Here is a 48,338-nt window from a genome sequence, read left to right as displayed (position 1 = left end):
AGCTCGAACACGTCGGCGATCGACCTGCCGCGGACGAGGTGGCGCTGCGCCTCGTCCTTGAACCGGCGGCCGCGGCAGACCTCGCACACGGTCGTGACGGGGGTGGCCGGGTCGGGGAAGTCCAGCCTGATTCGCGGCCACCTGCCCGCCGTCCGCCCGGACGCCGTCATGCTGGACCAGAGCCCGGTGCGCGGGTCGCGGCGGTCCAGCCCGGCGACCTTCACCGGCATGCTCGACCCGATCCGGACGCTGTTCGCCCGCACGACGGGCGCGCCGGCGGCGCTGTTCAGCCCGAACTCCGACGGCGCCTGCCCGGAGTGCCAGGGCGCCGGGGTGATCTTCACCGATCTCGCGTTCATGGACGGCGTCACGACCGTGTGCGAGGTCTGCCGCGGCCGCCGGTTCAAGGACGAGGCGCAGCGCCACCTCGTCCGCGGCAGGTCGATCGCCGACGTGTTCGAGCTCAGCGTCGCCGAGGCGCTGGAGTTCTTCACCGAGAAGGCGATCCGCGCGGTGCTGCTGCGGCTCAGCGACGTCGGCCTGGACTACCTCACGCTCGGGCAGACCCTCACCACGCTGTCCGGCGGCGAGCGGCAGCGGCTGAAGCTGGCCAGCGAGCTGGTCGTCGGCGGCAAGCTCTACGTGCTCGACGAGCCGACCACCGGGCTGCACCTCGCCGACGTCGAGCACCTGATCGCGCTGCTGCATCGGCTGGTCGACGAGGGCAACACGCTCATCGTCATCGAGCACAACCTCGACGTCGTGGCGGCCGCCGACTGGGTGATCGACCTCGGCCCCGGCGCCGGCCACGACGGCGGCCGGGTCGTGTTCGAGGGCACGCCGGCCGCGCTGGCCGCGGACGGGTCGACGTACACCGGTGAGTACCTGGCCCGTTATCTCACCGACTGACCACGTTCACTCCGGGCGGGAACGCTCGCCCCCATGGGAACCATCTTGAGCCGTCGCGCCGTGCTCGCCGCCGGCGCCGGGACCGCCGCCGCGCTCGCGCTGCCCTCCGTCGCCGCCGCGGTGGAGGGCGCCGGGCGTGGCTCGGCCCGGCACGTGGTGCTGATCGGCTGGGACGGGTTCGACCCGGCCTACCTCGACCTGGTCGAGACGCCGCACCTGGACGCGCTGACCCGCCGCGGCGTCCTCGGCACCACGACCGGCTGCTTCCCGTCGATCACGAACACGTCGTGGGCCAGCGTCGTGACCGGCGCCTGGCCGCGCACGCACCTGAACACGCCGTACTTCCTCGACCGGGCGACCGGGCGGGCGGTGAGCCAGAGCAGGACGCTGGAGGCGCAGAGCATCGCCGAGGCGGTGACCGCGGCCGGCGGGACGGTCGCGTCGGTGCAGTTCTTCATCGTGCAGAACCACGGCGTCGTGTTCGGCGACCCGCGGGCGCTGTACGTGCAGCCCGGCGGGCCCGGCCCCGCGCGCATGGACCTGGCCGCCGACATCCTGCACGGACGCCCGGTGCGCTCCGGCACGACGACGGTCACCGTCGAGCAGCCGCCGACCCTGCTCGCCGTCTACGCCGACGAGCTCGACGCGCTCGGGCACGCCGAGGGCGCGGAGTCGCCGGGCATGGGCGCCCGGCTGGCCGCGCTCGACGCTGCGCTGGGCCGGCTCGTGCAGGCGACGAAGGACGTCGGCATCTACGGCAGCACCGCGTTCGTGCTGCTCGGCGACCACGGCATGACGACGTTCACCCGGGCCTTCGGAGCGGACGTGCTGACGGCGCTGAGCGCGGCCGGATTCGCGCCGGAGTTCGTCGCGCCGGGCGCCGCGCCCGCGCCGTCGACCGACGTGGCGATGGTGGTCGGCGGGGTCGCCAACGTGTACCTGCTCGGCGCCGCCCGCACGCCCGACGCGATCGCCCGAGCGCGGGCCGCGCTGGAGTCCGTCGGGCCGGTCGAGCGCGTCCACGGTCGCGGTGAGCTCGAAGCGTTCGGCGCCAGCCCGCTGCTCGGTGACCTGGTGGCCGAGCCGGCCGCCGGCTGGTCGTTCGGCCTGACCGACCCGGACGGCCCGCGCGGCTACCACGGCCGGACCGGCGAGCGGGAGGCCGCGCTGCTGGTCGCCGGGCGGGGCGTCTCGGCGCGGGCCCGGCTGGACGGGGCGCGGCACGTCGACATCGCTCCGACGATCGCGGCGCTGCTCGGCATCCCCGCGCCGGCGCGGTCCGAGGGACGGGTACTCACGGAGGCGCTGCTTACGATGCCGGGGTGAGTCCCGACGCGGCGCCGGCCGCCCTGGTCACCTCGTACGGGCGCGACGACGCCGGCCGCGCCTGGCTGGCCGAGCTGCCCCGGCTGCTGGCGCACGTTCTGCAGACCTGGGAGCTGCGCCCGGACGGCCCGGCCGGCAACGGGATGGCGGCGCTGGTCCAGCCGGTGGTCAGGGCCGACGGCACGCCGGCCGTCCTGCGGCTGCAGCCGGACAACGAGGAGTCCGCGGCCGCCGTCATCGGGCTGCGGACGTGGTCCGGCGACGGCGTCGTGCGGCTGCTCGCCCACGACGGTGGCGCGATGCTGCTGGAGCGGCTCGACGGTGACCGGCCGCTGTCGTCGCTCCCGTCCGACGACGCCGCTATGACCGTGCTGGGCGAGCTGCTGGCCCGGCTGGTCGCGGTGCCGGCGCCGGACGGCCTGCCGCGGCTGTCCGAGGTCGCCGCCGCGATGGTGGCCGACGCCCCCGCCGCGGCGCCGTCGCTGGCCGACCCCGCCGAGCGGCGGCTGGTCCAGACCTGCGCGGCCGCCGTCGCGGACCTGCTGCCCGAGTCCGGCGACCGGCTGCTGCACTGGGACCTGCACGACGAGAACGTGCTGGCGGGAGAGCGGGAGCCGTGGCTGGCGATCGACCCGGTGCCGCTGGCCGGCGACCCCGGCTTCGACCTCTGGCCGGCGCTGAACTCGCGCTGGCCCGCCGCCATAGCCGACGGGGTGGAGCGGACCGTGCTGCGCCGGTTCGACCTGCTCACCGAGCTGGTCGGTGTCGACCGGCCGCGGGCCGCCGGCTGGACGCTGGGCCGGGTCCTGCAGAACGCGCTGTGGGAGATCGAGGACGGCAAGGCCGCGCTGGACCCCGCCGATGTCGCTCTCGCGGGCGTCCTGCTGCGGCGCCGCGGGTAGGGTGCCGGGAGTCCGTTCGTCGAAGGGAGAGGCGCTCGTGCTCGCGAAGTACCCCGGCCGGTGTGGTGCGTGCGGTGGAGACATCCACCCCGGCGACGAGCTCGAGAGCTCGGGCAGCGGCCGCAACCGCGCCTGGGTGCACGCCGCCTGCGCCGGCGCGCCCGCGCTGATCCCGGTGCCGGACGACGCCGCCGCTCCTGCCGCCAAGCCGGCCCGGGCCAAGCGGCCGCGGCCGCCGGCCATGGAGGCGCCCGAGGGCGCGGTCGAGGTCTACACCGACGGCGCCTGCTCCGGCACCCCCGGGCCCGGCGGCTGGGCCTGGGCGGTCTCGCGGGAGCGGTTCGCGGCCGGGTCCGACCCGAGCACGACGAACCAGCGGATGGAGATCACCGCCGCGCTGGAGGCCGTCAAGGCGCTGGACGGCCCGCTGGTCGTCGTCAGCGACTCCGCCTACGTGGTCAACTGCTTCCGCGACGGGTGGTGGCGCAACTGGCGCACGCGCGGCTGGGTCACGTCGACCAAGTCGCCGGTGGCCAACCGCGACCTCTGGGAGCCGCTGGTCGACCTGGTCGAGCAGCGCGGCGACGTCGTCTTCCGCTGGGTCAAGGGCCACTCCGGCGACCCGATGAACGACCTCGTCGACGAGCTGGCGGTCGCCGCCAAGATCGCGCAGTCCTGACAAGGGCGCATGAGGCGTACTGTGGGCAGCACAAGGGGCTGATCAGGCTCCCCGAGCAGGGAGCATCCATGGCCGACAAGTCGCCGCGACAACACCTGTCCAAGAAGGCTGGCAAGTCGCTCAAGGAGAAGCGCGCCGACAAGGCCGCCAAGGCCGAGGCGAAGTCCAAGATCGAGATCATCCCGACCACGAAGAAGCGCTGACCCGCCACCTCGGGTCCGGAGCGCTCGCTCAGCCGCGCAGCGTCACGGTGCGGGATCGGCCGTAGGCCTGCCGGGTCACGACGGTCAGCAGCGTGCCGTCGGCGGTCTGCCGGACGGTGACGTCGCGGTCGCCGGCCACGCGGGTCAGCGTTCGGCCGGTCACGAGGACCTCGACGACGTCGCGGTCCATCGTCGGGTCCGAGACGGCGACGGTGGTGAGCCGGCTTCTGCTGCGCATCAGCACCGACGCGGGTCCGTCGACGCTCAGCCCGCCGGCGTCGTGGCGGCCGGCGGTGAACGTGTTGACGCCGGTCAGCCGGAGGCCGGTGTGACAGACGGCCTGGAGGTCGGTCGTGTTCGCGAGCACCTCCAGCGGGCCGGCCGCGTACGCCGTCAGCGCCGCCTCCGTCGCGTGCGGGACCAGCGCGTACGCGTGCGACGACGGCGCGGCGCCGGCCGGGTGGTCGATCGTCACGCCGAGGACGCGTTTCGTCACCGCGGTGTCCGGGTTCGCGGTGCGGACGACGCGGCGGCTGCGGGTGACGGTGTCCAGGCCGACCCGGACCGGCTGCGCGGACAGGAACACGTAGCCGACGGCCGCGTCCTGCGCCGGGTCGGCCCACCGCAGCCAGGCGAGGTCTGCGGTGCCGGGTCCGGTCCACGTGCCGCCGCCGCGCAGCGCGCCGGTCACCGTCACCGGGTCGGCGGCCGCAGCGATCCGCGCGTCGACCGTCGTCGTGACGGCTCGGCCCGCGTCGTCGCCGATCCCCGCGGCGAGCACCACGATCTCGTCGTCGAACAGGAACCACGACTTCGTCGCGGTCGCGTTGCGGTAGACGACGAAGCCCTCCGGCAGGATGCCCTGCTGCTTGTCCGCCCACGCGACGTCGCTGGAGAGCACCAGCGACGCGGCGCCGTACGCGCCGAGCGTCGCGCCGCCGGAGTGGCCGTTCGTGCCGCGCGGGAAGTACACGTAGGTGTTCTGCGATGTCGACGACGAGGTGAAGTTCAGCGGGTGGCCGGGGTTGTCGTAGTACGGCGTGCCGTAGAGCTGCGGGATCGTCCGGCGCTCCTCGACCGGCGCCGTCACCCCGGCCAGGCCGTACGGCGACACCGTCGTGAAGTAGTCGACGCCGAACGCCTGGGTCTGGTCCTGGCCGGACAGGTACAGGTAGTGCGCGCCGTCGCCCTGGAACCACGGCATGAGGTTCTCGCCGCTCATGTACTCGTACTTGCTGATCCGGTCCGAGCTGCGGGCCAGCGCGAACGCGTAGCCGGGGCGGCGGTGCACGGTCTTGTCCATGGCGTTGAACGCGACGCAGCGCTCCGCGGGGTTCAGGTCCGCCGGCTCGACCGACGGGTCGGCGACGAGGTCGGCGTAGCTCGCGATGCTGACCGGCGACACGAACGTCGCCGGATCCAGCGCCGCCCGCGACGTCGACCGGATGGACTTCACGTAGCCGCGCAGGGCTTCGGCGTCCGCGGAGTACCCGGCGAGGTCGACGATCGCCTCGACCACCTGCGCGACGTCGGTGTACCCCGTCGACGTGCGCGAGACCGACCGCCCCTTGACGATCTCCATCATCCAGCCCTCGAAGATCAGCGGCGCGAACCCGTCGGTCACCCACCGCTGCACGACCGGCACCAGCGCGGCGCCGTCGGCGAACCCCGTCCCGGCCAGGATCTTCAGCGTCTGCACGACGCGGGTGAGCAGCGCCCGGCCGTACGCGCCGGTGTAGGCGACCGAGTGGTGCTGGATGAACGAGCCGTCCGCGTAGTAGCCGTCGGTGTTGCCGTGCTGGAGGGCGTACGGGTCGATGGTCGCGAAGACGGTGAGCTGGTCCTCGATCGCCTTGCGGATGCGTGCCTCGTCGCCGAGCAGCGCGCCCTGGATCATCCGGTTGGTGGTGATGTCGGCGAGGTTGGCGCCGGTGTGGAAGCGCGAGTCCAGGTTCACGTCGCCGTCGATGCCGTTGCGCAGGTAGGCGTCCATCGACGCGACGTAGGTGGTGATCAGGTCGGCCGGGGCGTTCTCGCCCAGGAGGGCGAGGGTCTTGCCGACGTGCGTGGAGATGCCGATCTCCCAGGTGAACCAGTTGCCGTAGTAGCCGGCGGCCTGGTCGCCGTAGTAGTGGTCGTGCAGCCAGGCCAGGCCGTCGCGTGCCTCCTGCCGGGCGGCGGCGTCGCCGTGAAGTTGGCAGCCGGGAGTGGCGGTGGCCAGGGCGATCTCGTAGAGGTGCTGGTAGGACGCGTTGAGGTTCGGGTCGCTGGCGCCGAGCGGCAGGCCGGCGAACAGCTCGCTCGGTCCCGCGTTCTGCCGGGCGGCGCGCCAGGTGGCGGCGGTCCGGTCGATGGCCGCGAGCTTGGGCGCGACGGCCGGGTGCGTGTTGACGTCGGGGGTGCCGGCGAAGATCGCGACGGTGTTCGCGAGCAGGCGGTCGGTCCCCGGTGTGGCGGCGGCGGGACCGGCTTCGGGGCCGGCGCCGGGCCGGCCCGCCGCCCGCGGCGGATGGACGACCGCGGCCAGCCCCGCGGCGGCCAGGATCGACAACACTCGGCGGCGGCTGAGCTCCACGGGTCCTCCTCGGCAGAGGTCTAGACCTGACAGAGCGGAGTCAAACAGACGAACCGCCGCATCGGCAAGCGCTTGCCGATGCGCGGACGCGTCATCGGCGAGGATGGGCGCGTGCACGATCGTCCCGATCTGGTCGCGCTGGTCCAAGAGGATGGGCCGGTGCTGTTCGCGTTCCTGCTCGCCGCCGGGTTCGACGGGCCGGAGCGGACGTCCGACGGGATCGCCGCCTTGATGCGGGGCGAGGCTGTCGGTGGCGACGGCTAGCGTCGGGCGGGTGACCGAATCCGCCGTTCGCGAGTCCTACGACACCGTCGCCGACACCTACGCCGAGCGTTACCCGGCCTCCCGCCTGGGGCCGCTCGGCCATGCCATGCTGCGGGCCTTCGCCGAGATCGTGCTGGCCGAGAGCCCGGGTCCGGTCCTCGACGTCGGGTGCGGGCCGGGCGCGTTGACGGCGGAGCTGGCGGGTCAAGGGCTCGACATCCGGGGGATCGACCTGTCGCCGCGGATGGTCGAGCTGGCGCGGGCCGCACATCCCGAGCTGCGGTTCGCCGTCGGCTCGATGGCGGCGCTCGACGCCGGCAACGGTGAGCTGGGCGGGCTGCTGGCGCACTTCGTCACCCAGCACACGCCGCCCGACCAGCTACCCGCCGTCTTCGCCGGGTTCCACCGCACGCTCGCAGGCGGCGGTCACCTGCTGCTCGGCACCCACCTCGGCGCCGACGAGCACCTGCGCCCGGAGCAGGGCTACGGCGGGCACCCGGTCTCGTACGAGTGGTGGCTGCTGCCGGCCGACCACATCGTCGGCCTGCTCACCGCCGCGGGGTTCGAGATCCGTGCGCGGCTCGACCAGCCCAACCCGAGCCACCCGGACCGATCGTTCGCCTACCTGCTGGCCCGCAAAGACGGCTGAGAAGACCGACGTCAAGAGGATGAATCGAACGTGCGACTGGTAGGATGCTACGTATGGTCATCATGATCGACGCGGATGCGGCGGCCGTGCCCGCCGGGCTGTCGTGGTTCGACGAATGCGAACCCGCCTCCGACGTCTCGTGCTGGCTGGCCGACGGGGAGTTCGTGCCGGTGACCGAGGTGGTGCCGACCACCCGGACGTCGGCGGTGGCGGCCATCCGTGCGGAACTGTCCGCACTGGCAGTCGTGGACGATCACGGGGCCGCAGCGGTGGCGGCCGGTGAGCTGAGCGACTTGATCGTCTCGTGTCAGCGGGTGATGTCCCAGGCGCGGGCCCTGCAGGCGACCCTGGCCGAGGAGTTGGCGTCGCGCTCGGAGCTGGCGCCGGCGTCGTCGGCGGCCGAGTTCAGGTCGGTCAGCGCCGAGTCGTGTGCCGCGCTGGAGGTGACGGCACCGCTGGCGCTCACCTCGGGACAGGCGGAGTATCTGGTCAACGAGTCGGTGCGGCTCGTGCGCGACTTCCCAGCCACTCTCGCCGCGCTGGCACGGGGCGATCTCGACGAGCGGCGGGTCAGGGTGATCCTCGCCGAGCTGGGCCGGCAGGATCGCGAGGTTGCGGCAGCGGTGGAAGCGGCCGTCATCGGCCGCGCCAGTGAGCAGAACACGACCCAGCTGCGGCGTAGCGTGAAGCGTCTGCTGCATCGGCTGGCACCTGAGCAGGCCGAGGAGAGGCGGGCGCGCGCAGCTGCGGATCGGCACGTGCGCGTGTGGCCGGCCGAGGACGGTATGGCGTGGATCGAGGCGCTGATGCGTGCCGAGGACGCGGCCGCGATCGAGGCGGTCCTCGACTCGGGCGAGAAGGCGCTGAAGCGGCGCGACGCCGATACCGGTGACGCTCGTGCCCGCACCCGCGACCAGCGTCGTGCGGACGTGCTGGCGAAACTCGCGTGGGCTGCCCTGACCGAGGGCCGCATCGGCCCGACCGGCGACGGCTCGGTCCAGAGCCCGGTCCGCGATGTGGCGGGCGCGTTGTCACTGAGTGGTGCACATGGGCGCCCGGTCGCGGTCCAGGTCACCGTCTCGCTCACGACGCTCGCCGGCCTCGACGAGGAACCAGGCGACCTGGACGGATACGGGCACGTCCCGGCCCGCGTCGCGCGCGAACTGGCCGCAGCCGGGATCTGGACGTGGGTGGGCTGTGATCCGGTGACCGGCGCCGTTGTCGACCACGGACGGACCCGCTACACCCCCACCCGCGACCTCGTCGACCACGTACTGCTCCGCGACCGGACCTGCAGGGCGCCGGGGTGCGCGGTGCCCGCGGTCCGCTGCGACCTCGACCACGTGCACGCCTACGGCGCCGGCGGGCTCACGTGCCCGGCGAACCTCACGCCGCTGTGCCGCAAGCACCACCTGATCAAGCACCACGGCCCGTTCGCGGTCGACCGGCCCGAACCGGGCACGCTGCGCTGGACCAGCCCCACCGGCCGGACAACCAGCCGCGGGCCCGACCGGCCCGGACCCGTCCACGACCCGCCTCCAGGGACCGACGACCCGCCGTTCTGACCGCGTGCCCCTGCGATCGGTCAGGTCGCCCGACCCTCAGTCGACGACGAACCAGTCGCCGTCCTGGTAGGCGAGGACGCTGTCGCCGAGCTGATCCGCGGTGAAGGTGACGTCGGCGACGATCGCCTCGGCGGGGATGATCACCTGGCCCGGCGCGCTGTCGTCGACCAGCTCGGGATCGATGGTGGCGGTCGCCAGCGCCGCCGACTGCTCCTCCGAGAGCATGCCGGCCATCATCGGCATCGTCGACTCGCACGGCCCGAAGCCGTCGGCCTCGGCCTGGGCGGCGGCGGGTCCCGCGATCGCGCACATCGTCGCGACGTCCGCGGCGCCGAGCGCGTGCAGGAACGTCTCGAACCGGGTGATCGCCGCCTCGGTGGTCTCCTCCGAACCGGCGGCCGGCGGCGCCGCGGGCGTCTCCGTGACCGTCGGCGTGGTCTCGCTCGGCGACGGCTCCGACGACGGCTCCGACGACGGCGGCTCCGACGGCGACGACGGCGCGGAGGTCGCAGCCGGCGACTCCGACGACGACCCGTCCGCCGACGAATCGTCGTCGTCGGAGGAGGAACCGCAGGCAGTGAGGGCGAGCAGCGCCGACGCGGACAGCAGGGCGGCGCGGCGGGCGAGCGAGAACGACATCAGCACGTCCAAGTGCAGGGAGCAGGGCCGCGCCGCACGCTAGCACGCGCCGGCGACGCCCTCGGCCGCCTTCGACGAACACAAGGGCTAGCCCTGCCCACCCACCGCCACCCCATCCGTGTCGGAGCCGAACCGGGACCCCTTGATCCGCAGTACGCCGGACCCGTCGGCGTGCAGTGCGCCGCCGGCCAGCGGCAGCAGGTTGGGCGCGGCGCCGGTGAGCCCGGTGTTGCCGTACGCCGCGCTGGCGTAGAGGCTGCCGCCCTCGAACGTCATCGTCGCGCCGGACTCGAACGTGTTCTGGGTGGCGATGACGCTGGCCGCGGCGGTGACGACGACCCGGCCGGGTGCGGCGCCGGCCACGTGGTTGCCGGTGAACACGTTGCCTGCGCCCTCGAACCGCCCTGCGAACGGCCCGGCCGGCGTGCGGAAGTGGTTGCCCGACAGTTGCGCCTGGTCGCCGCGGACCCGGAACGCCGCGGCGGTCGCCGACACGAACGTCGAGTCGGTGAGCTTGAGCCGGACGCCGGCCGGCGGCGCGTTCAGCACGTACTGCGATGCGCACTCGGCGACGTGCAGGCCGGTGATCGTCGCGTCCGCGCCGGCCACCAGCACCGCCTCCAAGGTCGCGGCGTCGCCGTGCCGGAACGCACAGTCGGCGAGCCGGATCCGGGTGCCGCCGATCCGCACCGCCCGGCCGTCGGCGCTGCTGCCAGTCGTGGCACCGAAGCGCAGGTCCGAGAACGTGCACGAGTCGGCCAGCTCGCCGATTTCCAGGAACCGGCGCGCGGTGTCGCCGCCGCGCACGCCCCGGACGTGGCTGTCCCACACGCGGCGCGTGAAGATCACGAACGACCCGGCGCCGGCGGTGTCGCCCAGCGCGAGCCCGTCGAACCGGACCCGGTGCGCGTTGGAGACGACGACGTAGTTGTAGCCGGTCGCGTGGCAGGTGATGTCGCTGAAGGAGATGTCGTGCACGTCGGCGCCTCCGAGGTCCTCGGTGCTGGTGGTGCCGCCGGGATAGTAGGAGAGGTCCACGCCGGCGGTCTGGCCCTCGACGCTGATGACGGCGAACGTGGACCGCGGCTCGGTGGCCGCCTCGTACACCGTCACGTCGCGGCAGCGGATGTTCGCGCAGTGGTACTGGAAGGTCAGCGCCTTGCGCCCGATGCGGGAGAAATAGAGGTCGTCGACCTGCACGTCGCGGCAGAACGAGCCGCCCAGGCCGTTGTCGTTCGCCCCGTTGTTCGTGTCCAGGTGCAGCCCGCTGACCCGGACGCCCTGCACGTAGCGCTGCGGCGGCCCCGACGGTGTCGACGGCGCGGCGCCGTGGATGCCGAGCAGCTCGCCGGCTCCGCCCGGACCGGACACCAGGACGATCCGGGAGCGGTACCCGTCGCCGAACCAGTGCGTGCCGTCGACGAGCAGGCTGATCGAGTCCGTCGTCAGGTAGCCGCCGTCGACGCCGGGCACGTACATCGTCCCGCCGCGCCGCGCCGCGGCCTGCAGCGCCGCCGTGTCGTCGGTCCCCGTGCCGGTGGCCAGGTCGTAGTCGCCGGCCGCGCCGAGCGCCTTCACCGACACGACGTCCTCGGCCAGCTCCCACCAGGCGCCGTCGCGGGTGCGCAGGTGCCAGCGCTCCGGCAGGGCCGGCGCGGCGTCCAACCGCCGGTACAGCGCGCCGCCGCCGTCGCCGGCCTCGGCGTAGCCGCACGTGCGCACCGCCCGCACCCGCCCGTTGACGACCAGCTGTTCTGCAGCCGCTCGCGACGGCACGGTCAGCGCCTCGCTGCCGGCCGGATCGGCGCCGGCGGCCGGTCCCGCGGCCGCCACACCTACCGCACCCGCTCCGGCGACTCCCAGCAGCGAACGTCTGGTCAACGGCGACACGGACATGGCAACTCCTCGAAGGCGACGGAAGAGAGCAGGGTCCAGCGGGGCACGGACCCGAACGGTCCGCACCCGGAACAGGAAGGCAGAGCTACGACCTGGCGCGGTCCAGCCGGGTCAGGATGGGCGCGTAGTGGTCGGACAGGGCGTCGTGCACGGCCGGGACGTCGCTGCGGAGCACCGCCCGGTAGATGGCGTCGTGCTGCCGGTAGGTGTCGGCCGGCCTGTCGTCGGCGATCTCCGCGACCTGCCCGACCGCCCGGCTCATCGTCAGCCAGAACGCGTCGAGCAGCTTGAGCGCGACCGCGTTGCCGGCGTCGGCGAACAGCGTGCGGTGGAACCGGCGGTCCTGGTCGAGGACGTCGACGCCGCGCTCGGACTTCTCCTTCATCTCGCCGAGGATCTGCGCCAGCTCGGCCTTGGTCTGGTCGGTCATGTCGTGCACCGCGCGCTCGATCAGGTCGTTCTCGACGGCGCGGCGCACCTCCAGCAGGTCGGCGAGCTCGCTGAAGTCGAACAGCAGGTTGAACGGGAGGTTGTCGATGAGCAGGGACAGCGAGAAGTCCTTGACGAACACCCCGCTGCCGCGCCGGGTCTCGAGGATGCCGAGGGACACCAGTCCCTTGACCGCCTCGCGGACGGAGTTGCGGCTGACGCCGAGCTGCTGGGCCAGCGCGCCCTCGGCCGGTAGGCCGTCACCCGCGCGCAGGCCGTTGCCGAGGATGTAGTCGCGCAGCGCCGTCTGCACGGATTCGTGCAGGCTCGGCGGCCGCGGCAGCGCCGTCAGTCGCGTCAGTTGGTCCCCCTGTGCCACGTGCACTCCTCCCCGGCGGTGATTTGTAGGATAACCGAGCAATGTCCAGGACCACAAGGTGCCCGGGAAACGGCGACGCCGCAGGTGGACGGGCCACCTGCGGCGTCGGCGCCGAAGCTGCGGAGCTACTCGTCGAGGTCGCGTTCCAGCAGCGTGACGAGGGCGTCGAGGGCGGCGTCGGCCTTGTCCCCCTCCGCGGACAGGACCACCTGGTCGCCCTGTTCTACCCCGAGCGTCATGATCGACAGGATGCTGGACGCGTCGACCGGTTCCCCGTCCGGCTTGCGGATCGACACCTTCGTGGGCTGTTCCGCGGCGGCCTTGACGAAGACAGCGGCGGGCCGGGCGTGCAGCCCGGCCTTGCTTGCGACGACTGCGGTGCGCTCGGGCACGGCGTCTCCTCTACTGAGGTCGTGGGTTGACCAGGCCCCAAGCCTATCGGCCCGGCGCATGCGGGGACGGTTTCGCGTTACCACCGGGTTACGGTGAATACTGGGCCTGACATGCGTGCCCCCCGCAGACGTGGGGCGAGAGCCCGGACGGCTGGGTACTGCCGTCCGACCGGAACGGAGCATCCATGCCCATCGCCACTCCCGAGGTCTACGCAGAGATGATCGACCGGGCCAAGGCCGGCTCGTTCGCCTACCCCGCGATCAACGTGACGTCCTCGCAGACGATCAACGCCGCGATCCGCGGGTTCGCCGAAGCCGAGAGCGACGGCATCATCCAGATCTCCACCGGGGGTGCCGAGTACATCTCCGGCCCGACCGTCAAGGACCGCGTCCGCGGCGCCGTCGCCTTCTCCGCGTTCGCCTACGAGGTCGCGCAGAGCTACGACGTGCAGATCGCGCTGCACACCGACCACGCCCCGCTCGACGCCGTCGAGCACTGGGTGAAGCCGCTGCTCGCGCTGTCCACCGAGCGGGTCAAGAACGGCGGCGCGCCGCTGTTCAACTCGCACATGTGGGACGGCTCGGCGGTGCCGCTGGACCAGAACCTCAAGGTCGCCGAGGAGCTGCTGGCGCTGTCGGCCGAGGCCAGGACGATCCTCGAGATCGAGGTCGGCGTGGTCGGCGGCGAGGAGGACGGCGTCGCGCACGAGATCAACGACAAGCTGTACACGACGGTCGAGGACGGCCTGGCCACCGCCGAGGCGCTCGGCCTGGGCGAGCGCGGCCGCTACATCGTCGCGCTGACGTTCGGCAACGTGCACGGCGTCTACAAGCCGGGCAACGTCAAGCTGCGCCCGGAGATCCTGCGCGACATCCAGCAGGCCGTCGGCGGGCAGTACGGCAAGGACAAGCCGTTCGACCTGGTCTTCCACGGCGGCTCCGGCTCGACGGCGCAGGAGATCAGCGACGCGGTCGACTACGGCGTCATCAAGATGAACATCGACACCGACACCCAGTACGCCTTCACCCGTCCCGTGGTGGGCCACATGTTCACCAACTACGACGGTGTGCTGAAGGTCGACGGCGAGGTCGGCAACAAGAAGGCCTACGACCCGCGCGCTTGGGGCAAGCTGGCCGAGGCGGGTCTGGCCGAGCGCGTCGTCGAGGCCACCCAGCAGCTGCGGTCGGCCGGCCAGAAGATTCGCTGATGGCGGGCGAGAACCTGCTGGCCGGTCCGCCGGAGACGCTGCTGCCCGACGACCCGGAGGCCCGCGAGGCTCTGATGTCGGGCGTCGACGCGGCCACGGTGGCGGCGGCACACCCGACCTACTCCGCGGCGTGGGCCGACCTCGCCGACCGCGCGTTCGCCGCCGGTGACGCCGTCACGTCCTACGCGTTCGCCCGCACCGGCTACCACCGCGGGCTGGACCAGCTGCGCCGGGCCGGTTGGCGGGGCCAGGGGCCGATCCCGTGGGCGCACGAGCCCAACCGCGGCTTCCTGCGCTCGCTGAACGCGCTCGGCCGGGCCGCCGAGGCCATCGGCGAGACCGATGAGGCCACCCGCTGCGCGCAGTTCCTCCGCGACTCCAGCGAAGAGGCCGCCGAAGCGCTCGGCTGACCCGTGCGGGGGATCGTCGCGATCCCCCGCACCTCGACACAGGGGGACACACACCGCATGCCCGCGATCGTGCTCGTCGGCGCCCAGTGGGGCGACGAAGGCAAAGGCAAGGCCACCGACCTCATCGGCGGCCAGGTCGACTACGTCGTGAAGTTCAACGGCGGCAACAACGCCGGTCACACCGTCGTCATCGACGGCGAGACCTACGCGCTGCACCTGCTGCCGTCGGGCATCCTGACGCCGAGCGTCACGCCGGTCATCGGCAACGGCGTCGTGATCGACCTCGCGGTGCTGTTCCAGGAGCTGGACGGGCTGGAGGCCCGCGGCATCGACACGTCGCGGCTGGTCGTGAGCGCGAACGCGCACCTGATCCCGTCGTACAACCGGACGCTGGACAAGGTGACCGAGCGGTTCCTCGGCAAGCGTCGCATCGGCACCACCGGCCGCGGCATCGGCCCCACCTACGCGGACAAGATGTCGCGCGTCGGCCTGCGGGTGCAGGACCTGTTCGACGAGAACATCCTGCGGCAGAAGGTCGAGGGCGCGCTGGAGCAGAAGAACCAGCTGCTGGTGAAGGTCTACAACCGCCGCGCCGCCAGCGTCGACGAGGTGACCGACGAGCTGCTGGGCTACGCCGACCGGCTGCGGCCGATGGTCACCGACACCGCGCTGCTGCTGGACCAGGCGCTCACCGACGGCAAGGTCGTGATCATGGAGGCCGGGCAGGCGACGCTGCTCGACGTCGATCACGGCACCTACCCGTTCGTGACCTCGTCGAACGCGACCGCGGGCGGCGCCAGCACCGGCTCGGGCATCCCGCCGACCCGCATCGACGGCGTCATCGCGGTACTCAAGGCGTACACGACGCGCGTCGGCGAGGGCCCGTTCCCGACCGAGCTGTTCGGCGCCGAGGGCGACCGGCTGCGCAAGGCCGGCGGCGAGTTCGGCACGACGACCGGACGCCCGCGCCGCTGCGGCTGGCTGGACACCGTCATCGGCCGGTACGCCACGCGCATCAACGGCACCACCGACCTGGTCGTGACCAAGCTGGACGTGCTCACCGGCTACGACCCGGTGCCGGTCTGCGTCGCCTACGAGATCGACGGCGTCCGGCACGACGAGATGCCGATGACGCAGACCGAGTTCCACCACGCCGTCCCGATCTTCGAGTACTTCGAGGGCTGGGACGACGACATCAGCGGCGCCCGCACCCTCGACGACCTGCCGCCGGCCGCGCGCCGCTACCTGGAGGCCGTCGAGGAGATGTGCAACGCGCCGATCTCCGCCGTCGGCGTGGGGCCGGGCCGGGAACAGATCGTCGCGATCCGCGACCTCGTCCGCTGACCCGTCCCGTCACGGGGCGGTGGGGCGGCCCATCGTGCGGCCGTTCGCCGACTCGCGCAGCGTCGTGAAGCCCATCCGCTCGTAGAACGCGATCGCCCGGGTGTTCGCGGCGCCGACGCCGAGGTGGACGGCGGGCGCGCCGGCGTCGTGCAGCGCGGCCAGCAGCGTCTGCATCAGCGCCCGGCCGATGCCCCGGCCCTGCGTGCGGGGGAGCAGGTCGATGTGCAGGTGGGCGGGGTAGTCGGCGACGATCGCCGGGTCGGCCGAGCGGTCCTCGTGCAGCCGCTCGACGTAGTAGGCGTCGCGGGTCCCGGCCGGGAACGACCCCGGCGGGTACTTCGCCCGCAGCGGCGGCCACCATTGCCGGTCGCAGTCGCGCTCGAACGCCCTCGTGTCGCGCGCGCCCAGCACGTAGCCGGCCGGCGCGCCGTCGTCGGCGACGAACGCCAGCTCCGGCTCGAACCGCAGGTACGGCCCGACGAACAGCTCGCCGAGCAGCCGCGGGTCGGCGAACTGGCCGGTCGCGTCGCCGCCGTTGTCGCCGGTGCGCAGGCAGATGTCGTAGAGCGCGTCGTCATCGCCGGACTCGTACGGCCGGATGATCACGCCGTGGTCCCTTCTCCGGTCAGGCCACGCAGAGTCATGTCGATGACGCGGTCGACGGACGCCGCGAACAGTTCGGGCGCGATGTGGGCCAGCGGGCCGTCCAGCGCCAGCCGGGCGATGCCGTGCACGGACGCCCACGCCGCGATCTCGGCCAGCGGGCGGCGCTGCGGCGGCAGCCGGCCGGCCGCGACCAGCTCGTCCATGACCTGCGCGACCATGGCGAGGGTGTCGGGCAGGTCGTCGAAGGGCAGCGCGCCCTTCTCGCAGAACGCGACCCGGAACATCCCCGGTTCGGCCAGCGCGAGGCCGACATAGGCCCGGCCGAGCGCCTCGAGCCGGCGCGACGCGGTCTCACCCGGGTCGCCGGTGTCGGGAACGGTGGCAAGCCGCGCGCGCATGGCGTCGGTCAGCACCTCGAACGCCCGCGCCTTGACGCCGAGCAGGAGGTCGTCGGCGTTCTCGAAGTGCCGGTAGGCCGCGGTGGGGCTGACGCCGACCTCGCGGGCCGCGGCCCGGACCCCGACTGCGTCCGGACCGCCCTTCTCGGCGAGCCGCGCGCCGGCGTCGAGCAGCGCGTTGCGGAGGTCGCCGTGGTGGTACGTCGACCGCGTCGTCGGCTCGGACATCCCGTTGATGTTGACACCTACCCACATGTGATGGCAAGTTGACACCCGTCAAGTTTACGCCCGTCCACATCAGTGAGGAACGCTCATGCTGGACCATCTCGCGGCCTTCGTCGTGCGCCGGGCCCGGTCCGTTCTCGCGGTCGCCGCCGTCGTCCTCGTGGCGGCCGGCGTCGTCGGCGCGGGCGCGTTCGGGCAGCTGCAGTCCGAGGGCTTCACCGACCCCGCGGCCGAGTCCGTCGCCGCCGACGAGCTGATGGCGGCGGCCGGCGGCCGGGCCGACCTGGTGCTGGTGGCCACCGCCGGGTCCGGCACCGTCGACGACGCCGCGCCCGCCGGCCTGGTGCTGACGGAGCGGCTCGCCGCCGAGCCGGGCGTCGCCGGCGCGCGGTCCTACTGGACCACCGGCGCGCCGTCGCTGCGGTCGACGGACGGGACGCGGGCGCTGGTGCTGGTGACGCTGGCCGACCCGGACTCCGACGACGCCGCGGCGGTCGCCGACGAGTACCGCGGTGATCAGGACGGCCTGACGGTCGTCGCGGGCGGCCCGGCCGTTGCCGAGGACGAGGTGGTCGAGCAGGTCGGGGCCGACCTGCTGGTGGCCGAGGCGATCGCCGTCCCGCTCATCCTCGTGCTGCTGGTGTTCGCGTTCGGCAGCGTCGTCGCGGCGCTGCTGCCGCTGGCCATCGGCGCGGTGGCGATCGTCGGCACGTTCGCCGAGCTGGCCGTGCTGGGGACGAACACCGACGTCTCGGTGTTCGCGATCAACCTGACGACGGCGCTCGGCCTGGGCCTGGCGATCGACTACGCGCTGCTGGTGGTCGGGCGGTTCCGGGAGGAGTTGGCGCACGACGGCGACGTCGAGGCCGCGGTCGTGCGGACAATGCGCACCGCCGGGCGGGCGGTCGTGTTCAGCGGGCTGGCGGTCGCGGCGGCGCTGGCCGCGCTGCTGGTGTTCCCGATGTACTTCCTGCGCTCGTTCGCCTACGCGGGCATCGGCGTCGTGCTGATCTCCGTCGTCGCCGTCCTGACGGTGCTGCCCGCGCTGCTCGCCGTGCTGGGCCGCCGCGTCGACGCGGGCCGGGTGCCGTGGACCCGGGGTGCCCGCAGCGCCGAGGCGCCGTTCTGGGGCCGGCTCGCGGCCGGGGTGATGCGCCGTCCAGCTCTCGCGGTGCTGCCGGTGGCCGGTGTGCTGCTGGCGCTGGCCGTGCCGGTGCTCGGCGTCACGTTCGGGATGCCGGACGACCGCGTGCTGCCGACGTCCGCCGAGAGCCGGCAGGTCGGCGACGCCCTGCGCGACGACTTCCCGGCCGGCGAGGCCACCGCGCTCGACGTGGTGACCACCGGGCCGGTCGACGACGCCGCGCTGTCCGCGTACACAGCCCGGCTGTCCGAGCTGCCCGCCGTCGAGCGGGTCGACGTGGCCATGTCCGGCCCCGAGCACGCGCTGCTGGCCGTCGTCACCGAGGCCGACCGGGCCTCGGGGACCGCCCGCGACCTGGTCCGCGACATCCGCGCGGTGCCGCCGCCGGTCGGGGTCGACGCGCTGGTCGGCGGCGCGAGCGCGCAGCTGGTCGACACCCTGGACGCGATCGGCGCCGGCTTGCCGGTGGCCGCCGGGATGATCGTCGTCACGACGTTCGTGATCCTGTTCCTGTTCACCGGCAGCGTCGTGCAGCCGATCCGGGCGCTGCTGTCGAACGTGCTCGTGCTGGCCGCGACGTTCGGCGTGCTGGTGATGATCTTCCAGGACGGCGCGCTGTCGTCGGTGCTCGGCTTCACGGCGGCGCCACTGAACACGGCGATGATCCTGCTGCTGTTCTGCATCGTGTTCGGGCTCTCGATGGACTACGAGGTGTTCGTGATGAGCCGCATCCGCGAGCAGGTCGCGGCGGGCGCGAGCGTCCACGACGCCACCGTCACCGGGCTGGCCCGCACCGGCCGCATCGTGACGACGGCCGCGGCGCTGCTCGCGGTGTCGTTCTTCGCGTTCGTCACCGGGCAGGTCAGCTTCCTGCAGCTGTTCGGGCTGGGCTGCGGGCTGGCCATCCTGCTGGACGCGACGGTGGTCCGCGGCGTCCTCGTGCCGGCGTCGATGCGGCTGCTCGGACGGCACGCCTGGTACGCGCCGCCGCTGCTGCGCCGGCTGCACGCGCGGGTCGGGCTCAGCGAGGCCTGAGGCGGTCGGCGATGATGGCCCGGTGACCACCATCGCCGCCGTGCCGCTGGCCAACCCGTGGATCGAGCTGGAGCCGCTGTCGTCGGCGCACCTGGACGAGCTGAACGCCGCCGTGTCCGAGCCGGACGAGCTGTTCCGCTGGCTGTCGACCTGGCAGCCGGGGCCCGACGGCGGCCTGGCCGGCTCGCTCGACGCGGCGCTGGCGGCGGCCGCCCGCGGCGACGCCGTGGGGTGGGCGATCCGGCGCCGTGCCGACGGCCGCGTCGTCGGGTCCACGTCGTACCTGGACATCGATCCGGGGAACGGCCGGGTCGAGGTCGGCTCCACCTGGGTCGGCACCGCATGGTGGCGCACCGAGGTCAACACGGCGACGAAGCTGCTGGTCATCGGGCACGCGTTCGAGACGCTCGGGCTGGAGCGGGTGGCGCTGAAGACCGACCACCTCAACGTCCGGTCGCAGCGTGCGATCGAGCGGCTGGGCGCGCGGCGCGAGGGCGTGCTCCGTCACCACATGCGCCGCTGGGACGGCGGCTGGCGCGACACCGTCTACTACTCGATCCTGCGCGAGGAGTGGCCGGGCGTGCGGACCCGGCTCGAGGCGGCGCTGGCGGATCGTTGAGAGCTCAGCCGACTAGCCGGGCGCGCAGCGCGGCGGTCTCGTCGTCGGTCCAGCCGTGCAGTTGGAGCCAGCCGGTCGCGCCGCCGAACTCGGTGTCGACGAAGTCGAGGAACGTGTGCATCGACTCCGCGCGCGGCAGGTTCGCGTCGTTGGGCCGGCCCTCGAGGTCGGCGGCGTACGTGGCGCTGGCCTTGAGCCGGGTCATGATCGCGTCGATGCGCTCGCCGGTCTGCACGTAGTCGTCGACGACGGCCTGCCGGTCGACGCCGACGACGGACAGCGCCAGCGCGCAGACGACGCCGGTGCGGTCCTTGCCGGCCGCGCAGTGCACCAGCGTCGAGCCGCCGGAGGTCGCCATCGTGCGCAGAGCCGCCACGACGTTGCCGGGCCGGTGCCGCAGGTAATTGGTGTAGTAGACGCCGGAGTTCACCCAGATCGTCTCGTCGCCGTCCTTGGCCGTCGTCCACGGCAGCACGCTGTCGGCCTCGACGTCGGTGGCCGTGCCGACCTCGGGGTAGAGCGACAGGTGGTGGACGGTGACGGCGTCGACGTGGGTGAGCGGGCCCGGCCCCTCGGCCGTCACCTCGAACGTCGTGCGCAGGTCGACGACGTCGCGCACCAGGTGCTCGCCGGTGAGCCGGTCGATGTCGTCGCCGATGAGGTCCTGCAGGTTGTCCGATCGCAGCACCTGGCCGAAGCGGGTGACGCGGCCGTCGGTGGTGGGTAGCCCGCCGAGGTCGCGGACGTTGACCGCGCCGACGAGGTCGATCCATCGCTCGCTCATCACCGTCAACCGTAGTCGATGATGTCGGAGCCGCCGAAGGCCGTGGCCAGCCCGGCCCGGCACTCCGCGGGCATCCGCGCCGGCGTCACCAGCAGGCCCGGCAGCGGCAGCGGCGGGTCGAACCGCAGCGTCCGCACGCCCGCCGGCGGCGGTGGCCCGCCGGCCGGGATCGGCGCCCACTGGTCCGCGGCGCCGGCCAGCTCCAGCAGGGTCCGTTCGACCGTGCCCGCCGGCCGGTCCGGCATCGGGCGGACCCCGGCGCCGGCCAGCAGCCGGTGGAACGGGCCGTCGCACTGCGGCGCGGGCAGCCGGGCCGGCCGACCGGCCAGGTCGGCGACGCGGACGGTGTCGCCGCCGGCATGCGGATGGCCGGCCGGGAGCGCCGCCACGACCTCGTCGCACCACTCCTGGCTGGCGACGAGCTCGTCGTCGGTCGCGACCGCGCCCTGGACGAGGACGGCGTCCAGATCACCACGGCGCAGCGCGTCCAGCTGGGCGCTGACCGGACCGTCGGCGAGCTCCACGCCGAGGTCCGGGCGGTCCGCCCGCAGCGCCGCCAGCCCGCGCGCGACCCGTCGCTCCAGCCCGGCGGCGGCGCCCAGCCGCAGCACGGCGGTCCGCCCGGCCAGCTCGTCCGCCAGCGCCGTCGTCTCCGCGGCCGCGGCCAGCACACGCCGGGCCTGGGCCAGCAGCCGCCGCCCGTCATCGGTGAGCCGGACCCGCCGCGACGACCGGTCGAACAGCCGCACGCCGAACTCCCGCTCCAGCCGGCCGATCTGCTGGCTCACCGCGGGCTGGACGATGTGCAGCCGCTCGGCGGCCCGGCCGAAGTGCAGCTCCTCGGCCACCGTCACGAAGTACCTGAGCTGACGCAGCTCCACTCGCGGCCTCCCGTCGATCACCGGATGTGATCGCTGCACAGGACAACCGGCCGTTGGTCCGGGCTGTTCCGACGGCTTGACTCGATGCCATGCGGATCGGGGTGTGGATCGACGACGACGGCGTGAGCGTTGCGACAGTGGCCGAGCGGGCCCGGGCGGCCGCGGCGGCCGGGTACGAGGCGGTGTGGCTGGGCGAGCGGTCCGGCTGGGACCCGCTGACGCTGCTGACGGCGATCGGCCCGGCGGTGCCGGACGTGCGGCTGGGCACGGCCGTCGTCCGGACCCATCCGCGGCACCCGCTGGCGCTGGCCGCCCAGGCGCTGACGGTGCACGCGGCGACCGGCGGACGGCTGGTGCTCGGCGTCGGGCCGAGCCACGCGCCGATCGTCGAGGGCCAGTACGGGCTGCCGTACGACCGGCCCGCCGCGCACACCCGCGAGTACCTGACGGCGCTGCGGCCGCTGCTGCGCGGCGAGCCGGTCTCGTTCGCCGGCGAGCTGCTGGCCGCGAACGGGCAGGTGAGCGTGGCAGTGGAGCCGCCGCCGGTGCTGCTGTCGGCGCTCGGCCCGGCGATGCTGCGGGTGGCCGGCGAGCTGGCCGACGGCACCGTCACCACCTGGGCCGGACCGCGCTCCATCGGCGAGCACGTCGTCCCGGCGCTCACCGCCGCCGCGACCGCGTCCGGCCGCCCAAACCGCCCCGCCGTCATCGCCGGGGTGTGCGTCGCCGTGACGGCGGACCCGGACGGCGCCCGCGCCTGGGTGCAGCGGCAGTTCGGCCCGGCGAGCGACCTGCCGGGCTACCGCGCCCAACTGGACCGCGAGGGTGTCCGGACCCCCGGAGAGACGGTCATCGCCGGGGACGAGGAGACCGTCGGCCGGGCCTTCCGGGCGTTCGCCGACGCCGGCGCCGACGAGCTGCAGCTGATCCCGGTCGGGCCGGCGGCGGACCGGATCCGGACACTGGAGGTGGCCGCGACCCTCGCCCGATAGGGTCGGCGTCCGTGAAGGTACTCGTCATCGGATCCGGCGCCCGCGAGCACGCGCTGGTGCGCTGCCTGCTGCGCGATCCCGAGGTCTCCGAGGTGCACGCCGCGCCGGGCAACGCGGGCATCGCCGCGGACGTCGCCGTCCACTCCGTCGTCGCGGACCAGCCCGAGGCCGTGGCCGACCTGGCCGCCCGGCTCAGTGCGGACCTCGTCGTGGTCGGTCCGGAGGGCCCGCTGGTCGCGGGCGTCGCGGACGCCGTCAAGGCGCGCGGCATCGCCTGCTTCGGCCCGTCCGGGCGGGCGGCCCGGCTGGAGGGGTCGAAGGCCTTCGCCAAGGACGTCATGGCCGCGGCCGAGGTCCCGACCGCGATGGCCCTGGTCTGCGAGACCCGCGCCGAGGCCGAGGCCGCGCTGGACCGGTTCGGTGCGCCGCACGTCGTCAAGGACGACGGTCTGGCGGCCGGGAAGGGCGTCGTCGTCACCGACGACCGTGCGGCCGCGCTGGCGCACGCCGAGGCCTGCGGCCGGGTGGTCATCGAGGAGTACCTCGACGGTCCCGAGGTGTCGCTGTTCTGCGTCACCGACGGCCGGGTCGCGGTGCCGCTCACCCCGGCGCAGGACTTCAAGCGCGCCTATGACGGCGACGAGGGCCCGAACACCGGCGGCATGGGCGCCTACACGCCGCTGCCGTGGGCGCCGGAGGGCCTGGTCGACGACGTCATGGCCCGGGTGGTGCAGCCGACCATCGACGAGATGCTGCGCCGCGGCACCCCGTTCGCCGGGCTGCTGTACGTGGGGCTCGCGCTGACGTCGCGCGGCGTGCGGGTGGTCGAGTTCAACGCCCGGTTCGGCGACCCCGAGACGCAGGCCGTGCTGGCCCGGCTGCGGTCCGGGCTCGGCGGGCTGCTGCGGGCCGCGGCGACCGGCATGCTGGCCCAGCATCCGGCGCCGGTGTGGCGCGACGGCGCCGCGGTCACCGTCGTCGTCGCGGCGAACGGCTACCCGGCCGCGCCGCGCACCGGCGACCCGATCGGCGGCCTGGCCGAGGCGGCCGCCGTCAAGGGGGTCGAGGTGCTGCACGCCGGCACCCGCCTGGACGCCGACGGCGCCGTCGTGTCCAGCGGCGGCCGGGTGCTGTCGGTCACCGGCGTCGGCGACGACATCGACGAGGCGCGCGCTCGCGCGTACGAGGCGGTCGGCTATATCACCCTCGACGGCAGCCACCACCGCACCGACATCGCGTTGCGCCGATGAGCGCCGGCCGCCCGCTGCGCTACGTCGCGGACCTGCCGCGGCCGGACCGCACGCTCGTCATGGGCGTCGTCAACGTGACGCCGGACTCGTTCTCCGACGGTGGCTTCTGGTACGAGCCGGCCGACGCGATCGAGCACGGGCTGCAGCTGATGGAGCAGGGCGCCGACCTCGTCGACGTCGGTGGCGAGTCCACCCGGCCCGGGGCACAGCGGCCGTCGGCGGAGGAGGAGCGGCGCCGGGTGCTGCCGGTGATCCGCGAGCTCGCCGCCGCGGGCGCCGTCGTCTCCGTCGACACCATGCGCGCCGAGGTCGCCGTGCTCGCGCTGGAGGCCGGCGCGCGGCTGGTCAACGACCAGTCCGCCGGGCAGGCCGACCCGGACATGCTGCGGGTCATGGCCGAGGCGGACGTCCCGGTCGTGCTCATGCACTGGCGCGGGCATGCCGACCACATGCAGGAGCGGGCGACCTACGACGACGTCGTCGCCGACGTCCTGGCCGAGCTGCGGCCGCGGATCGACGCCGCCGTGGCCGCCGGGGTGCGGCCGGAGCACATCGCCGTCGACCCCGGCCTCGGCTTCGCCAAGACCTGGGACCACAACTGGACGCTGCTGGCCCGGCTGGCCGAGCTGCACGCGCTGGAGCTGCCGGTGCTCGTGGCGGCGTCGCGCAAGACGTTCCTCGGCGAGCTGCTGGCTGACCCGGCGACCGGCGAGCGCCGTCCGCCGGCCAGCCGCGACGCCGCGACCGACGCGCTTTCGACGGTGATCGCGCTGGCCGGGGCCTGGTGCGTCCGGGTGCACACCGTCCCCGCGACGCTGGACGCGGTGCGGGTGGCGGCCCGGCTCGCGCGAGGATGAACCGGCGTGGGCAATCCCACTCCCGTCCGGGTGCCCGGCGGGCGGGTGGTGGCGGCTAGGGTCGTCTGGTGACTGACCGCATCGAGCTGCGCGGGCTGACCGCGCGGGGGCGCCACGGCTGGTTCGACCACGAACGGGAGAACGGCCAGCTGTTCCGCGTCGACGTCGCGCTGAGCGTCGATACTCGTGCTGCGGCCCGGAGCGACGACCTGACCGACACCGTGGACTATGGCAGTCTTGCTGAGCGGGTGGTCGGCCTCGTCTCGGGGGAGCCGGTCCGACTGGTCGAGACGCTTGCCCAGCGCATCGCTGACCTCTGCCTGGACGATCCCAGGGTGGAGGCTGCCGAAGTGACCGTGCACAAGCCGGAGGCGCCGGTGACGGTGCCCTTCGACGACGTGACCGTGACGATTCGAAGGGCCAGAACGTGACCAATGTCCCCAACCCCAACGTCGTCGACGCCGACACCCTGACCGGTGACCTGCGCCCGCTGCGCCGTACCGCGTTCGCGCTGGGCAGCAACCTGGGTGACCGGCTGGAGTTCCTGCAGGCGGCCGTCGACACCCTCACCGACTCGTCCGAGATCGTGCCCGTCGCGGTCTCGCCGGTGTACGAGTCCGAGCCGGTCGGCACCCCCGAGGGCTCGCCGCGGTTCCTCAACGCCGTCCTCGTCGTCGACACGACGCTCTCGCCGCGCTCGCTGATGGAGCGGGCGCAGTCCACCGAGTCCGCCTACGGCCGCACCCGCGACGTCCCGAACGGCCCGCGCACGCTCGACATCGACGTGCTCGCCGTCGGCGACGTCACCTCCGACGACGACGATCTGCACGTGCCGCACCCGCGGCTGGCCGAGCGGGCGTTCGTGCTGGTCCCGTGGGCCGACATAGACCCCGACTTCAGCGTCCCCGGTCTGGGCCGGGTGATCGACCTCAGCTCCGCCGTCGACGCCACCGGCGTCCGCCGGCTGGACGAGGCCCTCGAGATCCCCGCCTGACGACCTGTGCAGAGGACGAGGATCGGCTCGCTGATCTGGGTCGCCCTGGTGGCGGTCCCGGTCGGCTGGTCCATCGGCCGCGTCGTCGACGCGATGTCCGACGTGCTGCCGCCGATCCCGTGGGTGCTGCCGGCGCTGCTGCTGTTCCTCGCGATCGCGATGTTCGCCGGCGCCCGGGCGGTGCGCGGCTGGATCCACGAGCGTCGCTTCGACACCCGCATCGACGCGCTGCGAGTGGCCCGCTCGGTGGCGCTGGCCAAGGCGTCGGAGTACTTCGGCGCAGTCCTGGTCGGCGTCTACACGGGGCTCGGCCTGCTCGCCGTCGGCCGCCTCGACTCCCCGATGGGCCGCAACCGGGCCATCCTCTCCGCCGTCGTCATCGTGGCCGCGGTCGTGCTGACGATCGCCGCCGTCCGCCTCGAACGCGCCGGCGAGGTCCCGCCCCCGTCCGACGACGAGAACGGCGGCGCCCACCCGGCCTGAAATCCAGGTGACGCGGGGCCTTCGGTCCCGGATCATCGAGGCATGACCGACCCACGTGTGCTGCCGTCCGGAGGCGCGACCGGCGGGCTCGCGCTGAGCCGCGCCCGGGTCCCGCACGAGCCGCAGGTGCCGTGGCGGGTGCCGGCGGCCTGGCGGCGGCGGCCACGTGCGCTGGGAGCGGCGCGGCGGGCGATCGCTCACGTCACTGGCGGCCGGCGAGCGCGACCTCGGCGCGGGTGAAACACGGGACGGAAGTTCCCGGTGTGGCGCGGCGTGTGAAGTCCGATTCGCGCCGTACAAGAAGGTACGGTGACGCCCATGGCCTCCGTCCGTCACCGCCGCCGCCTCACCGCTGTCCGTCTGCTCGCCGTCGCCGCGCCGACGGCGGCCATCGCGCTGACGGTCGCCGCCCTGGTCCTGAGCGGGCCGTGGCCGCGCATCGCGGCCGCCGCGGGCGCCGTCGCGGCGGCGGTGCTGGGCGCGTTCGTGCTCCGGCTGGAGCGCAAGCTGCGGGTCGAGGTGGCGACGGTCCGGGCCGAGCAGGCGGCGGAGTACTCCGAGGCGCACGCCCGCTACTCCGAGGAGCACCGCGAGTTCACCGACCACATGGTCGGCCTGCTCGACGTCGCGTCCGAGCGGATCGACGTCATGCGCTCGAAGCTGGACCTGCTGGAGGCCGAGATCGCGGCCGCCCGCAGCGCCCGCCCCGGCGCCTCCACCCCGAGCGTCGAGCTGGCCCGGCTGGCCGAGGGCGCGGAGTGGAACGACCTGTGGCCCGACCTCTCCGAGGCGCCGACGGTCGTCGACCTCATCAAGTGGGAGGACAAGAACACCGAGCTGCTGCCCGAGGCGGACCGCAAGAAGAAGGCCGCCCCCGCGCCGCAGCGCGAGGAGCGCAGCGCCTAGCTCGCGTCGCCGGCGCAGGCCTTCGTGACGACGTCGACCCAGACCTCGGGATGGGTCGACCACAGGTCGTGCGGCACACCCGGGACCTCGACGTAGACGCCGTGCTCGACCAGCGCCGCGAGCTGACGGAGCGGCCACGACGGGCGGATGTCGTGCTCGGCGGCGACGATGGTCATCGGGACCCGGCAGTCGGCCAGGCGCCGGAACAAGTCGTCGCTGTGGATCCACTCGACGAACGAGTCGCTCAGCGACCGGTACACCCCGGGGTCCCAGTCGATGGCGATCTCGGGTTCGGTGTGCTTGAGCGCCTCGTAGGTGCGCGACCAGGTCCGGTCCTTGTGGAGTCCGTGCCCGGCGACGCCGACGACTGAGCGGACCCGGCCGGGGTGATCCAGGGCGTAGCGGACCGCCAGGTCGGCGCCCCAGGAGTGGCCGAGCACCACCCAGCTGTCGACACCGGCGAACCGTCTGACCGCCTCGAGGTCGGCGACGGCCTGCTCGAGGGTGTGCGGGCCCCCGCCGGAACGCCCGACGCCGCGTGGTTCGGGATACCAGGCCCGCATTCCGCGCGGCGCGATGTCATCGTGCTCGAGGTAGTGGACGCAGCCCGGGCCACCTGACAGGACCACGACGTCGGGCCCGCTTCCTGTGACGCCCACGTGCAGGCGGGTCCGGTCGTCGGCTCGCACCGTCACCGAGCGCATGCGCTGGGGTTCGTCCGGCCTAGGCGTTCTGCACCGTCTCGAGCACGACCTCGGCCCGGGCGACGTCCTTGGCCTCGGCCTCGACGGAGCGCCGCAGCGCCGCGTGCAGCGTCGTGGGCGTCAGCACGCCGACGTAGCGGTCGTCGTCGAGGACGGCGATCCAGCCGGCGTTCCACTGCAGCATCTCCGCGAACGCCACCTTGAGCGAGTCGTCCAGCTCGACCCAGGCCTCCATCCGCCGCGCGCGCTCGCGGACCTTCCCGGCGCCGGTCAGCATGTCGTGGCCGACCCAGCCGGCCAGCCCGCCGTCGGCGTCGAGCACCACCGCCCACCGCCCGTCGCCCAGCTCGGCGCCCGCGGTGGCGACGTCGTCGTCGGCGCGGACGACCGGCGGGTGCTCCAGGTCGGCCGGGGTGATGGCGGTGACGGAGAGCCGCTTGAGGCCGCGGTCGGCGCCGACGAAGTCGGCCACGAACTCCGTCGCCGGCATGCCGAGGATGGCCGCCGGCGTGTCGAACTGCTCCAGCCGGCCGCCCTGCTTGAAGACCGCGATCCGGTCGCCGAGCCGGACCGCCTCCTCGATGTCATGCGTGACGAACAGGATCGTCTTGCGCACGTCGTCCTGCAGCCGCAGGAACTCGTCCTGCAGTTGCGACCGGACCACCGGGTCGACGGCGCTGAACGGCTCGTCCATCAGCAGCACCGGCGGGTCGACGGCGAGCGCGCGGGCCACGCCGACGCGCTGCCGCTGGCCGCCGGAGAGCTCGTGCGGGTACCGCTTGCCGTGCACCGCCGGGTCGAGGCCGACCAGCTCCATCAGCTCGCGGGCGCGCTCGTGGCGGCGCTTGCGCTGCCAGCCGACCAGCTCCGGCACGACGGCGATGTTCTCCTCGATGGTGCGGTGCGGGAAGAGCCCGACGTTCTGGATGACGTAACCGATGCCGCGGCGCAGCGCGACCGGGTCGGCGTCGGTGACGTCGACACCGTCGACGACGATGCGCCCGCCGGTCGGCTCCACCAGCCGGTTCACCATCTTCATCGTCGTGGTCTTGCCGCAGCCGGACGGGCCGACGAGGACGACCAGTTCGCCGCGGCCCACCTCGAGCGTCAGCTCCTGCACCGCGACCGTGCCGTCCGGGTACCTCTTGGAGACACGGTCGAGACGAATCATCGGTTCTTCGGTAGCGTCAACGGAATGGCGCTCTCCGGGCCCGTTCATACCGCAACCCTGACCGACAACTGCCTCGTGCGCAACGACTGGGTGTGTGGCGAGTACATCCGTACGCGGCGCGAGGACATCACCGAGGCGCTCGGTCAGCACGTCACCATCACGGTGCTCTCCGTCGTCATCGGCTTCGCCGTCGCGCTGGTGCTGGCCGTGCTGGCGCGCCGGCTCGGCTGGCTGCGCGGCGTGATCCTCGGCACGTCGACGGCGCTGTACACGCTGCCGTCGCTGGCGCTGTTCTCGCTGCTGCTGCCGTTCACCGGCATCACGATGACGACGGTCGTGATCGGGCTGGTGCTGTACTCGCTGACGATCCTGGTCCGCGGCATCCTCACCGGCCTGGACGCGGTGCCGGATGACGTCCGCGAGGCGGCCGTCGGGATGGGCTACGACGGCCTGCGGCTGCTGCGCAAGGTGGAGCTTCCGCTGGCGGTGCCGGCGATCTTCGCCTCGCTCCGCGTCGCGACGGTGTCGACGGTCGCGCTGACGACGGTGGGCATGATCGTCAACCACGGCGGCCTGGGCAACCTCATCAACCGCGGTCTGAGCAGCAACTTCCACGCCGAGGTGCTGACGGCGTCGGTGCTGTGCGTGGTGCTCGCGCTGATCGCCGACGCGCTGCTGCTCGGGCTGCAACGCTGGCTCACGCCCTGGCGCCGGACGGTGACCGCATGAACGGGCTCCTGGACGGCCTGAGCTGGCTCTTCGACGCCGACAACTGGTCCGGCCCGACGGGCGTCGGCACCCGGCTGGTAGAGCACCTCTGGATCAGCGGGGCGGCGGTGCTGATCGCCTGCGCCATCGCGCTGCCGATCGGCCTGTGGCTCGGGCACCTCGGCCGCGGCGGCACACTGGCCATCAACATCAGCAACATCGGCCGGGCGGTGCCGACGTTCGCGATCCTGGCGCTGCTCTACATGACCCCGCTCGCGCTGTCGGCCTGGACGACGATCATCGCGCTGGTGCTCTTCGGCATCCCGCCGATCCTCACCAACGCCTACGTCGGCATGCGCGAGGTCGACCGCGACGCCGTCGAGGCCGCTCGTGGCATGGGCATGAGCGGGCCCCAGCTGCTGCGCGGCGTCGAGCTGCCGCTGGCGATCCCGCTCATCATGGGCGGCGTCCGGCTGGCGACGGTGCAGATCGTGGCCACGGCGACGCTGGCCGCCATCATCTCCGGCCCGGGGCTGGGCCGGATCATCACCAGCGGCTTCGGCCGCCAGGACACCCCGCAGATCGTCGGCGGCGCGATCATCGTCTGCCTGCTCGCGCTGGTCGTCGAGGGGCTGATGGCGCTGCTGCAGCGCTCCGTCGACCCGATGCGCCGGACCCGCCGGCGCCGGACGAGATCGGATCGTGACCGGGGAATGCCGCTGATCGCCGACGAGGTTGTCAGTGGCGCGTAGTTGACTGATTCCACGCGGGCGCTATGAGGTGCTCGCCGGACACGCGTGCCGGGCCCGACGCCCGGCACGGGACACAGAAGGTGACACCGGTGAATGTCATGACCATGCGGAGACGAGCGGCCGTGCTGGCGACGGCGGCCGGCCTGGCGCTGTCGCTGGCGGCGTGCGGCGGCGACGACGACCCGTTCGAGGAGGGTGACGGCGACTCGACCGCCACCGAGGGCGGTGGCGGCGGGGGCGACCTCACCGTCGGCGGCGCCAACTTCACCGAGATGGTGATCATGCAGGAGATGTACGCGGCGCTGCTGGAGGACGCCGGGTACAACGTCGACATCCAGTCCGTCGACGCACGCGAGATCTACGAGCCGGCGCTGGAGAGCGGCGAGATCGACATCGTGCCGGAGTACCTGGCCACGTTCGCCGAGTTCCTCAACGGCGCCATCAACGGCCCGGACGCCCCGTCGAGCGCGCCGATCGCCACGTCCGACGCGACCGAGACGGTCGACGCGGCCCGGCCGCTGGCCGAGGAGCGCGGGCTGACGATTCTCGACCCGGCCGAGGCGGCCAGCCAGAACGCGTTCGCCGTCACCCAGGAGTTCGCCGACCAGAACGGCCTGACCACGCTCTCCGACCTCGGCGCGCTGGGGCAGCCGATCACGCTGGCCGCGGTCGAGGAGTGCCCGGACCGGCCGTTCTGCGAGCCGGGCCTGGAGTCGGTGTACGGGCTCGACATCGTCGACCCGCCGCTGGCCACCGGGTTCAGCACGAGCGAGACCAAGCAGGCGGTGGAGCGCGGCGACGCCCAGCTCGGCCTGGTCGGCACCACCGACGGCACGCTCGACCAGTTCGGCCTGGTCACGCTCGAGGACGACCAGGGGTTGCAGGCCGCGGACAACCTGGTGCCGGTGGTCAACACCGAGTCCGCCGGCGACCCCGCCATCGCCGAGGTGCTCAACCAGCTCGCCGAGGTCCTCACCACCGACGACCTCGCCACGCTGAACGCCCAGGTCGACGCCGAGCGGCAGCAGGCGCCCGACGTCGCACGGGCCTACCTCGAGGACAAGGGGCTGCTCTGATCGGCGCGCTCGACGTCCTGGACTGGCGGCGCCGGGTCCACGCGCTCTACGCCGCCGTCCGGGACACCAGCGAGCGCGACCCGGCCGGCGCCCGCGAGGAGTGGGCGGCCGGCAGGGACGAGCTGGTCCGCACGCATCCCGCGTCGCCGGTCCGGTCCGAGGCCCGGGCCGGCTTCGCGGGCCTGCGGCACGCCGCGTACGACCCGGCGCTGCGGTTCGTGCTGCCGGTCGACCCCGACGTCGAGCCGCGGCGGATCGAGGTGCCGACGGCCACCGACGGCGTCGTGCCGTTCGTGCTGGCCGGCCGGCTGCACTTGCCGCTGGGCGACCTGGACGTCTGGTGGCTGGACTCCTACGGCGGCGGCGTGTTCGTGCCGGTCAAGGACGCGTCGGCCGGCCGGGCGACCTACGGCGGCGGGCGCTACCTGCTCGACACCGTCAAGGGCGCCGATCTCGGCGGCTCGGTGCACGACGCCCTCGTCGTCGACCTCAACTTCGCCTACAACCCGTCCTGCGCCTACGACCCGGCCTGGACCTGTCCGCTGGCGCCGCCCGGCAACACGCTCGCCGTCGATGTCGCGGCCGGCGAGCTGATCCCGCCGGAGTAGCCTCGACGCCGTGGAGGAAGACCAGGACCAGCTGTTCGCCCCGCCCGGTGAGGCCTGGCAGCAGGTGTCGCGCAAGCTCGTCGCCCTGCGCCGGCTGGTGCTGGTGATCACGGTGGCGCTGGCCGGCGGCATCGCCGGGGTGGCGCTCGGGCTGATCTTCGGGCTGCCGGCCGTGCTCATCGTGGTCGGCGTCGCGCTGATCGCGCTGCTGTGGGGGCTGTGGCTGATCCCGCGCAACTGGCGCGCCTGGGGCTATGCCGAGCGGCTGGACGACCTGCTGGTCACCCGCGGCGTCATGTACCGGCGGCTGACGGTGGTGCCGTACGGCCGCATGCAGTTCGTCGACGTCGCGTCCGGGCCGCTGGAGCGGCGCTACGGTCTGGCCACCGTCCAGTTGCACACCGCCTCGCCCGCCACCGACGCGAAGATCCCCGGCCTGCCGGCCGCTGAGGCCGCGCGGCTGCGGGACCGGCTCTCGGCGCTGGGCGAGGCCCAGGCGGCCGGTCTGTGACCAGCACGCCCGAGCACGAGTCCGGCGACGCCGGCCAGAGGCGCGCCAAGCCGGCCCGGGTCGACCCGACGCCGGAGCACTTCCGCCGGCTGCACCCGCTGACCCCGCTGCTGCGCGGCTGGGGTTTCCTCGCGCTGGCCATCGGCCTCGGCGGCCAGGATGCGCTGCGCTCCGGCGAGATGGGCCGCTTCGGCCTCACCGCGCTGGCCTTCGCCGTCGTCGGGATGATCGCCGGGCTGCTGTCCTGGTGGTTCACCCGCTACGGCTTCGACGGCGACGCGCTGCGGATCGACTCCGGCATGCTGAACCGCCGGTCCCGGCGGGTCCGGCTGGACCGGCTGCAGGCCGTCGACATCAACCGCCCGTTGGCGGGCCGGCTGCTCGGCGTGTCGGAGCTGCGGCTGGAGGTGGCCGGCGGCGGCAAGGCCGAGGCGCCGCTGCAGTACCTCGCCGTCGACGACGCGGTCCGGCTGCGGGCCGAACTGCTGGCCCGGGCCGCCGGCATCGACGCGGACACGCCGGAGGCGCCGGAGCGGGTGGTGCACGAGGTGCCGCTGGACCGGCTGATGTGGTCGACGGTGCTGTCCGGCGCGTTCGTCGCCGGTGTGGTGTTCATCGCCGGCATCGGCGTCGCGTTCCTGTTCTTCCGCGACAGCGACATCACCATCGGCCTGTTGTCGTCGATGCTGCCCGGCGTGATCGCGATCGGCGCCGCGCTGTGGGCACAGCTGGGCCGCAACTTCGCCTTCGTCCTGGCCGAGTCGCCCGACGGCTACCGCATCCGCAAGGGCCTGCTCGACACCCAGCACCAGACCGTGCCGCCGGGCCGGGTTCAGGGAGTAGCGATGCGCCAGCCGTTGTTGTGGAGAGGGAAGGGCTGGGTGCGGCTGGACGTCGACGTCGCGGGATACGGCGGCGAGTCGTCCGACGACAGCCAGCGCACGTCCACGCTGTTGCCGGTGGCGACGTACGAGGAGGCGGCCGAGGTGCTGCGGCAGGTACTGCCGGGGTCCGACCCGTTGTCGGTGCCGCTGACGCATGCCCCGCGGCCGGCCCGCTGGCTGCGGCCGTTCGGCTGGAAGAAGCTGGCCTACGGCGTCGACGAGCACGTGGTCGTCGTCCGCGAGGGGGTGCTGTATCGCAACCTCACCGCCGTCCCGCACGCGAAGACGCAGAGCGTGCGGATCGTGCAGGGGCCGGTGCAGCGCCGGCTCGGGCTGGCCTCGGTGCACGTCGACACCACGCCCGGACCGGTCGACGCGGTCATCGCGCACCGCCGGCCGGAGGAGGCGCGGGCGATCGCCGAGGAGCAGGCCGAGCGGGCCCGGCTGGCACGCAAGGCCGATGTTCCAGAACAATGGATGGCGAGGTACCGGCAGCAGCCGGCGCCCCGACCCGACGGCCACGCCGACGGTGACGGCCCACCCGCCGCATCGAGCGAGCGAGACCAGGAGTAACGAGTGTTCCGCACCATGATGAAGGGCAAGATCCACCGCGCCACCGTCACGCAGGCCGACCTGCACTACGTGGGATCGGTCACGGTCGACGAGGATCTCCTCGACGCCGCGGACCTGGTGCCCGGTGAACAGGTCGACATCGTCGACATCACCAACGGCGCCCGGCTGACGACGTACGTGATCCCCGGTGAGCGCGGGTCCGGCGTCATCGGCATCAACGGCGCCGCCGCCCGGCTCGTGCAGCCCGGTGACCTGGTGATCCTGATCAGCTACGGCCTGGTTGACGACGCCGAGGCGCGCACACTGCGGCCGCGGGTCGTGCACGTCGACGCCGCCAACCGCATCGTCGGGACCGGCGCCGATCCCGCCGAGCCGGTGCCCGGCGCGCCCGCCCAGGTGCGCGGCGACACCCTCGCCGTCGGCTGACCCGCGGGGCTGCCGCACGGCTCGGTACCGCGCCAGGCATGATGACTGGGTGCCTCACGACGACACTCCCCGGGCCATCGCCGACCGTTACGTCGAGACCATCGCCGACCTGAACCCGATCGTCGGGACGGCACTCGGCATCCGGCCCGGCGTCGACGCGATGCCGGACTACTCGCCGGACGGTCAGGAGGCGGAGGCCGGCGCCGCCCGGGCGACGCTGGCGGAGCTCGACGCCGCCGAGCGGGCCGCGGCGTCGAACGGCGGCCTGCCGGTGGAGGAGCGACGGGCCGCGCGGCTGCTGCGCGAGCGGCTGACCGCGTCGCTGGCGCTGCACGACGCCGGCGAGGGGCTGCGCGAGCTGAGCAACCTGTTCTCGCCGGTGCAGTCGCTGCGCTCGGTCTTCCTGATGATGCCGGCCGAGACCGAGGACGACTGGGCGGTGATCGGCCGCCGGCTGCGCAACGTCCCGGCGGCCGCCGCGGGCCTGCGGGCCGCGCTCCAGGAGGGCGACGGGCGCGGCCTCTACGCCGCGCCGCGTCAGGTCGACACCGTCGTCGAGCAGCTCGACACCTGGCTGACGGCGGACTGGTACACCGGCTTCGTGGCCAAGGGCCCGGACGCGCTGCGCACCGAGCTCACCGCCGCCGCGGCCGAGGCGAACGTCGGGCTGGCCGAGCTGCGCGACTACCTCACCGGCGGCTACCGGGCGGCCGCCGAGGGCACGCCGGACGCCGTCGGCCGGGAGCGGTATGCCGTCGCGGCCCGCCGCTGGACCGGCTCCGACCTGGACCTCGAGGACGCCTACGCCTACGGCTGGGCCGAGTTCCGCCGCATCGGCGAGGAGATGAAGGCGGCCGCCGACGCCGTCCTGCCCGGGCACACGCCGCTGGCCGTCATGCGCCACCTCGACGAGCACGGCGAGGCCATCGAGGGCGTCGACGAGGTTCGCGACTGGCTGCAGGGCCTGATGGACCGGGCGATGGCCGATCTCGACGGCACCCACGTCGACCTCGCCGAGCCGGTCAAGCACGTCGAGGCGATGATCGCGCCGCCCGGCAGCGCCGCGGCGCCGTACTACACCCGTCCGTCGCTGGACTTCAGCCGGCCCGGCCGCACCTGGCTGCCGACGCTGGGCGAGACCCGGTTCCCGGTGTGGGGCCTGGTCAGCACCTGGTACCACGAGGGCGTCCCGGGCCATCACCTCCAGCTCGCGCAGTGGGTGCACGTGGCCGGCTCACTGTCGCGCTACCAGGTGAGCCTGGGCTCGGTCAGTGCGATGGTCGAGGGCTGGGCGCTCTACGCCGAGCGGCTGATGGACGAGCTGGGCTACCTCACCGACCCGGCGGTGCGGCTGGGCTATCTGGACGCGCAGATCATGCGGGCGATCCGGGTCATCATCGACATCGGGATGCACCTGCGGCTGCGGATCCCGAACGGCGAGACGTTCCACCCCGGCGAGGTGTGGACGCCGGAGCTGGCCCGCGAGTTCTTCGCCGCCTTCAACGGCCGGGACCCGGCGTTCATCGACTCCGAGATCGTCCGCTACCTCGGCGCGCCGGGGCAGGCGATCGGCTACAAGCTCGGCGAGCGGGCCTGGCTGGCCGGCCGCGACGCCGCCCGGGCGGCGCGGGGCGCGGACTTCGACCTCAAGGCGTGGCACATGGCCGCGCTCTCGATGGGCTCGCTGGGTCTGGACGACCTGACCGACGAGCTGTCCCGGCTCCCGTGACGGACTGACATGGTTGCCGTCGTCGACTGGGCCGTCATCGTGGCCGCGCTCGCCTACGCCGCGTGGGCGCTGGTGGCGGTCGTGCGCAACCGGCCGCCGCGCGAGCCGTACGTCGTCGGCGCCGGCGTGGTCGAGCTGCTGGTGCTGATCCAGGCGGTCGTTGCGGTCGTGCTGATGATCGCCGACGGAGCGCCGGAGGAGACCGCGACGTTCGTCGGGTACCTGCTGATGAACCTCATCATCATCCCGCTCGGGCTGTTCTGGGCGCTGGCGGAGAAGTCCCGCTGGGGCACGTCGGTGCTGGTCGTGGCCGCGCTGGTGGTTCCGCTGCTGGTGGTGCGCATGCAGCAGCTGTGGGACGCGGGCGCGTGAGCGGGGCGTCGCGCCGCGCCAGTGGGCCGGGCCGGCTGCTGATCGCCGTCTACGCGGTGTTCGCGCTGTCGGCGTCGGCGCGGGCCGGCGTGCAGATCGCGACCAGCTTCGACGAGGCGCCGGTGGCGTACCTGCTGTCGGCATTCGCCGCCGTCGTGTACATCGTCGCGACGGTGGCGCTCGCCCGGCCCGGCGCGACCGCCCGCCGCGTGGCGCTGGCCGCCGTCAGCGTCGAGCTGATCGGCGTGCTGACGGTGGGCACGATCACGGCGTTCGACCCGGGCGACTTCCCCGACGACACGGTGTGGTCGCTGTACGGACGGGGATACGGCTTCATACCGCTGGTGCTGCCGGTGCTCGGCCTGCTGTGGCTTCGTCGCACGTGGACAACCGAAGACCGGGCGTGAGCGCCAAGGTGACGGCGACCGACAGCGCAGCCATCACGGCCATGGCGATCCCGACGGGCAGCACCTGCGCGACCAGGCCGGCCAGCGTCGCGCCGGCCGCCTGCATCGCCTTCATCCCCGAGGCGTGCAGCCCCAGAGCCTGACCGCGCACGTCCTTGCCGGTCAGCGCGATCAGCCGCTCCTGCAGGAGCAGCGTCGACATGAACCCGACGGACGCGACGGCGGCCGCGCCGGCGGCGACCGCCAGGTCCAGCGGCAACACGAACAGCAGGTACGGCACCGCGAGGGCGAAGCGCAGCGGTGTGACGTAGCGCTGCCGGGTCAGCGGCGACAGCAGCCGCCCGGCGGCCAGGTCGCCGAGCAGCATCCCCAGGGCGGCCGCGACGAACAGGACGGCGGCGGCGTGCGGCGCGTAGGGGACGAACAGCGCCTCGCACCCCACGACCAGGCCGTTGGGCACCCACATCGCGAGGTAGACCGCCCGGCGGGCCGGCGACGAGAGCAGGCTCCGGTTGACCCTCCACGTGATCGCCAGGGACGGACGGCCCGAGCTGCGGGCCGGCCGGGTGCTCAGCCCCAGCCGGACGACCAGCAGCGAGCCGGCGGCCAGCGCCGCACCCACGAGCAGCGCCGTTCTGGGCGACACCACGGCGAGCAGGACGCCGCCGAGCGCGAACCCCGTCACCTGCATCGCGCCGACCGACATGTTGAGCGCCGACCGGCCCAGCACGTACCCCTTGGGCGGCAGGATCTCGTCGACGAGTCCGTACAGCACCCCGGACCCGATCGACGCCGTCAGGCCGAGCCCGAAGACCACCGCGAACATCGCCGCGAGCGGCAGCCCCGGAGCCGCCAGCACGAGGCAGCCCACGGTGGTGGCGAGCGCGACCAGCGTCATCGCCGGCCGCGGCGGCACCCGGTCGGTCACCGAGAGCAGCGTGGTGGCGCCGACCACCGCGGCGAACGACGGCCCGAACATGCTCAGCGCCGACAGCAGGGGCGACTCCGTGCGGGCGTACACCAGCGTGGCGAGGGCGAGCCCGGTCAGCGTCGTCGCGGCGACCTGCGCGCACGACGCGAGGAAGAGTGGGGTGAACTCCGGCGTGCGGAACAGTTCCCGGTAGGTGCGCATGGCAGGCAGTCTGGGCAGCGCCGTTCCGGGGCCGCTAGAGTTTCGGGTGGAGGCGAAACATGGGCATCTGGCTGATCGACGCCGACGTCCTCGCCGGCAGCCGGTTCCGCGTGTCGGCGCTGGCCGAGACCATCGCGGCCATCAGGGTCCTGACGGGGGAGCGGCCCAACCGCCCGGGTCAGCTCATCCGCCCGGCCCAGTCGCGGGCGGCGTTCCAGGCCCGGATGGCCGCCGACCCCGTGGGCCGGGCGTTCGTGCGGGACGCACTGCTGCCCACCTGGCTGGCCGACTTCCTCTGCGCGCCGCCGCTGGACGACGAGCCCACGTTCGACGACGAGCTGCGGCGCATCCGCGCGACGCCGGCCGCCGCGTTGCGTGCCGATCTGGACGGCGACGACCCCGTCCTGGACGTGCCGGACCTGCCGGAGCGCATCGCCGCCGTGCTCGACTGGGTGTGGACCGAGACGATCGAGCCGGACTGGCAGCGCCGGGCCCGGGCGTTCGAGGCCGACGCCATCGCCCGGACCCGGCGGCTGAGCACCAGCGGCTGGGCCTCGGCGCTGGACGACATGCGGCCGGGCATGCGCTGGCTCGGCGAGGGGCGGCTGCGGATCAACGCCTACGACTACCCGCCACGCGACCTGCATCAGGGGCAGCTGTTGTTCATCCCGGTCACCGGCGCCCGTGGCTGGGTCGGCTGGCGCCGTCCGCATCGCTATTCGATCGTCTATCCGTGCGCCGGCCTGCTGGCCGAGGGCCGCTCGACCACGTCCGGCGCCCTGGCCCGGCTGATCGGCCCGGCCCGCGCCACGCTCCTGAGCCTGCTCGACGACCCGATGAGCACGACCCAGCTCGTCGCCGTGACGGGGTTCGCGCTCGGCTCCGTCGGAGGCCATCTCAAGGTGCTGCTGGATGCCCAGCTGGTGCGGCGCCGCCGCGCCGGTCGCTCCGTCCTCTACTACCGCACGGCCGACGGCGACCGCCTGGTCCGCGCCACCGCCGACGGCGTCAGCGGATCACCCTAACGTTGAACCTTGCGGTGCCGAGCGCAGCCATCAGCCGCAGCCACACCGGCAGGTACATCTCGACTCCGCGGGCGCTGATGATGCCGCCGAGGTCGATGACGTCGGTATGGCCGAAGCTGGTCAGCACCTCGGTGACCTGCGCCTTCGCCGTCGCGTCATCGCCGCACACGAAGATCGAGTGGTCACCGCCGGCCAGCGTCGCCGGGTGCGCCATCAGCTCCGCGTTGACGGTGTTCAGCGCCTTCACCACGCGCGCGCCCGGATACGCCCGCTGGATCCGCTCGCCCAGCGAGTCGGTGTTCTCCACGAACAGCGTCGGCGGGCCGTCCGGCGTGAACACCAGCGGGTTGGAGATGTCGATCAGCACCTTGCCGTCGAGGTGCTCCGCGCCGGCCGCCTCGAGCACCTCCAGCGTCACGGTGCCGGGCGTCGCGTTGACCACCAGCTCGGCGACCGCGGCGGCGTCGGCGTACGTGTCGAGCCGGACGCCGGGATGCCGCTCGCGCCAGGCGGGGAACGGCGGGTTGCCGAGCTGGTCGGGCTCGGTACGGCTCATGGTGGCCGCCGGGTCCCGGGTGCCGACGTGCACGTCGTGGCCCAGCTCGTCGAACCGGCCGGCGACGGCCTGGCCGACCATGCCGGTGCCGAGTACCGCTACACGCATCGTTCGTCCTCTCCTCGGGCCTCACCCCTTGTACGGCGCACACCCTCGGAAGGGTTCCGAGTTAGCCTGCTCACCGTGAGGCGCAGGGATCGGCTGTACGCGTGGGTGCGCCGGCACCCGCTCGTGCCGGACGCTGCCATCGCGCTCGGACTGTTCCTCACCGTCGTCGTGTTCTCCGCGGCCGCCTATGACCCCGGCTGGGCGCACCTGACTCTCGGCGCCGTCATGTGCGCGGCGCTGGTGTTCCGGCGCATGCGGCCGGTCGAGTCGTTCGCCGTGCTGGTCGGCTGCGGGCTGGTGCAGTGGGCGACCGGCCTGCAGCTCACGCCGTCCGGCATCATCCTGCTGATCGGGCTGTACGCCGTCAGCGCGTACGGCTCGCGGTGGGCCAGCCGCGGCGGGCTCGCGGCCGGGTTCCTCGGCGTTGTGCTCGCAACCGCGCGCGACTACCCGCCCAGCGATCAGGAGGCCTTCGTCGCCAGCTTCGTGGCGCTGTCGGCCGTCGTGGTCGGGGCGTGGGCGATGGGCGACGTGCGGCGGGTCAGGCAGGCCTACGTCGCCGAGCTGGTCGAACGCGCGCACCAGGCCGAGCGGGAGCGCGACCAGCGGGCCCAGTTGGCCGCCGCCGAGGAGCGCTCGCGCATCGCCCGCGAGATGCACGACGTCGTCGCGCACAACCTCTCCGTGATCGTCGTCCAGGCCGACGGCGGCCGCTACGCCGGCGACCACGACCCGCAGGCGGCGCTGGACGCGTTGAAGACGATCGGCGACACCGGCCGCGGCGCGCTGGCCGAGATGCGCCGGCTGCTCGGCGTGCTGCGCTCCGCCGACGACGCCGACGGCGGCAGCGTCCGCCCGCAGCCCGGGCTGGGCAGCCTGCCCGAGCTGGTCACGTCGGTCCGGCAGGCCGGGCTGCCGGTCGACCTCGACGTCACCGGGCCGCCGCGGCCGCTGGCGCCGGGACCCTCGCTGGCGGTCTACAGGGTGATCCAGGAGGCGCTGACGAACGCGCTCAAGCACGCCGGGCCGGCCGCCCGGGCGACGGTGGCGCTGGTGTTCGGCGCGGACCGCCTCACCGCCCAGGTCAGCGACGACGGCCGGGGCGCGGCCGCGCACGACGACGGGCTGGGCCAGGGGCTGGCCGGCATGCGGGAGCGGATGACGATGTACGGCGGCACGGTGACGGCGGGACCGGTGACCGGTGGTGGCTGGCGGGTCGACCTCGACCTGCCCTACGGCGACAAGGAGTGAGCGTGCAGCCGGTGAGGGTCTTCCTCGTGGACGACCAGCAGCTGGTCCGGGCCGGGTTCCGGATGGTGATCGACTCGCAGCCGGACCTCGAGGTGGTCGGCGAGGCCGGCGACGGTGACGCGGCGCTGCACACGCTCGCCGTCACCGCCGCCGACGTCGTGCTGATGGACGTCAGGATGCCGGTCCTCGACGGCGTCGAGGCGACCCGCCGGCTGCGTCAGCGCGCCGACGCGCCGAAGGTGATCGTGCTGACGACGTTCGACCTCGACGAGTACGCGTTCGCTGCGATCAAGGCCGGCGCCAGCGGGTTCCTGCTCAAGGACGCCCCACCACCGACGCTGCTCGACGCCGTCCGCACGGTGCACTCCGGCGACGCCGTCGTCGCTCCGAGCACGACGAAGCGGCTGCTGGAACGGTTCGCCGGCCACCTGCCGGAGGACGCCACCCCGCCCGACGCCGTCTGGGCCGAGCTGACCCAGCGCGAGCACGAGATCGTCCGCGAGGTGGTCCGCGGCCGGTCCAATGCCGAGATCGCCGCGACCCTGTACGTCACCGAGGCGACGGTGAAGACGCACATCGGCCGGGTGCTGGCCAAGGTGGGCCTGCGCGACCGCGTCCAGCTGGTGGTGCTGGCCTACGAGACCGGTCTGGTCCGGCCCGGCGCGTCGTAGCTACCCTGCCGCGCATGCGCATGCTGCATCTCGGCCTCCGGGTCGCCGACACCGGCGCCGTCAACCACCTCGTCATCCAGACCGACGACCTGGCCGCGACGGTCGCGCAGCTCGCGGCGCAGGGCATCGAGGCCGAGCCGCCGTTCGACCACGGCGAGGACATGTGGACGTCGTGGCTGACCGACCCGGACGGCTACCGGATCGAGCTCGTGCAGTGGCCGCCCGGCCACCCCGAGGGCATGACGGCGGCCGACTTCGTCCAGGGCTAGTCGCGCGCCTCGACCGGCTCCGGACGCAGCTCGCGGGCCGCGGGGGAGACCAGCCCGAGCACGATGGCGGCGACGGCGACCGCGACCAGCGCGTGCAGCACGCCCTCGTGGTCACCGAGCCAGCCGAGGATGGGCGGGCCGGCGAGGAACGCGGTGTAGCCGACCGATGCGACGACGCTGACCCGGGCCGCCGCCCGCCGCGGGTCGTCGGCGCCCGCGCTCATGCCGAGCGGGAAGCCCAGCGCGGCGCCGAGGCCCCAGACGACCGAGCCGAACAGCGCGACCCAGAGCGACCCGCTGTACACGACGAGCAGCACGCCGGCGATGGCCAGGGCCGCGCTGGTGCGCAGCACCGGCAGTCGGCCGTACCGGTCGACCAGGTGGGTGCCGGCCAGCCGGCCGACGGTCATGGCGGAGAGGAAGATCGCGAAGCCGGCCGCGCCGACGGCGTTGCTGACGTCGTAGCCGTCGACCAGGCCGAGCGCCAGCCAGTCGTTGGCGATGCCCTCGACCAGCGCGGCGCACATCACCATCAGGCCGACGAGCAGCGTGCGCGGCTCGCGCCAGGCGGTGAGCACGGAGACCCTCTCGACCGGCGAGCCGTCGTCCTGGACCTCGGCGGCGTGCGGCAGGAAGCTGCGGGTGGCGACGATGGCGACGACCGTCCCGACGATGCTGACGGCGGCCAACTGAGCCAGGATGGGCACGCCGATGGCCGCGGCGCCGGCGCCGAGGCCGGCCCCGGCCACCGTTCCGAGGCTGAACGCGGCGTGGAACCGGGGCATGATGGTCCGCCCGAGCAGCCGCTCGACGGCGGCGCCCTCGACGTTCATCGCGACGTCCCAGGATCCCGAGCCGTAGCCGAACAGCGCCAGCCCGGCCGCCGTGAGCGCGACGACCCCGGCTGTGTCGGCGCCGACACCGGCCAGCGTGAGGCCGAGCGCCACCAGTACCGAGCCGCTGGCCACCGTGCGGGCGGCGCCGATCTTGCCGACGACGAACCCCGACGTGGGCAGCGCGAGGAGCGACCCCGCCGCGAGCGCCAGCAGCACCCGGCCGATCTCGCCGGGGGTCAGGCCGAGCTGGTCGCGAACCTCGGGGATGCGCGCCATCCAGCTCGCCAGCGCCAGCCCGTTGAGCGCGAACACCGTGGAGACGGCGTTGCGGGCGCGCAGGACCCTGGCCAGGTCGGGCTGGGCCGGAGCGGAGTGGTTCACGGAGATCCCCAGTGGTGAATTTTGGCGGTCGAATCGATTCGATCGAATCGATTCGATATTCTGCTATGGCGCGAGACTCGATGCAAGCACGAACTTCGTGAGGGGAGCTGACGTGGGCGAACACCGGGCGACGCTGGCGGCGGTGGCCGCGCGGGCGGGCGTGTCCCCGTCCACGGCGTCGCTGGCCTTCAGCGGCTCCGGGCCGGTGGCCGACGCGACCCGCGACCGCGTGCTGGCCGCGGCCCGCGAGCTCGGCTACGCCGGCCCCGATCCGGTGGCCCGGTCGCTGCGCCGGGGCCGCTCCGGCATCGTCGGAGCGGTCGTCGGTGAGCGGCTGCTCTACGCGTTCCGCGACCCGGTCGCCGTCGCGCTGCTCGACGGCATCGCCGAGGCGCTGAGCCCGTCCGGCACCGGGCTGCTGCTGCTCCCCGGCGACGCCGAGCACGGGTCCCCGACGACGGAGCAGGCCGGCCGGCTGCCGGTCGACGTGGTCGTGTTCGCCACGTGTGGCCGCGACGACGATCCATTGCTGGACCTGTTCATCGGCCGCGGCGTGCCGGTGGTCGCCGTCGACGGGCCGGAGCGGCCGGAGGTCACGCTGCTGCGGATCGACGACTACGGCGGTGCGGCCGAGCTGGCCAGGCACATCGCCGCGCTGGGCCATCGCCGGGTCGCCGTCGCCGCGCTGCCGCTGCGGCTGGACGGCCGCGGCGGCATGGTCGACGACGCGCGCCGGGCCGTCGTCGGGTTCGCCGACTGCCGGGCCCGGCTCACCGCCACCGAGGACGTCTTCGGGCGGGTGCCGGTCGCCGAGGCGCCCAGCAACGTCGTCGAGGAGGGCGAGCGGGCCGGCCGGCTGCTGCTCTCGGCGCCCGTCCGCCCGACGGCGATCGTCGCGCAGAGCGACCTGCTCGCCGTCGGCGTCATCCGGGCGGCCGAGGAGCTGGGGCTGCGCGTGCCCGAGGACCTCACCGTCGTCGGCTACGACGGCATCGACACACCCTGGCTGGGCGAGCGGGCGCTGACGACGGTCGTGCAGCCGATCGCCGAGAAGGGCCGGCTCACCGGCCGCATGGTCACCGAGCTGCTGGCCGGGCGGCGGCCGGCCGACGTCTTCCTGCCGGTCCAGCTGCGGATCGGCACGACGTCCACCCCACCCCCGACTCCATGATCATGGGCGGCCGGCCAGCCAGGCGTCGACGCCGGCCAGCATCGTCTCGCGGAGCGGCGACGGCGCGGCCGACGACGTGATCGAGCCGCGCGCCAGCTCCGTCAGCTCCGCGTCGGTCAGCCCGAGCACGTCGCGGCACAGCGCGTACTGGCCGGCCAGCCCGACGGCGAACAGCAGCGGGTCGTCGCTGCCGATCGCCACCGGCACGCCGGCCGCGAGCAGCGTCCGCACCGGGATCTCGCTGGCCGCGTGCACCCCGAACGGCGGGTAGGACGTCGGGCACAGCTCCAGCGCGACGCCGCGCTCGGCCAGCAGGTCCAGGACGGCGGCGTCGTCGGCGGCGGACGTGCCGTGCCCGACCCGGGTCGCGCCGAGCAGTTCGACGCAGTCGCGCACGTGCGCCGCGCCGGTGAAGAAGCCGCCGTGCGGGGTGCGCAGCAGGCCGGCGTCGGCGGCGATCCGGAACGCCGGCGCGAAGTCCCCGACCCGGCCCAGTCGCTCGTCGTTGGACAGCCCGAACCCGACGACGCCGTCGCCGGCGTACCGGGCGGCCAGCCGGGCCAGCGTCGTGGCGTGCTCGCCGGAGCGGGCCCAGCTGGACGCGACGACGACGCCCATCGGCAGCGAGGCCGCCGCGGCCGCCGTCAGCACCGCCTCGACCGCGGCCTCCAGCCCGCCCAGCGCCGGGGCGTACGACGTCGGGTCGACCTGCAGCTCCGACCACCCGCAGCCGCCGGCGGCGTCGTCCTCGGCCGCCTCGCGGACCACCCGGGCGACGTCGTCCGGGGTGCGGATGACGGCGCGGGCAGCGTCGTAGCGGCCCTGGAAGACGGCCCACTCGTGCGGTCCGCCGGTGAGTGCGGCCGGCGGCGGCGCGGCGAGGCCGTGCCGGATGGCCAGCTCGTCCAGCGTGGCCGGGCGCATCGCACCGGTGAGGTGCAGATGCGACTGGACCTTGGGCAACGTCTCGACGGGACGGGCCGGCACGTGCCGACCCTACTGCGACTTTGGTCGTACACCGGGTCCACTCGCAGGTCCGACGCGTCCGGCGCCGGCGATCGCCAGGCTGGGACCGTGAGCCTACGAACCTCTGACTTCTCCGGCGCCCCGAGCGCCGTCCTCGCGCCGGCGGTCCAAGCCGTCGGCCTGACCAAGCTCCACGGTTCCGGCGACACCGCCGTCCGGGCCCTCGACTCCGTCGACGTCTCGTTCGCGGCCGGTCGGTTCACCGCGATCATGGGCCCGTCCGGGTCCGGCAAGTCCACGCTCGTCCACTGCCTGGCCGGGCTGGACACCGCGACGTCGGGCCGGGCGCTGCTCGGCGACACCGACCTGACGGCGCTGAACGACACCGAGCTGACGCTGCTGCGACGCGACCGGCTGGGCTTCGTGTTCCAGGCCTTCAACCTGCTGCCGACGCTGGACGCGGAGGCCAACGTGCTGCTGCCGCTGAAGCTGGCCGGCGAGCGGCCGGACCGGCGCTGGTTCGCCGAGGTCATCGACGTGCTCGACATCGGCGACCGGCTGCGGCACCGGCCCAGCGAACTGTCCGGCGGCCAGCAGCAGCGGGTCGCCGTCGCGCGGGCGCTGATCAACCGGCCCGAGGTGATCTTCGCCGACGAGCCGACCGGCAACCTGGACTCGCGCTCCGGCGGCGAGGTGCTGGCGATCCTGCGCACCAGCGTGCGCGAGCTGGGCCGGACCGTCGTCATGGTGACGCACGACCCGGTCGCGGCGTCGTCGGCCGACCGCGTCGTCATGCTCGTCGACGGGCACGTCGCCGGCGAGATCGCCGACCCGACGCCCGACGCCGTCATCGACGGCCTGCGCCGGCTGGGAGGCTGACCGATGCGATCCGTCGTGCTGGCCGGGTTGCGTGCCCACCTGCTGCGGCTGGTGCTGACCGGCCTGGTCGTCGTGCTGTCGGTGGGTTTCACCGCGGCGACCCTGATCCTCACCGACTCCCTCGACGCGGGCACCCGCAAGGAGCTGGCCGCCGACGCCGAGGGGGTCGATCTCGCGGTGCTGGCGCCGTCCGGCGGCACAATGTCGCCGGACGAGGTCGCCGCCGTTGCGGGCGCCGACGGGGTCGCCGCGGCTGCGCCTCAGGGCGGAGTGGCGCTGCACACCGTCGACGACGACGGGCGGATCGACCCGTTCGCGTCTGCCCTGCTGCTGGCCGCGTCGCTGGACACCGAGGTGCCCGACGGCGGTGTGCTGCTGGACGAGCGGTCGGCCGACCGGCTCGGACTGGCCGCGGGCGACGAGATCACCGTGGCCGCCGAGGGCTCGACCGACCTGGTCACGCTGCCGATCGCCGGCCTGACCGAGCTGTCCGCCGACGGCGTCGACGACCTGGAGCTGACCGCCGGCTGGGACCTTCTGCGCGAGTTCGCCGACCCACCCGGCGCGTCGCGGGTGGACCTGCGGCTGGCCGGCGACGCCGACGCGGCCGCCGTCCGGGCCGGGCTGGCGGCCGAGTACGACGTGGTCACCGGGAGCGAGCTGGCGCAGCAGCTGGCGAGCTCGTCGTCGCAGCGTGAGGCGTTGCGGATCCCGCTGCTGATGCTCGGCGCGGTGTCGCTGATCGTGGCCGCGTTCGTCATCGCCAACACGTTCCGGATCCTGGTCGCGCAGCGCACCCGTGAGCTGGCGCTGCTGCGCACCGTCGGCGCGACCCGGCGGCAGGTGCTGCGCGGCGTGCTGGCCGAGTCCGCGGCGATCGGGCTGGCCGGCAGCCTCGTCGGCATCGCGGCCGGTGCGCTGACGGCGCAGGTGACCGGCTCCGTGCTGGGCGAGTCGATGGTGCTGACGGTGACCGGGGCGACGCTGGCGTGGTCGGTCGCGATCGGGGTGCTGATGACCGTCGGATCGGCGCTGCTGCCCGCCCGGGCGGCCACCCGGGTGTCGCCGCTGGCCGCGTTGCAGGCGGTGCCGGACGGCGCGGACAGCCGGACCGCCGGCCGGGCCCGGGTCGTGTTCGGCCTGCTCGGGCTCGTGGCCGGCGCGCTGGTGCTGCTCGCGGGCGCAGCGTCGGGGACGTCCGGTGGCGGGGCCGGGCTGATCCTCGTCGTGTTCGGTGCCGCGGTCTGCTTCCTCGGGCTGCTGATCCTCGGCCCGAAGGTGGTGCCGCCGCTGGTCCGCGTGATCGGCGCTGTGGCCGCCCGGCTGGCCGGCGGATCCCGCTCGACGGCGGAGCTGGCGACGGCGAACGCGGTGCGCAACCCGCGGCGGGTCGCGGCCACGACAGCGGCGCTGCTGATCGGTGTCACGACGGTGGCCGGCTTCCTCACCGTCGTGGAGTCGTCCCGGCAGAGCGTCGACGTGGTGGTCGACGGGCGGGTGCCGGCCGACTTCGCCGTCCGCACCGCCGCCGACGAGCCCATCCCCGGCGACGTCACGCGGGCGATCGAGGAGCTGCCGGAGGTCGGCACCGTGGTCGAGGACGGCACAGACCAGCTCGCCGTCAACGCCGCCGACGGGGTCGACAGCGACGACGCGCGGGCCGCGATCGTCGCGGCCACCGAGGGGCATCCGGAACTGTCCGTGCAGAGCTTCGCCCAGCGGCGGGCCGAGTTCGAGGAGGAGCTGAACGAGGCGGTGAACCTGGTGCTGGCGATCCTCGCGCTGGCGCTGGTGATCGCGTTCATCGGGATCGCGAACACCCTGTCGCTGTCGGTGCACGAGCGGACCCGGGAGATCGGGCTGCTGCGCGCGCTCGGCCTGACCCGGCGGCAGACCCGCGTGATGCTCGGCGTCGAGGCGGCGCTCATGGGCGCGGTCGCCGCGGTGGTCGGCTCCGTGGCCGGCGCGCTGTTCGCCTGGGCCGCCGTCGCCAGCATCGACCAGCTGGAGTTCGTCGTCCCGTGGGGGCAGCTCGTGATCAGCGCCGCCGTCGCGACCCTGCTCGGCGTCCTGGCCTCGATCGCACCCGGCCACCGCGCCGCCATGACGTCCCCGGTGATGGCGCTCGCCGCGGAATGAGCCCCGGCCCAGGCGCGGCCCGGAAGTGATCTAGCCTGGACGCGTGACGGAGGAACGGCCGGCGCGGCTCGACGTCGGGATCGTGGGCAC

The 48,338-nt window shown here is 73.8% G+C and carries 52 protein-coding genes and 1 pseudogene; 38 read left to right on the top strand and 15 right to left on the bottom strand.

Annotated elements, in window-relative coordinates:
* Window positions 1-87: 87 nt before the first annotated feature.
* The 5 genes and pseudogenes from C1I92_RS19605 to C1I92_RS35335 form a co-directional block, all read left to right on the top strand.
* Window positions 88-909 (top strand): annotated as a pseudogene (locus C1I92_RS19605) (ATP-binding cassette domain-containing protein); the annotation flags it as partial.
* A gap of 33 nt (window positions 910-942) precedes the next feature.
* Complete coding sequence (locus tag C1I92_RS19600; RefSeq protein ID WP_111256328.1) at window positions 943-2,235, top strand: alkaline phosphatase family protein; 1,293 nt, start codon at window positions 943-945, stop codon at window positions 2,233-2,235.
* Entirely contained in the window at window positions 2,232-3,137 is a 906-nt protein-coding gene (locus C1I92_RS19595; RefSeq protein ID WP_111256327.1) for an aminoglycoside phosphotransferase family protein, read from the top strand. Before C1I92_RS19600 ends, C1I92_RS19595 begins: the two co-directional genes overlap by 4 nt.
* A 37-nt stretch (window positions 3,138-3,174) precedes the next feature.
* The gene (locus C1I92_RS19590) at window positions 3,175-3,816 is read left to right on the top strand and encodes a ribonuclease H family protein (RefSeq protein ID WP_199521392.1); all 642 of its coding nucleotides are present in this window, start codon (window positions 3,175-3,177) and stop codon (window positions 3,814-3,816) included.
* A gap of 68 nt (window positions 3,817-3,884) precedes the next feature.
* The gene (locus C1I92_RS35335; RefSeq protein ID WP_267896760.1) at window positions 3,885-4,019 is read left to right on the top strand and encodes a hypothetical protein; all 135 of its coding nucleotides are present in this window, start codon (window positions 3,885-3,887) and stop codon (window positions 4,017-4,019) included.
* 28 nt (window positions 4,020-4,047) lie between these two features.
* On the opposite strand, the gene C1I92_RS19585 is transcribed toward C1I92_RS35335, so the two are convergent.
* Window positions 4,048-6,594 (bottom strand): polysaccharide lyase family 8 super-sandwich domain-containing protein, encoded by a 2,547-nt coding sequence (locus tag C1I92_RS19585; protein WP_111256325.1) that lies wholly within the window; start codon window positions 6,592-6,594, stop codon window positions 4,048-4,050.
* A gap of 111 nt (window positions 6,595-6,705) precedes the next feature.
* On the opposite strand from C1I92_RS19585, the gene C1I92_RS33930 reads away from it, so the two are divergent.
* The 3 genes from C1I92_RS33930 to C1I92_RS19570 are packed head-to-tail and all read left to right on the top strand — an operon-like array spanning window position 6,706 to window position 9,072.
* On the top strand, window positions 6,706-6,858 hold the full coding sequence (locus tag C1I92_RS33930; RefSeq protein WP_158564205.1) for a hypothetical protein: 153 nt from the start codon (window positions 6,706-6,708) through the stop codon (window positions 6,856-6,858).
* A gap of 10 nt (window positions 6,859-6,868) precedes the next feature.
* Window positions 6,869-7,507, top strand: coding sequence for a class I SAM-dependent methyltransferase (locus C1I92_RS19575; RefSeq protein WP_199521391.1), 639 nt, complete (start codon window positions 6,869-6,871; stop codon window positions 7,505-7,507).
* Window positions 7,508-7,560: 53 nt separating this feature from the next.
* On the top strand, window positions 7,561-9,072 hold the full coding sequence (locus tag C1I92_RS19570) for an HNH endonuclease signature motif containing protein (protein ID WP_158564204.1): 1,512 nt from the start codon (window positions 7,561-7,563) through the stop codon (window positions 9,070-9,072).
* A 36-nt stretch (window positions 9,073-9,108) separates the two neighbouring features.
* On the opposite strand, the gene C1I92_RS33420 is transcribed toward C1I92_RS19570, so the two are convergent.
* The 4 genes from C1I92_RS33420 to C1I92_RS19545 form a co-directional block, all read right to left on the bottom strand.
* Window positions 9,109-9,711, bottom strand: a complete 603-nt coding sequence (locus tag C1I92_RS33420) for a hypothetical protein (RefSeq protein WP_146605205.1) — start codon at window positions 9,709-9,711, stop codon at window positions 9,109-9,111.
* Window positions 9,712-9,798: 87 nt separating this feature from the next.
* Window positions 9,799-11,607 (bottom strand): hypothetical protein, encoded by a 1,809-nt coding sequence (locus C1I92_RS19555; RefSeq protein ID WP_146605204.1) that lies wholly within the window; start codon window positions 11,605-11,607, stop codon window positions 9,799-9,801.
* An 85-nt stretch (window positions 11,608-11,692) separates the two neighbouring features.
* Complete coding sequence (locus tag C1I92_RS19550; protein ID WP_146605203.1) at window positions 11,693-12,415, bottom strand: FadR/GntR family transcriptional regulator; 723 nt, start codon at window positions 12,413-12,415, stop codon at window positions 11,693-11,695.
* Window positions 12,416-12,540: 125 nt separating this feature from the next.
* Window positions 12,541-12,807, bottom strand: coding sequence for an HPr family phosphocarrier protein (locus C1I92_RS19545; protein ID WP_111256318.1), 267 nt, complete (start codon window positions 12,805-12,807; stop codon window positions 12,541-12,543).
* 185 nt (window positions 12,808-12,992) lie between these two features.
* Here C1I92_RS19545 and fbaA point away from each other — a divergent pair, with 185 nt between their 5' ends.
* Genes fbaA through C1I92_RS19530 form a run of 3 tightly spaced genes read left to right on the top strand, consistent with a single transcriptional unit; the run spans window position 12,993 to window position 15,769 of the window.
* On the top strand, window positions 12,993-14,015 hold the full coding sequence (gene fbaA, locus C1I92_RS19540) for a class II fructose-bisphosphate aldolase (RefSeq protein WP_111256317.1): 1,023 nt from the start codon (window positions 12,993-12,995) through the stop codon (window positions 14,013-14,015).
* Complete coding sequence (locus C1I92_RS19535) at window positions 14,012-14,425, top strand: DUF3151 domain-containing protein (RefSeq protein ID WP_369124121.1); 414 nt, start codon at window positions 14,012-14,014, stop codon at window positions 14,423-14,425. The genes fbaA and C1I92_RS19535 overlap by 4 nt, the downstream gene beginning before the upstream one ends.
* A 57-nt stretch (window positions 14,426-14,482) precedes the next feature.
* On the top strand, window positions 14,483-15,769 hold the full coding sequence (locus C1I92_RS19530; RefSeq protein WP_111256315.1) for an adenylosuccinate synthase: 1,287 nt from the start codon (window positions 14,483-14,485) through the stop codon (window positions 15,767-15,769).
* Between the two features lie 9 nt (window positions 15,770-15,778).
* Here the strand turns inward: C1I92_RS19530 and C1I92_RS19525 are convergent, their stop codons facing one another.
* Both C1I92_RS19525 and C1I92_RS19520 read right to left on the bottom strand, forming a co-directional pair.
* Window positions 15,779-16,375 (bottom strand): GNAT family N-acetyltransferase, encoded by a 597-nt coding sequence (locus C1I92_RS19525; protein WP_111256314.1) that lies wholly within the window; start codon window positions 16,373-16,375, stop codon window positions 15,779-15,781.
* Window positions 16,372-17,001 carry a TetR/AcrR family transcriptional regulator gene (locus C1I92_RS19520; protein WP_111256340.1) on the bottom strand — a complete coding sequence of 210 codons (630 nt, stop codon included), beginning with the start codon at window positions 16,999-17,001 and terminating at the stop codon, window positions 16,372-16,374. The genes C1I92_RS19525 and C1I92_RS19520 overlap by 4 nt, the downstream gene beginning before the upstream one ends.
* 85 nt (window positions 17,002-17,086) lie before the next feature.
* Between C1I92_RS19520 and C1I92_RS19515 the strand changes: the two genes are divergently transcribed.
* The gene (locus C1I92_RS19515; RefSeq protein WP_111256313.1) at window positions 17,087-19,177 is read left to right on the top strand and encodes an MMPL family transporter; all 2,091 of its coding nucleotides are present in this window, start codon (window positions 17,087-17,089) and stop codon (window positions 19,175-19,177) included.
* A 22-nt stretch (window positions 19,178-19,199) separates the two neighbouring features.
* Window positions 19,200-19,796 carry a GNAT family N-acetyltransferase gene (locus C1I92_RS19510; protein ID WP_111256312.1) on the top strand — a complete coding sequence of 199 codons (597 nt, stop codon included), beginning with the start codon at window positions 19,200-19,202 and terminating at the stop codon, window positions 19,794-19,796.
* Window positions 19,797-19,800: 4 nt separating this feature from the next.
* On the opposite strand, the gene C1I92_RS19505 is transcribed toward C1I92_RS19510, so the two are convergent.
* Together C1I92_RS19505 and C1I92_RS19500 are read right to left on the bottom strand one after the other, a co-directional pair.
* Window positions 19,801-20,580: a tyrosine-protein phosphatase gene (locus C1I92_RS19505; protein WP_111256339.1), complete on the bottom strand. Its 780-nt coding sequence runs from the start codon at window positions 20,578-20,580 to the stop codon at window positions 19,801-19,803.
* A 5-nt stretch (window positions 20,581-20,585) separates the two neighbouring features.
* Complete coding sequence (locus tag C1I92_RS19500; RefSeq protein ID WP_146605202.1) at window positions 20,586-21,461, bottom strand: LysR family transcriptional regulator; 876 nt, start codon at window positions 21,459-21,461, stop codon at window positions 20,586-20,588.
* 89 nt (window positions 21,462-21,550) lie between these two features.
* On the opposite strand from C1I92_RS19500, the gene C1I92_RS19495 reads away from it, so the two are divergent.
* The 8 genes from C1I92_RS19495 to C1I92_RS19465 all read left to right on the top strand — a co-directional run bounded on the left by C1I92_RS19495 (window position 21,551) and on the right by C1I92_RS19465 (window position 26,943).
* Window positions 21,551-22,453, top strand: coding sequence for a TIGR03564 family F420-dependent LLM class oxidoreductase (locus C1I92_RS19495; RefSeq protein ID WP_111256310.1), 903 nt, complete (start codon window positions 21,551-21,553; stop codon window positions 22,451-22,453).
* Window positions 22,454-22,464: 11 nt separating this feature from the next.
* Complete coding sequence (gene purD, locus C1I92_RS19490; RefSeq protein ID WP_111256309.1) at window positions 22,465-23,703, top strand: phosphoribosylamine--glycine ligase; 1,239 nt, start codon at window positions 22,465-22,467, stop codon at window positions 23,701-23,703.
* Window positions 23,700-24,560, top strand: coding sequence for a dihydropteroate synthase (gene folP, locus C1I92_RS19485; RefSeq protein ID WP_199521389.1), 861 nt, complete (start codon window positions 23,700-23,702; stop codon window positions 24,558-24,560). The genes purD and folP overlap by 4 nt, the downstream gene beginning before the upstream one ends.
* A gap of 68 nt (window positions 24,561-24,628) precedes the next feature.
* Window positions 24,629-24,991: a dihydroneopterin aldolase gene (folB, locus tag C1I92_RS19480; protein ID WP_111256308.1), complete on the top strand. Its 363-nt coding sequence runs from the start codon at window positions 24,629-24,631 to the stop codon at window positions 24,989-24,991.
* On the top strand, window positions 24,988-25,554 hold the full coding sequence (folK, locus tag C1I92_RS19475) for a 2-amino-4-hydroxy-6-hydroxymethyldihydropteridine diphosphokinase (protein WP_111256307.1): 567 nt from the start codon (window positions 24,988-24,990) through the stop codon (window positions 25,552-25,554). The genes folB and folK overlap by 4 nt, the downstream gene beginning before the upstream one ends.
* Before the next feature lie 6 nt (window positions 25,555-25,560).
* Entirely contained in the window at window positions 25,561-26,037 is a 477-nt protein-coding gene (locus tag C1I92_RS19470) for a DUF3180 domain-containing protein (protein WP_111256306.1), read from the top strand.
* 42 nt (window positions 26,038-26,079) lie between these two features.
* A complete protein-coding gene (locus C1I92_RS33415) occupies window positions 26,080-26,277 on the top strand; it encodes a hypothetical protein (RefSeq protein ID WP_146605201.1) in 198 nt (65 codons plus the stop codon).
* 78 nt (window positions 26,278-26,355) lie between these two features.
* On the top strand, window positions 26,356-26,943 hold the full coding sequence (locus C1I92_RS19465) for a hypothetical protein (protein WP_111256305.1): 588 nt from the start codon (window positions 26,356-26,358) through the stop codon (window positions 26,941-26,943).
* On the opposite strand, the gene C1I92_RS19460 is transcribed toward C1I92_RS19465, so the two are convergent.
* Together C1I92_RS19460 and C1I92_RS19455 are read right to left on the bottom strand one after the other, a co-directional pair.
* Window positions 26,940-27,638 (bottom strand): alpha/beta fold hydrolase, encoded by a 699-nt coding sequence (locus C1I92_RS19460; RefSeq protein WP_199521388.1) that lies wholly within the window; start codon window positions 27,636-27,638, stop codon window positions 26,940-26,942. The two genes, C1I92_RS19465 and C1I92_RS19460, sit on opposite strands and share 4 nt — an antisense overlap.
* A 28-nt stretch (window positions 27,639-27,666) precedes the next feature.
* Window positions 27,667-28,818 (bottom strand): ABC transporter ATP-binding protein, encoded by a 1,152-nt coding sequence (locus C1I92_RS19455; RefSeq protein WP_111256303.1) that lies wholly within the window; start codon window positions 28,816-28,818, stop codon window positions 27,667-27,669.
* Window positions 28,819-28,842: 24 nt separating this feature from the next.
* On the opposite strand from C1I92_RS19455, the gene C1I92_RS19450 reads away from it, so the two are divergent.
* From C1I92_RS19450 to C1I92_RS19405, 10 genes are all read left to right on the top strand, one after another.
* Window positions 28,843-29,547, top strand: coding sequence for an ABC transporter permease (locus tag C1I92_RS19450; protein ID WP_111256302.1), 705 nt, complete (start codon window positions 28,843-28,845; stop codon window positions 29,545-29,547).
* Entirely contained in the window at window positions 29,544-30,278 is a 735-nt protein-coding gene (locus tag C1I92_RS19445; RefSeq protein ID WP_111256301.1) for an ABC transporter permease, read from the top strand. Before C1I92_RS19450 ends, C1I92_RS19445 begins: the two co-directional genes overlap by 4 nt.
* A gap of 98 nt (window positions 30,279-30,376) precedes the next feature.
* Window positions 30,377-31,354: an ABC transporter substrate-binding protein gene (locus C1I92_RS19440; RefSeq protein ID WP_111256300.1), complete on the top strand. Its 978-nt coding sequence runs from the start codon at window positions 30,377-30,379 to the stop codon at window positions 31,352-31,354.
* Window positions 31,351-31,962 (top strand): DUF1684 domain-containing protein, encoded by a 612-nt coding sequence (locus C1I92_RS35330; RefSeq protein WP_111256337.1) that lies wholly within the window; start codon window positions 31,351-31,353, stop codon window positions 31,960-31,962. The genes C1I92_RS19440 and C1I92_RS35330 overlap by 4 nt, the downstream gene beginning before the upstream one ends.
* A gap of 10 nt (window positions 31,963-31,972) precedes the next feature.
* Window positions 31,973-32,473, top strand: a complete 501-nt coding sequence (locus C1I92_RS19430; RefSeq protein ID WP_233507105.1) for a PH domain-containing protein — start codon at window positions 31,973-31,975, stop codon at window positions 32,471-32,473.
* Window positions 32,470-33,930, top strand: a complete 1,461-nt coding sequence (locus C1I92_RS19425; protein ID WP_111256299.1) for a PH domain-containing protein — start codon at window positions 32,470-32,472, stop codon at window positions 33,928-33,930. The genes C1I92_RS19430 and C1I92_RS19425 overlap by 4 nt, the downstream gene beginning before the upstream one ends.
* Before the next feature lie 3 nt (window positions 33,931-33,933).
* A complete protein-coding gene (gene panD / locus C1I92_RS19420; protein WP_111256298.1) occupies window positions 33,934-34,356 on the top strand; it encodes an aspartate 1-decarboxylase in 423 nt (140 codons plus the stop codon).
* Window positions 34,357-34,405: 49 nt separating this feature from the next.
* Entirely contained in the window at window positions 34,406-36,085 is a 1,680-nt protein-coding gene (locus C1I92_RS19415) for a DUF885 domain-containing protein (RefSeq protein WP_199521387.1), read from the top strand.
* A gap of 9 nt (window positions 36,086-36,094) precedes the next feature.
* Window positions 36,095-36,457, top strand: coding sequence for a hypothetical protein (locus C1I92_RS19410; protein WP_111256297.1), 363 nt, complete (start codon window positions 36,095-36,097; stop codon window positions 36,455-36,457).
* Window positions 36,454-36,864, top strand: coding sequence for a hypothetical protein (locus tag C1I92_RS19405; RefSeq protein ID WP_111256334.1), 411 nt, complete (start codon window positions 36,454-36,456; stop codon window positions 36,862-36,864). The genes C1I92_RS19410 and C1I92_RS19405 overlap by 4 nt, the downstream gene beginning before the upstream one ends.
* Here the strand turns inward: C1I92_RS19405 and C1I92_RS19400 are convergent.
* Window positions 36,791-37,996, bottom strand: a complete 1,206-nt coding sequence (locus C1I92_RS19400; RefSeq protein ID WP_111256296.1) for an MFS transporter — start codon at window positions 37,994-37,996, stop codon at window positions 36,791-36,793. The genes C1I92_RS19405 and C1I92_RS19400 overlap by 74 nt on opposite strands.
* A 59-nt stretch (window positions 37,997-38,055) precedes the next feature.
* On the opposite strand from C1I92_RS19400, the gene C1I92_RS19395 reads away from it, so the two are divergent.
* Window positions 38,056-39,021: an ArsR/SmtB family transcription factor gene (locus C1I92_RS19395; protein ID WP_111256295.1), complete on the top strand. Its 966-nt coding sequence runs from the start codon at window positions 38,056-38,058 to the stop codon at window positions 39,019-39,021.
* Here C1I92_RS19395 and C1I92_RS19390 read toward each other — a convergent pair.
* Window positions 39,005-39,685 (bottom strand): NADPH-dependent F420 reductase, encoded by a 681-nt coding sequence (locus C1I92_RS19390; protein ID WP_111256333.1) that lies wholly within the window; start codon window positions 39,683-39,685, stop codon window positions 39,005-39,007. The genes C1I92_RS19395 and C1I92_RS19390 overlap by 17 nt on opposite strands.
* Before the next feature lie 75 nt (window positions 39,686-39,760).
* Between C1I92_RS19390 and C1I92_RS19385 the strand changes: the two genes are divergently transcribed.
* Genes C1I92_RS19385 through C1I92_RS19375 form a run of 3 tightly spaced genes read left to right on the top strand, consistent with a single transcriptional unit; the run spans window position 39,761 to window position 41,876 of the window.
* Window positions 39,761-40,936, top strand: a complete 1,176-nt coding sequence (locus tag C1I92_RS19385) for a sensor histidine kinase (protein WP_199521386.1) — start codon at window positions 39,761-39,763, stop codon at window positions 40,934-40,936.
* A 2-nt stretch (window positions 40,937-40,938) separates the two neighbouring features.
* Window positions 40,939-41,607, top strand: coding sequence for a response regulator transcription factor (locus tag C1I92_RS19380; protein ID WP_233507102.1), 669 nt, complete (start codon window positions 40,939-40,941; stop codon window positions 41,605-41,607).
* Window positions 41,608-41,621: 14 nt separating this feature from the next.
* On the top strand, window positions 41,622-41,876 hold the full coding sequence (locus C1I92_RS19375; RefSeq protein ID WP_111256294.1) for a VOC family protein: 255 nt from the start codon (window positions 41,622-41,624) through the stop codon (window positions 41,874-41,876).
* On the opposite strand, the gene C1I92_RS19370 is transcribed toward C1I92_RS19375, so the two are convergent.
* Window positions 41,873-43,099, bottom strand: a complete 1,227-nt coding sequence (locus tag C1I92_RS19370) for an MFS transporter (RefSeq protein ID WP_111256293.1) — start codon at window positions 43,097-43,099, stop codon at window positions 41,873-41,875. The two genes, C1I92_RS19375 and C1I92_RS19370, sit on opposite strands and share 4 nt — an antisense overlap.
* 106 nt (window positions 43,100-43,205) lie before the next feature.
* On the opposite strand from C1I92_RS19370, the gene C1I92_RS19365 reads away from it, so the two are divergent.
* Window positions 43,206-44,264 carry a LacI family DNA-binding transcriptional regulator gene (locus C1I92_RS19365; protein ID WP_111256292.1) on the top strand — a complete coding sequence of 353 codons (1,059 nt, stop codon included), beginning with the start codon at window positions 43,206-43,208 and terminating at the stop codon, window positions 44,262-44,264.
* On the opposite strand, the gene add is transcribed toward C1I92_RS19365, so the two are convergent.
* Window positions 44,265-45,251: an adenosine deaminase gene (gene add / locus C1I92_RS19360; RefSeq protein WP_199521383.1), complete on the bottom strand. Its 987-nt coding sequence runs from the start codon at window positions 45,249-45,251 to the stop codon at window positions 44,265-44,267.
* 87 nt (window positions 45,252-45,338) lie between these two features.
* Between add and C1I92_RS19355 the strand changes: the two genes are divergently transcribed.
* Window positions 45,339-46,109, top strand: a complete 771-nt coding sequence (locus C1I92_RS19355; protein ID WP_233507100.1) for an ABC transporter ATP-binding protein — start codon at window positions 45,339-45,341, stop codon at window positions 46,107-46,109.
* Between the two features lie 3 nt (window positions 46,110-46,112).
* Window positions 46,113-48,248 (top strand): ABC transporter permease, encoded by a 2,136-nt coding sequence (locus C1I92_RS19350; RefSeq protein ID WP_146605200.1) that lies wholly within the window; start codon window positions 46,113-46,115, stop codon window positions 48,246-48,248.
* The last annotated feature ends 90 nt before the right edge of the window (window positions 48,249-48,338 follow it).

Source organism: Jiangella anatolica, from assembly GCF_003236295.1.
Taxonomy (GTDB): domain Bacteria; phylum Actinomycetota; class Actinomycetes; order Jiangellales; family Jiangellaceae; genus Jiangella; species Jiangella anatolica.
This window is presented reverse-complemented; position numbering and strand designations above follow the sequence as displayed.

What these genes read in the sequence shown, in the direction of transcription:
- C1I92_RS19570 (WP_158564204.1), top strand. Translation starts at nt 7,561, where the DNA reads ATGGTCATCATGATCGACGCGGATGCGGCGGCCGTGCCCGCCGGGCTG.
- C1I92_RS19465 (WP_111256305.1), top strand. Translation starts at nt 26,356, where the DNA reads ATGGCCTCCGTCCGTCACCGCCGCCGCCTCACCGCTGTCCGTCTGCTC.
- C1I92_RS19515 (WP_111256313.1), top strand. Translation starts at nt 17,087, where the DNA reads ATGCTGGACCATCTCGCGGCCTTCGTCGTGCGCCGGGCCCGGTCCGTT.
- C1I92_RS19530 (WP_111256315.1), top strand. Translation starts at nt 14,483, where the DNA reads ATGCCCGCGATCGTGCTCGTCGGCGCCCAGTGGGGCGACGAAGGCAAA.
- C1I92_RS19395 (WP_111256295.1), top strand. Translation starts at nt 38,056, where the DNA reads ATGGGCATCTGGCTGATCGACGCCGACGTCCTCGCCGGCAGCCGGTTC.
- C1I92_RS19410 (WP_111256297.1), top strand. Translation starts at nt 36,095, where the DNA reads ATGGTTGCCGTCGTCGACTGGGCCGTCATCGTGGCCGCGCTCGCCTAC.
- C1I92_RS19440 (WP_111256300.1), top strand. Translation starts at nt 30,377, where the DNA reads ATGACCATGCGGAGACGAGCGGCCGTGCTGGCGACGGCGGCCGGCCTG.
- C1I92_RS19390 (WP_111256333.1), bottom strand. Translation starts at nt 39,685, where the DNA reads ATGCGTGTAGCGGTACTCGGCACCGGCATGGTCGGCCAGGCCGTCGCC.
- C1I92_RS19555 (WP_146605204.1), bottom strand. Translation starts at nt 11,607, where the DNA reads ATGTCCGTGTCGCCGTTGACCAGACGTTCGCTGCTGGGAGTCGCCGGA.
- C1I92_RS33420 (WP_146605205.1), bottom strand. Translation starts at nt 9,711, where the DNA reads ATGTCGTTCTCGCTCGCCCGCCGCGCCGCCCTGCTGTCCGCGTCGGCG.
- C1I92_RS19505 (WP_111256339.1), bottom strand. Translation starts at nt 20,580, where the DNA reads ATGAGCGAGCGATGGATCGACCTCGTCGGCGCGGTCAACGTCCGCGAC.
- C1I92_RS19375 (WP_111256294.1), top strand. Translation starts at nt 41,622, where the DNA reads ATGCGCATGCTGCATCTCGGCCTCCGGGTCGCCGACACCGGCGCCGTC.
- C1I92_RS33415 (WP_146605201.1), top strand. Translation starts at nt 26,080, where the DNA reads ATGACCGACCCACGTGTGCTGCCGTCCGGAGGCGCGACCGGCGGGCTC.
- C1I92_RS19600 (WP_111256328.1), top strand. Translation starts at nt 943, where the DNA reads ATGGGAACCATCTTGAGCCGTCGCGCCGTGCTCGCCGCCGGCGCCGGG.
- C1I92_RS19520 (WP_111256340.1), bottom strand. Translation starts at nt 17,001, where the DNA reads ATGTCCGAGCCGACGACGCGGTCGACGTACCACCACGGCGACCTCCGC.
- folP (WP_199521389.1), top strand. Translation starts at nt 23,700, where the DNA reads ATGAGCGCCGGCCGCCCGCTGCGCTACGTCGCGGACCTGCCGCGGCCG.
- C1I92_RS19445 (WP_111256301.1), top strand. Translation starts at nt 29,544, where the DNA reads ATGAACGGGCTCCTGGACGGCCTGAGCTGGCTCTTCGACGCCGACAAC.
- C1I92_RS19495 (WP_111256310.1), top strand. Translation starts at nt 21,551, where the DNA reads ATGCGGATCGGGGTGTGGATCGACGACGACGGCGTGAGCGTTGCGACA.
- fbaA (WP_111256317.1), top strand. Translation starts at nt 12,993, where the DNA reads ATGCCCATCGCCACTCCCGAGGTCTACGCAGAGATGATCGACCGGGCC.
- C1I92_RS19400 (WP_111256296.1), bottom strand. Translation starts at nt 37,996, where the DNA reads ATGCGCACCTACCGGGAACTGTTCCGCACGCCGGAGTTCACCCCACTC.
- C1I92_RS19350 (WP_146605200.1), top strand. Translation starts at nt 46,113, where the DNA reads ATGCGATCCGTCGTGCTGGCCGGGTTGCGTGCCCACCTGCTGCGGCTG.
- C1I92_RS19450 (WP_111256302.1), top strand. Translation starts at nt 28,843, where the DNA reads ATGGCGCTCTCCGGGCCCGTTCATACCGCAACCCTGACCGACAACTGC.
- C1I92_RS35335 (WP_267896760.1), top strand. Translation starts at nt 3,885, where the DNA reads ATGGCCGACAAGTCGCCGCGACAACACCTGTCCAAGAAGGCTGGCAAG.
- C1I92_RS19455 (WP_111256303.1), bottom strand. Translation starts at nt 28,818, where the DNA reads ATGATTCGTCTCGACCGTGTCTCCAAGAGGTACCCGGACGGCACGGTC.